We start from the raw sequence: 57,671 nt of genomic DNA on the forward strand, positions 1-57,671 counted from the left end.
GTAGTATAGTAATAATTAACTACTAAGGAGGGTCTATTATCCTATGCCTTCATATTATTTCAAAGAATTTTGGACACCTCTAAGCTGGGTTGGGGTTAAATTTTTTCGAGACGACGAAGGATTTCTATGGATTAAGTGGTGGTCCAAACCGCGTAAAAGATTACGCTGAACTTAACTTATCCTCCAGTTCCAGCTTAAGCATATGACTTTGAAGAATTAACCCTTCCTTCACACCCGATCCGATAGTTCTTTTGACCTATGAATAGAGGATCTATTGTTGCTTGGGTCATCATCAGCAGGCTGCCTCAAAAGTAATCCGGTTCTTTCCGCTGCGTTTGGAGATATATAAGGCCTCATCGGCCAGACGCAGCGTTTCTACGGTGTCCGCACCATCCGGGGACCATACTGCAGCCCCCACGCTACACCCTACATGGATATTTTCCCCTTGAATGATGATAGGCAGATTTATCTTGCTGATAATCCGTGAAGCCACAATCTCAGCCTCTTGCATGGGTTTTGTTGCAGAAGTATGAAGGATCACTACAAATTCATCACCGCCCAACCGGGCTACAATTTCATTATCCCTCGTACAATCGAGCAGCCGGAATGCCACCTCCTGCAGCAACGCATCACCTGTAGCATGTCCCAAGGTATCATTCACTTTTTTAAAGCCATCCAGATCCAGATATAAAAAGCTTAGTGTACTCCGGTTTTGTTTGGCCTTACTGACGGCATGGGCCAGAAACTCATCCAGCGCGGTACGATTCGGCAGACCAGTAAGATTGTCATGAAGCGCCATATCTGACATATAGCTCAGCTTGTTCTCCGTCTTGGTCAAATGGTTCACTAAATTTCGCAACGATTCCGACAGGACAGCCACATCTTTGAACCGGGTTGAGGCAGGGATCTCCACCTTGGCTCCAGTACTGAGCAAATCGGCTGTCTTTGTGATATTATTCAGCGGCCGTACGATCCACCCTGCCACGAACCAGCCCATAACAGCAAATAGAACTGCCGCAACCAATCCACTGTACGCGATATTGCGTTTTAGTTGATGTACTGAGGCGAACGCCACATCTGCAGGCTGCCGGATAATTACAGACCAGCCCAATCCGGGATAGTTCTGATACCCGTCACCATAAGCATAACCGGTTAAATACGATTCATTATCCCTGCCGTAAGATTCTACAGTCCAGGAGTTTGCCCCAGTTCGTGCTTTTTGCAGTGTTTCATCCGTCATTTTCTTACCAACCAGCTCCTTGGGCCCCAGAAGGATGGTGTCATTTTTTTGACTAACTACAAAAACCTCTACATCCTTTAAACGCTCCTTGAGGGGAGTGACTATGGATTTCTCTACTTCTCTGGACCATTCCCAGCTTAAATGTGCTGCCAGCACACCTGTCATCAGTCCTTCCCCGGTATGAACAGGCACACTTATGTCTACAAACTGCAAGGCTTCACCACTTGGGTTCGGCAATAGCTTCGACAATAAAACGGCATCGTGCACATCCCCGATGTATGTTCCCTTTGAACCCTCCTGAAACACGGGACGCTGGCTAATATTCTGACTGAGCAGGATATTGTCCGTAGATGAGAGCACATTCCCTTTCGAATCCAGGAATCCAACCCAGGTGAACACGGGCAGACTACTTTTTAATTGGTTCAATAAGCCGTCAGCTTCCTTTTTGTCCACGGGCACCTGAAAAGCATTAAGTTTGCTGAGCACCTCTACCTCTCCAGTCCGCGACCACATGAAATGATCCAGTTTCTCGGACATCTGATAGGCCTCCGCAGCGAGGGAGCTTCCGATACTAAGCTCGACAGACCGGGTAGACTGATTCCCTATGACGTAGCTTAACAACATGGTTAATAGAATAATCATTACGGCAAAAGCGCTGGAAAGTAGTGTACGCAGGTTTAAAAACATTTTTATTCTCTCCTTGAGGTGCCTGGATTGCAGCTACTGTAAAAAAAGGCAACAATTCATTTTGTCGAAAACAGTCGATAATTATGTATCGGTCATATTCATTCTGAAAATGATACAAGATTATTAAATACTTATTTTGTATATGACTCTCATTCTTCATTTATCTGATTGCTTATAGCAAAATAATACTATGTTACCTGAACGGTAATGCTTACACGACGCGGCTGTAGTATAATCTGCTCATCAACCATCCCAAGGAGTGAACACTGATGTCAGAACAATTTGAAATGTATGATGATCCGTTCAAGATGCTTATCCTTCTGGCTACTTTAATTTCCGAGAAGCTGGGTACCGAGCTCAAGTATGAGCATGTCCCTTCATATGACAATGCTGTTTTTTCTATGGAGCATGAAAGATTCTTCTATAAAAAGGATAGCACTGAAATTACCTGGTTTGAATTCCTGGGCAGAGACATCGCTTCATCACGGGACCTGTCACGGTCTGAATACAACAAGATGTTCGTTGACTGCATGTCTTCCCTCTACAATCTGTAATCGACTAAACAGCCCTAACATAGCACCCCTTTTATTTCCAAATACCCTCCCTCTTTTAACTGAGGCTGAGGGTATTTCTGTTGGTATTCAGAAAATTTAAATCTTTTCTTTTAAAAATAGCACTTTAGTAGATTGCCCTGATCATTGCAGTTCGATATAATAGCAAAAAAAACAGCGGAGGTAGAAATGGACGACTCCAGCAGAAAAGAACCGTTCCGATACGTGATGAACCAGCCCATAGAATGCTGGCTGGAACTTCCCGCGAGCAATTCAGGTCCAGGTGCCGGAAAATTAACAGAAGGAGTGCTGCTTGACCTTAGCCGTTCAGGCTGCAAGGTGCGCACCCCGCTCAATCTCCGCTTTACTTCTGGTGATACCAAGCTGATCATTCACTTTCAGCTCGCGGAAGACAAGCTGCAATTCGAAGGAAGCGTGCGTTGGGGATGGATGTTTGGACTGGGCCAGTTCCAGTACGGAATCCGTCTCGATTTACAGGAAGACGAAGAAGAGCAGTTGCTGCGTGAATTGGAGATCTGGACCAATACCCGCAGAGCACAAGGATTATAGCAGGCTCATCATCTTAGATGCCCTCCTTAAGGAGGACGTCTTTTTAAGAAATGCGCGGTGTCGGTTCTCTGGAACTGAGGTAGCTGAAGTATACATACGCAAAAGCGAAAGCACAGCCCATGGCCATACTTTCGCTCCTTTGCATTCCATTTGAACATTCCCGGAACTATGAAATTTAATCTTCAATCCTTTTCTGGATCAATAGCTTCATTACATAAATAAGTATGGCTCCAACAGCAGCCTCAAAGATCAGAGCCCAGAAGTTAGTTCCGATATCGGATAGTTTCAGTCCGGTACGTATTGCAGAGGCCTCATAAACCTTAAACTGGAATGCGTTATTCAGTGCACTAATGTAGCTTCCCCAAAACTGATTCTCAATAAAGCTTATTCCGTTCTCGATCACTGCAAAAACAGCGATAGCAATCCAGATGGTCCCCTTTACCCGAAGGCTTTTAGCTATGGTGACGGCAAACATTAAGAGGATCAGTTCAAATCCGGCGGTCCATAGGAGATTGAATATGCACCATGATGCCACCCGCCAGAAATTCACCGGTAGAAAATCAGAGGAGTAAACCAGAATATATAGACCTAGATGGATCGCGGCAAGACCCGTCACCAGCAGCAGAAGAATCCAATTGAGCAAAAGCGGTGAGAGAACATTCTGTAAAGTACCTACCGGCACAAGCCTTCTGGCATATGACTTTAAGTAACGGATATAGTTGAAAAAGGCAAAGAGCAGCAGGGTACAACCAAAAACGCCATATGCCATCATATTATAGGAGAGCAGATCAACCCCCATAGAGCTGTTCGAAATCCATATTCCAGCCTGGACAAGCAGCATAATGACGAAGAAAGCGAGGATCCGCTCCTGTCTGCGTTTCAAGTCATATTTCATCAGCTTCAACATTCTGCATACACCTCTCTGAACAGCTCATCGATACTTTTCCCCCGCTGGAGCCTGAGATCCTCTACTTCGCTATGCAGGACAAGCTCACCCTCTTTGATAAAAATTACTTCATCAAATATTCGCTCAATGTCGGTCACAAGATGCGTGGATAGCAGGATCGTACTGTCTTCCTCGTAGAACTCCATTAGCGCATTAAGTATTTTTGTCCGCGCCACAGGGTCAACTCCGCCGATAGGCTCATCCAGAATATATAAGCTGGCTCTGCGCGAGAGCACCATGGTCAGCTGCAGGCGTTCACTCATTCCCTTGGACAAGATACTGACCTTGTCACTTTCCCTTAATTTCATGAATTCCAGCATGTTCTTTGCTTTGCCTAGATCAAAGTCTGGATAGAAGTCCTGCTGAAACTTAAGTGCATCTCCCACCTTCATCCATGATTCTGTTAAGGGACAGTCTGGCATGAAAGACACCAGCGATTTACTCGCTTCCCCCACCGGAACACCCAACACAGAAATCTTCCCCGAAGTCGGCTGGGCAAGCCCGGCAATCAGCTTCATCAGTGTAGTTTTTCCACTACCATTGCTGCCGAGCAGGCCGACGATTTTACCGGCGCCGAGTTCCAAGGAGACTCCGTTCAGGGCATGCTTGGAACCGTATTTTTTGGTCACATTTTCAACTTGAAGTATCCTGTCCACTGAAACAATCCCCCTATGATTTAGTCCTAGAAGCAATATTTTCTGCTACAGCCGTCAGGATCTCCTCACTCTGAAAACCCAGCTCCTGCATGCCGCGGAAAAATCGTTCCAGCACATCCTGTGCCATCTCTTTTTTTATAGTAAGAATAGTCTGTTCATTGCCGGTCACATATCTGCCCATCCCACGCCGGGTTTCCACGATTTCTTCACGCTCCAGTTCCTGAAAGGTTCTTTGCACCGTATTCGGATTAATCTGTAGTTCAGCGGCCAATTCACGTACGGAGGGGATTTTGTCGCCCGGTCTCAGCTTTCCAGTAACGATCTCCCCTTTCATATAATTCATGATCTGGAGATAAATCGGCTGATTGTTGTCAAATTCTATGGTCATCAAGCAACGTCCCTTCGTCTGAACACCATAAATCCCGCCAGAAGAAACAGCACGAAGTATACGGACAGCACCAGAATGGAGAAATGCAGCGTCATTCCTGGAATCGGTGCTCCTCCTCCTTCATAAGCAGCCAGATTCATGTTGGGAAATAATACGTATTTGTAGAAATCGCGGAAAATGACCATATTACTAATTGTAATAGCAAACATCGTGCTTCCTATGGTTACGCCAGTAGAGGTAGTCAATATTCCAATCATAAAAGCCAGCGCAGTGTACATCACTAGATACACGCTGTTGTAGAGCACGGAAGTGAGAACGTCACCAATGCCCAGGCGATCTCCATCCATTCCAAACCACACACTGCCAGAAGCATACACTGCTACAGTAGTGACTACAGTCAGGCTGAGTGCGTACAGCAGGACGGTCATATATTTGGAGGCCAGGATGGCGGTACGGCTACGCGCACGGATCAGCAGGAATTTGATCGTTCCCTGGCTGTATTCCTTGGTGACAATACCCGCTGTCCCGATAATGACCAGAATACTCACCACTTGGCCAATAGCCGTCGGCATCATCATTTCCGCCGCAAACGCAGGCCCGGAAGCAAAAAGCTCTGCCGCAACGGAATGCACAATGTACCCTACCAAAAACGGCAATACGATTAAAAGAGCATAGGCTACAAAGAAAGTCCGTTTCTTCGATAATTTGAGCCATTCGTTCAGCACCAGATTATTAAATTTACGCAATGCGGTTCCCTCCCGTCCATTTGAGGAATTCTTCTTCAAGACTCTGTTTGTTATCTGTAATACGGTAGACCCCTACTCTCGCCTCGCTGAAAGCTGCTACTAGCCCCGGTACTTCATTGTCCTTCATACTGACCAGGACTTCAGAATTCGCCTCATCCGTCCGAATGAACTGAACTCCTGACTGTGCTCTGATAACCGTAAGCGCAGCTTCCAGTTTATCTACCCGGATAGCAAGGGGAATCTCGCCCCCAACCTTTACTTCTTCTCCCAGCGGAGTTACTGCGATCAGTTGGCCATTCTGAATGACAACCGCACGGTGGCAGATCTGTTCGATCTCCGCAAGCATATGACTCGAAATCAGGATCGATATGCCTTCCACCTCAGCGATAGTGCGCATATATTCACGCATTTCACGAATTCCCGCAGGGTCCAGCCCGTTTGTAGGCTCATCAAGGATGAGCAGCTTTGGTGCTTGCAGCAGCGCTTGGGCGATCCCCAGCCGTTGGCGCATCCCCAGGGAATAGGCTTTTACCTTCTTACCCATTGCCTCCTGCAGGCCGACCAGCTGTACCACTTCATCAATCCGTGCATCCGTGATGCCGTCGCTCATCCGCTGATATTGCTTCAGGTTGTCATAACCCGTCAGATGGGGATAAAACTCAGGGTTCTCGATGATCGCGCCAATGTGGGCGATGGCCTTGTTGAAGTCATTGCGGATACTGTGTCCGTCAACCAGCACATCTCCTTCCGACATACGGATTAGGCCGGTCATCATACGGATGGTGGTTGTTTTCCCGGCTCCGTTAGGTCCGAGCAGCCCGACAATTTCTCCCTTACGGATATCAAAGGACAGCTTATTCACAATGGCTTGCCCTTTGATAATCTTACTAACCCCATTCATCTGCAATACGATCGGCGCGTTCCCAAAACCTGATGATTCAACATGATATGCAATCTGACTCATGGCACCCTCCTGGATTTAAAATCAAATGTTTCCGGTTGAATATTCTATTGTACCGGTGTGTTAGTTAAATAGTACACCGACTCCCTGGTTTTGTAAAGCCTAATTATTCCAGTCTTAATATCAGGAGTCTGGCTGTACTTCTGATGGAGGAAATTGATATCTTTCAGTAGGTTGCGTGTAATAACGTATTTGGCTTGCAGAAGCTGTACAGCCCCGCTATGATCAAAAGATCAGTCAAGTTCAGAAAGGAACCCGTACTTATGATACTCTTCATTCACCGCAAAGATCTGCGGACGATCGATCTACCAGCCTTTGATGCCATCCATTCTGCTGGTGTAGCCAGCTTGCATGTACTGATCCTTGACCCTTACCTGCTGCGTAAGGAGCGGTATCTGGAACACAGCGGCTTTAACTTTCTCACGCAAGTTGCACGGTTGCACCAGGACTACATTCTGGCAGGTAAACAGCTGCATATTCTGTACGGAGAGCCTGACACAGTCGTTAAGAAGCTGGTACAGACCCATCCCATTGAGCAAATATTAGTTCATACAGATTACACACCGTATGCCGTAAAGAGGGACAAGCAGTTGAATGCTACAGCATCCTCACTTGGCATCCGTTTTCAAACGTATTCCGGCAGCATGCTCTGTGACCTGGATGAATTCATGGAGTGGAGCGGCCGGGCGGAGCCATACAAGGTCTTTACACCCTTTTACCGCCGCTGGCGCACCTTCCTTACAGAACGTTTCCGTCCTCCTTATTCCACGGGCATAAAGGATCTGCAAACGGCCAGCCTGGAGCAAAGTGTAGCACCCACCTTCAGGGTTCCGGATGAGGTTGAACGCCTGCTCAGGCAGCTATCCTCACGGATAAATGACTTGGACGTGTATCGTACACTCGATCATTTCTTTAGTGAGAATCTACAGGATTACACGGTGAGACGCGATAAATATGCGGAGGATGGCACGAGCCGAATCAGCCGGCATTTGAATACAGGGGCGATTTCAGTACGGATGATCTATACAAGGCTGTCGGGGGAAGAACGCGGAGCGGAAGAATGGCTGCGGCAGCTGGCCTGGCGGGATTTTTACCTACTTCAGGCCCGCCTGGATGCTGATTTTTTCAACTATGAGAATGTCTTTGATCTGACTAGTCTGGGTACCAGACATTTTGAAGCCTGGTCCCAGGGAAACACAGGTATTCCAGTCATTGATGCGGCTATGCACCAGTTGAACGAAACGGGCTGGATGCCGAACCGCCTGCGGATGATTACCGCGATGTTCCTCACCAAGAATCTGGGCTGTCCGTTTATTTACGGAGAACGGTACTTCCGGCTGAAGCTTAGCGATTACGATAATGTGCTGAACCGGGGCGGCTGGCTGTGGAGCTCATCTCTTGGATTTGACGCCTCCCCGTACTTCAGAATTATGAATCCGGTAACCCAATCACAGACTCATGATCCAAGCGGAAGCTATATCCGCACCTGGCTGCCGGAGCTGACAGATTTGTCGGACCAAGAAATCCATCTCCCCCGCCCTGGAGCGATTGTTGATCTAAAAAGTTCACGGGCACTGGCAATTGAAACCTATAAGCAGATTCTTCAAAGTAAAAAAAAGCAGCTTCAAGCTCCCTCTTGTTCTTCCTTTAGAATCTCTAGAATAAGTGAAGTCCCCGCCGATAACTGAAAGATGTCTTCTGACAAAAGTTTCACCTGCTCCTGCAGCACATGCGCCTCATCGGTCCCTTCCAGATATCGGGTGACAAAATGAAGGAAAACATCTACTTTTCTAAGCAGCATCAGCACTGGAATAGCCTTAATTTCTGCTTCAGAGAGACGGATATGGCGGCTGAAGCCCCGGCAAAAATCCCGGACTGCTGCCTTCACCTCCGCATGCCCAAGCAGCCCGGACAGAATAACCGCCGGCTCCATCGCCCGGACATCGAAGGTGCAGAATTCAAAATCGAGCAGCGCAGCTACTTGCCGGTGATCTGTTGTTTCTACCAGCAGATTGGAAGCATTCAGGTCCCCATGCACCAGTTGATGCGGCAGTTCTTGCAGCTCGGTCAGCGAAACCGCGATGTTGTCATAAGCTTCGTACAGCATGCTAAGCTCTGGAGCAAGATCTGCAAACGGTACTGGCGGCTTCAGACAGAGCTCAAGGATTACTTCTGAGGTGCATAGTGGATAAGCCGGCCTCAGCTCATAATAAGGCTTGTACACTGGAGCCAGCTCAGGATTGATGTCAGACAGCACAGTGGATAACCAACCCGCAGCCCGCCCGAAGGATTCGAAATATCCATTCTCCTCTTCCGCGAGTGAATCTCCGTCGATATATTTGAACAAGCAGGCAAATTTGCCGTCCGCATCCTTCAGCTGAACTACTGTATCTCCAGCTGGGGTGCAGATCGGTACCGGTACTTTGAAAGGTAAATCAAGCCCTCCCAGTTTTTGCAGCACGGCATGCTCAAATTTTATTTTGTCTCGATCCCTGTGCGTATCATAAATGCGGAGTACGGCGCGGTGAGCACTATTTTCCACAAAATAGGTTGTATTATTCCAGCCGCCGCTCCGCTTCCTCAGCGTTCCATTCCAAGCCGGCCAGGCCTGGCTTATCATTTTCTCCATAGGCTTATGCCCCTCTCTTAATTGTTGTGTAACGAATCTCCTATAAGCAGATCTTATATGTAAGGTGGTGAACATGTGGCTGATGTAGAACAAATCTATGGGCCGTATTTTCAGTTGAAAAATATTGATCAGTTCAAGGGCAATTGTAAAATCAGTGTCTGATTATGTCAAATCGCCAAAAATACTTACTTCACTGATCATGGGACTACTGCTGGCAACCGCTGCCGTCGAAGCTCAGTTTGTGGACCGGAAATAGAATATTTGGAGCTTATCTTGAGGCTCCTCTGATTTTTCCGCTATAATAAATTCCATATTGATATACACAAAGGATGGGATACCTATGGACGCAACTGTTTCCAAACGATGGCTGCTGGCAAGGCTATATGAGCCAGAGCAGACGATTGTAGATTGCCGGTTTACGCTCGGTAAACCAGATGCTGGTCGGGAGTGTTATGAGCAAGAACATATTCCGGGTGCCATTTATCTCGATATGGAACTGGATCTGTCCAGTCCGATAGGGGAGCACGGCGGGCGCCACCCTCTACCCGACCCGGAGGTGCTTGCCGCACGACTAGCCAAACTCGGGATAGGCAACGATTCACGTGTTGTTGCCTACGATGATGAGAACGGAATGAACGCTGCGCGGCTCTGGTGGCTGCTTCGTTATCTAGGGCATGAACAAGTATATATACTAGAAGGCGGATTCAGTGCCTGGAAAGCCGAGAAGTTCCCGGTCACGGATCATCAGCCGGTGCGCGTTCCAAGTACTTTTGTGCCAAAGGTCCAGGTCCAGATGCTGGCTGGCGTTGATGAGGTGCGCCGGATATCTGAACAGACCATTGATGCTGCATTGCACGCTTCGTCTACTGCTGCGGATTCTGCCCTTGCCCTCCCGATTCTAATCGACTCCCGTGCGAATGACCGCTATCAAGGCATGAATGAGACTCTGGACAAGACAGCCGGGCATATTCCGGGAGCGGTTAATTTCTTCTGGAAAGAGACGCAGAATGCAGATGGCAGCGTTAAGAATTCCGAACAGCTGACGGAGCATTTTGCCGGACTGGACAAACACCGCGAGATCATCGTCTATTGCGGCTCCGGTGTAACCGCCTGCCCGAATGTACTGGCGCTGGAGAAGGCAGGTTACAAGAACGTGAAACTTTATGCCGGCAGCTGGAGCGACTGGATCAGCTATGAGCAGAATCCCGTGGCTACGGGAGAGGAATGAACAATGGCATAAGCATGCAAAAGCCCGCGCCGGGTTCTCGCCCGACGCGGGCTTTTTGTGCTGATTACCGCTACACTGGCGGTGCAACTTGTTTTCAAAAAACACGAATTCCCTGTGCTTTTCCAGCTATTTGTGCATGTTACAATGGCCGAACAGACTCAAGGCGCGTATTTGCTGACATCTACGGCCACATGCTCGAGCTTGGTTTTGCTTAACGAATGATAAGGAGCAAAGATGGTAACGTACCTGTCCTTCAAAGGGAACGTCAGCATGTCGGTACCGTTTACTTTGTACCATTTACCCTTCACATTATTGGATTCAGGCAATGTGACTACGGTGCCTTTATAGCTGTGGGAATAATCGCGCGGGGACACGGAAACTCTCATGTATTTAAAGAAAAAGGTAACGCTGTCACCGGCAACGCCTACTTTTGAGAAGGAATCGCCTGTGATCATCCGGGTAGGCACGTAGGCGGTTTCGAATCCGTCGAAAGAAGCAAAGGCTTGAATGATCTTTTTGTACTCAGCGGACGAATAAGGCACATCGCTCACCGTGAAGTTCAGCTTTTGGGAGGCTGCGGCGGAATTCGAAGCGACAGACGCTGCCTGTCTTTCCGTATTACCGGCTGCCGAGGACGGCTGAGCAGATATTCCAGTGAAAAGTATGCTTGTGGCGATTGAAGCTGCGATCCATTGGGGGTGACGCATGTTTGATTCCTCTCCTTCGTGTCTTGTTTTCTTTGTTCGAGCTTATCTTAACAGCCGATTGTATCCATCTTGAAGCCGAATTGTATCCAAGTTGTAAATAAACGCAAGCACAATTTTCACTGAGTGCCAAGACCGCTTCCCCCAGGATCCGTCCCCCATTTGTCAGTCCCAGCTAAAGGCCGGGTCGGTTACCTTCCGCTACAGCTTGGTCAGCACATGCGCGCTCACAAAGTAATCCCTGTCTTCATATTCGTCATGGACGAACTCCCACAGCAGCGAAAAACTTAATTCAACTTTATACAACCGCATAATTTGCGGATGAACGTGGACAAACGCCCCCGGCAGGCACAAGCCTTGTTTTGCCATCTCCGGCAGATGCCCGTATATCAGGTCCAAGTTTTCCCGGTGATTCCCTCCCGTCAGCTCCAAAGTCTTAAAAGCAGCCGGGCTGGTATAGCCGGTTGTTTTGATGTGCTGAAGCAGCAAAGTATCGGTTAAATGGACAATCCCCCCTTCCGGTGCCAGGAGGCCCCGCAAAGATTGAAAGATATTGATATGGATCCGTTCTAGCAGCCGATCCAGCTGAGCGCTGAATTCTGGCGTATGGGCAACCTTGTTTTTCTTCCGGTAAAAAAAGGCGGAGATGAGCTGCGTCGTGAAGCATAAATTCATGACCACGTCAAAAGGAGGGTGCAACGGCGAGAAATCCACATTTGGCTGCAATTCGTCAACCTTTGCTTTCAAGTCATCCGGCGATGACACTTCCTTTCCTACTCCAGTCAAATCAATAATTGCCCGTTCGTATTTTTCCGGGTGCGCCGACTTGGCCAGAAAGCGGTCCAGTGCTTTTTCATCAATATCGACGATTGTGATCCGCTCAAATATAGACTCGATGTACGAAATGGGCACATCGTTTCCGTTCCCGGCCCCAAGCAGTAAAATATGCCCGCGCCCGCAGCGGTTATGTTCCAGCGTTTGCTCCAGAACTTGCTGAATCTGATCCCGGTAGCCCGCCCAGTGCTCCCAGTCATGCTGGGTCGAGTCATTTCGGAGGGTGTTGGCTTTGCGGAATCTGATGTAAGGCACTTTGACTTTTCTAGTAAATGGATTCATATCGTGATTCACCTTTTCTATCCAGAATGGAGCTTTACGGAGATTATATCGTTTATTGGGCTTATTATCACCCATCAGGACATGGATCATATAGGCAGCCTGTTGATTTGTCCTAGCAGATCCCCCCGAATAGAATCCAGGACATGGCACTTATGAAGACAGGGTTCAACAACGTACGGTTATATGCGGGGAGCTGGAGCGACTGGTTTAGCTACGGGTACAACCCCATAGCAACCGGAGACGAAGAAAAGCCGATAAACGTATAACAGTAAGCTAAGTCCAAATACAAAGCATGGTGAGATGACCTCCATTGCTCTGTATTTTTATGACTTCTAATCAACACGAAGTCAACACGCGGTTGCTGAAAGTACATACTGGCGGCATACCATACCGAACGCATACTCGTATCTCAAGTAATGTCTAATAGAAGGCCAGAATTTCTCGTTGGAGAGTTCTGGTCTATTTAAATATTAATTGATGGTATACCATTGGATGGTTCAAACTGACAACAAGTTTTCATTAGAAGTCAACGCATTAAACTTATGTGAAAGGATTCAACACGAAGTCAGCCATCATAGCAATCGTTTAGAATTAATCGAGGTGAACCGTACCACGAGTGCGAATGGGTTCAACAATCCGGCGTATTAGTGGCGTGGGCTTCCCCGTCACGAGATAGCGCTTGTTAATCGCTCTTGACCATGCCAACGACATGCAACCCGCGACGGATTACTTCTTGAATGAGCGGCGCATGCGTAAACCAACTATCCTTGAGTACGTAGGGTGCCGAAATGCCCGCTTGTATGGCTCGATCCAGCATGGCTGCGATCACCCGCGGAGCCGAACATAGCGCTTCCTGAGGACGTTTGTAGCCATGACTGTGCTTGTCGATGCCCTCCATCATGCCGTTTATGCTGGACTTTGCGGATCTGAGCAGGGCAAAGTCCATAGGAACAAAGGATTGTCCGTCCGACCTCCCCGTGGCCAAAATGCGGAAGCCTTTGTAGAAGGAACCCGTTGATGATCTTTAAAGTGTGCCAGCATCTCGACGGCTTTACTCCGGTTGCGTTCAAACATGGAATCGTCAAAAATGAACGCGGTATTCCGGTTCGCCGAGGTGAGGGGTTCCATGCGATAGATCGTCTCGCCGCTCAGCGATAACAGAAATCGACGCCAGGCATAGCCGCTGTGATTCAAGAAACGGTACACGGCATCCTTACCGGGAAACGCCTCACCTTTCTTGCTCTCCAACAGACGAAGCGGTGTTTTTCTATTTTCGCCAAGACTACGATTCCATTTACTTTTAGTCTAAACAGCACCTGCTCTTAAGCAGATTTTGTCTCTGGTCGAGTAGACGTGAAACTCGCGAATCACGCCCCTCTCAGATCTGTACGTGCCCAATTAAGGCATACGGCTCCTCAAATCATCCTTCGCAATACTGCATGGATTATCCGTATATATTCACGTAGATTTTCGGTTCCGGTAAAGGATTACGCTGCAGGAAAAGGTTATATTTATCTGCCGTGAAGCTCCTTCTCTGGCTTCTGCGATTCAACCATTTCAGTAACGTTTTAGATATCTGGAATTTGTACACGGCCATTGCTCTGCTGTTGTCCGTTATTCCAGAGTAGCGATAATGCCCAATTAGTTTGGCTCGTATCGTCTTCATTAGTTCTTTCACGTCTTGATGGCGATCCGTTCTCAGCCAATTCTTGAATGCTTTCACTTTCGATTTGAACTTCTTCCCACTCGTTTTTCTCTTCACTCTGAACTTGCCCTTGCTGCTTCTGCTGCAATAATGAGTAAAGCCTAGGAAATCAAACGTTTGGGGCTTTCCCTGTCCTTTTCGTTTCCGGTTCTCTTCGGCAAATCGTCCAAACTCCAGAATTTTCGTCTTCTCTTCTGCAATTTCCAGATCGAATTTGGCCAACCGTTTGATTAGTGCCTCATAGAATCGTTCTGCATCATCCTTGCACTGAAAGCAACACACGTAATCATCGGCGTATCTGATCATACTGGCCTCGCCACGACATGCTTTCTTCACTGCGACCTCAAACCATAAGTCTAAGGCGTTATGCAGATAGAGATTTGCCAATATCGGCGACACAATTGAACCTTGAGGGGTTCCGGCTTCCGTCGGCTCCCATCTCCCTTGTTCCATGATCCCGGCTTTCAAGAAACGTCTGATTAGCCTTTGGATATTTGGATCTGTAATTCTTACTCCAAGGAATTTCATGAGCCATTCGTGATTGACCTTCATAAAGAAACTACGAATGTCGGCATCCACGATGTAGCTGGTTCTTCAGTATTCGATATTTCGATTTAATGCTTTCAGTGCGTCATGACAGTTTCTCCCTGGGCGAAAATCATAGGATAGGTTCAGATAGTCTTGCTCGTAAATGGCTTGAAGGATCTTGTTCAGCCCCAATTGCACAATCTTGTCCTCGTAGGAAGGGATTCTGAGCGGTCTTGTGTTCTTCTCGTCCTTGGGTATATAGGCCCTTCTTACAGGTTGTGGTCGGTAGCTCTTCCTCTTTAGCCGTTCTACCAAGTCTTTGATGTTTGATTCCAGATTTTCCTCATATACTGCCTTCGTAACTTGGTCGACACCCGTAGCTTTGCTACCGCCTAGTTCAAGGTGGCATTGTGTCAGCAGTTCCTCATTCACGAGGTGATTCAGCGATGTGAATTGCTCTTTCGGATTTTGCTTTGCAATCTTTGCTATTCTTGCCAGTTTTGTTTGCACTTTCAACCTACCCCTGTGTGTAGAAAATGTGTCTGTAACAAAATCGATGATATGTCACTGCCTTTCCTTCGCGGACATTACTAGGTTTCATTTGTAGTACGCAGTGATCCGACCCCTGTTCGCCATTTGACATTCTTCTTTGTGATCGGTCGTTTGCCAAGTTGCTGTGAATTCATTGTAAAGCATGCCTGGCTCTACGACCCCTGGAGAGCTTATCCATGCTTGCCGTTAACGCATGGATAAATATTGTCTTCCGTACTTTCGAAAACGTCGACCTCTCCGGCTTACTCTTTTCGAGGCTCAATCACTTTCAGGCCTACTTTCTGGCTGTCTACGCGTAATGTCTGAAATTGCTTCCAACCGTCCAAGACTCGCTATTGGTGGCTTGTCTTTAGCCTTTCCAAACAGGATTTCCACCTGCTATACTCCACAACCTAGCTTGGTCGCACCGAAAGTTGAGCTATAAAATCTAGTGGTTCCTTCTTTAATTTATGTACTGTAAAGCGCTTTCATTTGCATTATTATTGAGTTGTTATTTCTCGAAAGGAGGACATATTTCAGTAAAAATGTAAACGCTTTTACTAGGTTGCCAAATTTATCGACAGGGTGGTGGTACAAGAAAACCCTTGTGCCGCAAGCCTCGGCGAATGCCGGGAGGCTATATAATATTTATTTTGGGAGGGGAAGTAACACGATGAACAAACGGATTAAGCAGATTTTGATGTTAGTGCTTGCGGTTGCATTGTTTTTGCCGCAGTTTGGGATCGCGCAAAAGGCAAGTGCCGCAAGTACGAACGGAAATTATGTCTTAAAAGTTCAAACCACAGGCGGGAAACAGTGGGATGGCGTGCAAATACCTACAGGAGCAAGCGGCTTAAATCTCATTGCCGGTACAACCTATACCTTCTCATATGATTTATACACCCCTGACCAAGATGTGGCAGGCATTATTCTACAAACTAGCGGTTACAACTGGATTAAAGACTCAGGAGCTTTAAGCGCGGCAAGCCCAGCTTGGAATTCCTACTCAGCGACGTATACTTATACAGACACAAGTGGCTCCAATATCCAGTATGTTAAAAAAGGTGATAGCGGAAATACGGATGCCAAGAATATAACTTACTACATCGACAACTTTGTTATTAAAGACGAGAGTGGCACTGTTGTTTACACAGCCAACTTTGACGACCAAACGGTTGGTCTCTTTACATCAAGTGGAGCGGCTACATTAACTACTGTAAATAATATTAGTGCTGCACCAACACCAACGATTAACCCGGATGTACTCACCTTACCAAGCATTAAGGATACGTACCCGGATTATTTGATGGGCAATATCATCGGCCCATATTACATGCAAGACTCAATCATGCCAGTCCTGAAAGCCCAGTTCGGCGTTGTGACGCCTGAGAACGCGATGAAGCCAGCTTCGCTGATCGGCACCAGTGCCTCTACGCATAACATCGCGGATCTGAGCTTTACCGAAGCGGACACAGAGCTTCAGAGCGCGATCGACAATGGCCTAAAAATACATGGGCATACGCTCGTCTGGGAAGGGCAATCGATTCCATGGCTGAACAACGATAAGATCTCCAGCTCCGACTCGACTCCATCCAACCCAGGTCTGACCGCGGATGGGGCGTATGTGAACATGAACGCGTACATTAACTCTGTACTAACGCATTTTGACGACAAGTTCAACGCGAGCACGCAGAACATCATCTCGTGGGACGTCGTTAACGAAGCGATGGGGGGCACCGTCCGTGACAGCTCTCTTAGTCCGACAGACTGGCACAGCTACCTGAAATCCACCCCGTGGCTGAAGGCGACGGACGCGAACTACGTCGAACAGGCGTTCAAGTACGCCCGTGCGGCGGAGCCGAATTACAACGTTCTGTTGTACTACAACGACTATAGCATGGATGACCAGAATAAGGCCGCAGCAGTTCGCGACATGGTGAAAGACATTAATGACCGTTGGGCCTTGGATCACCCTGGCAAGCAGCTCATACAGGGCGTCGGCTTGCAAGAGCATAACGGCCTCGGCACCAACCCTAACAATCAGAGAAAGACGATACAGATGTTCAAGAATATCGGCGTCAAAGTTTCAATCAGCGAGCTGGACATCTCCGCAGGAACGAACAAACAGCAGACAACCGAGCAGGTAAAAGCCCAAGCCGCACAGTACGCGCGGTTGATGCAGGTTTATACCGATCCCAACTTCAAGGACACGGTGCAGCGCATCTCCATCTGGGGGCTGACAGACACCAACAGCTGGTTGTCTGAAGGCAGCCCGTTGCTGTTCGACGGCAACCTGTACCCGAAAGACGCGTTTTACGCTGTGGTTGACCCGGCTAATTACCTTGCGAATTACCACGCTCCGACAAAGCCTGCTGGGGGCAAAACCTCAACAGCCGCGAAGGGAACGCCCAACATCGACGGCAAAATAGACGACATTTGGAATTCGACAACGCCTATCAATATCAATGTAACGCAAGCAGGTAACACGAAGGCGGATGCTCACATGCCGGCCGCTACCGCTCGCATGTTGTGGGACAACGCGAACCTGTACGTACTCGCGCAGGTGACCAAAGATCCGTCCGAACCGTTGGACAAGGGGAACGCAAACCCTTGGGAACAGGATTCAGTCGAAGTGGTTGTTGACCTGACGAACGGCTCCAGCGCCATGTACTCGAACGCTTCCGGACATTACCGCGTTCGGTATGACGGCTTTGCGTCGGTAGACGCAGGCATGACGGATAATCAGGGTATTGCAACGAAGATGACCTCTGCGACGGTCAACGAGGATACGTACTCCTACAACGTCGAGATGAAGATTCCGTTTATCCAAATTTCGCCCGCGATTGGCACTCAGATCGGCTTTGACACTCAGGTGAACGAAGCGATGAACGGTGCGCGCATTGGCGCGTACGCTTGGAACGACGCTAGCGGGACTTCTTATCAGGATCTATTCCAGATTGGCACATTGGAACTTGCGGCCGCACCGACTCCCACTACGACATCGGTAACCGGGGTTACGCTTGACCAATCGACCTTATCGCTGACAGCAGGGGGCACCGCTGCAACATTGACGGCAACAGTTCTACCGAACAACGCTTCGAACAAAGCTGTGACGTGGAGCTCCAGCGACTCGAGCGTTGCGACTGTGGACAACCATGGGGTTGTTACTCCTGTCAAAGCAGGAACTGCAACGATTACCGCAACGACTGTTGATAGCAGGTTTACAGCAACAAGCGTTGTAACAGTCAAAGCTGCGACGCCTACGCCTACACCTATGCCTACGACCACGACCACGACTACGACGCAGGGATCTAACATCACAGTTGATAAAAATCATATCACTGCAAAGGCTCATCCGGACAGCAACGGTACAGCTTCCGTAACCATCAGTTCGAGTGATTTCCATCAAGGAGTCAGTCAATCAACAGACAAATCCGTGACGATTCAAGTACAACCCGCTGCCGGCGTTAAAGAAGTTCAAGTCAACTTGCCGGCAGATCAAGTTCAAGCACTTTCGGATCAGATCCAATCGATCGTCATCGACACTGGTTTGGCAACTGTTACAATCGATCCGAAATTGCTGAAGCACAACGACGCGAGCGGTACCGGCAACGTTCAATTGTCCGTGGCCGTCGTAGACCCGGCGTCGCTGTCCGACGCAGCAAGGAGCCAAGTAGGCGGAAATACCGTCTACAATTTCAACTTAAGCATCAACGGCACGAAAATTTCGAAATTCACCGGAAATGACGTTAAAGTCAGCATGGGTTACACCCTGAAGCCGGGTGAAAATCCAAACAATGTCGTCGTCTATAACATCGATGATAACGGCAAGCTGGAAATCGTCAAAAATGGGAAGTACAAAACAGCGACGGGCAAAGTCGAATTTACTCCGAAGCACTTCAGCAAATACGTCACCAAGGCCAATGCTTCCGCATTCAAAGACGTGAACAATGTACCTTGGGCGGTGGAAAGCATCCAAGCTCTCGAAGCGCGAGGTATTGTTGCAGGAGTTGAAACTGGAGCTTTCGCGCCGAACAATCAGGTTACCAGAGCCGAGTTCATCCAAATGCTGATGAATGTGCTTGATCTGAACAGCGATAAGACAAACAGCACCTTTACAGATGTGAAGGAAGGCACCTGGAATTATCAAGCAATTGCTTCGGCTCAACAGCTCGGTATCGTCAACGGAAAAGCGGACGGATCTTACGGCATCAACGATGCAATCAGCAGGCAGGAAATGGCCGCTATGCTGTATCGTGCCGTAGCGAAGGCAAATATCAAGCTGCAAAATACCGTTAATGAAATCAAGTTTGCCGATGATTCAAGCATTTCGGTCTATGCAGCACAAGCAATTAAAGCATTGCAACAAGCCGGAATTGTGAGCGGCATGGTGGACGGGACATTTGCCCCTGCCAGCAACGCAACGCGCGCTCAAGCAGCAGTTATCATTTACGGATTGTTTAAATTAATGTAAGTTCAGACATCGCAACAAAGAAGCCTTCCTCCCCATTGCCGCGGGGGGAAGGCTTCATTTATTAAAGTCCCTCATCATCTCTACACATCTCTCCTACTATAAAGTGATGTTTTCGCCTGTTTACCCGCTTTTCCTTAGTTTTTCAACCTTGACAGTTTGCGAGGTAATAGTAGAGAACGTAGTCTGCACCACGATTTTCTGTAAGAGCGTAGGCGGGAATAGAGCTTAGCATCGTTTCATTCCAAAACTGTAGATAGTTGATTATGATCGCATAGTGAATCTCCACATTCGCCCTTGGGGTTTACCCTCCCATGTCACACTGGGTCTATGCCCTTACATTCATTCGTTCTATCTCTCAAGGGTGGATGACGGAGCCTTTGCCCCATCGGGACGTTTATTAAGTATGTAAGTGATAACTTTAACTCTTTACTGATTTTCATCCTCTCTTATTTAAAAGATACAGATTCCAAAATCTAATCCGTTTCAGCCTTTGACTCATCATTTGTGTATGTAACAATGAAATTGAATGCATACTCATCAATCATTGTGCTGTAAACCTCTTGTGTTGTTACAACAGCATTTCCATAATCAACAGACCCTTTCAACAGGTACATCTTTTTTCCACCGACTCCCCAAGTAGTGAGCTTTTTATTAGCTCCCGATCCGGTGCTGACCCAAAGGTCCAGCAACCAGTTCTCTAGTGGGTTTGCCAGAAATCCTTTCCCGGATAAGGCAATTAAGTCAATGCGTGAATTTTTGGAGAATGTAGAGGGTAAAGACGCCGGATTCTTTTTCCTGAATTTGGGGGGATCTGTAAACCGTAAATTACCTAAATCAACAGCCTTCTTCTGGCGTAAAGCGAAATTTTATTTAGAGTGGAATAGCTCATGGATCAAGAAATCCAAAGCCGCTAAAAATATCGCCGTAGTCCGCAATACATGCCGGAAGTTACAACCCTTCATTGTGGGATCCTATATAAACGTTCCTGACCAAGGGATTAAAAATGCCGGACCGGTTTACTATGGAACGAATTCCCTAGATTACGAAGAGTAAAAGCTAAATATGACCCTAGAAATGTGTTCTACAATCCCCAAAGTATTCCTCCATTTCGCAGAGCATAGGTGCATTTCAAAGCCAGCGTTTGAAGTAAATTTATTTAGGTTGTGACATTTCGTGAGTTAGCGATCTATGGTAGGCAAGTGTGGAAATGAAGAAATTAACTCAAGCGGAGACTATTCTGAAAATATGACGGATGAAAGCTTGCACCGCGATGACTGGGTATTATTGTATTTGAATTTGAATCTATATGCGGGGAGCTGGAGCGACTGGATTAGTTATGAGGAGAATCCGGTGGCTACGGGGAATAGTTAACATGAAGTGCCCGCGTCCTGCGTGGGCTTTTTGTGCTGGAGAGCACCCTGCGAAATATCAAGTCAACGCGGATTCAACCACAAGCGGAGAACGATGATCCCGCATCAAATCCTCTCTTCCGACCACACCTCCAAGTCCAGCTATATGCTGCCCCTTCAACCGTATAATAACAGACCAGCACCTTCTCTGGATCGATGTCTGGCATGTGGATTTGATGCAAAATCTCCAGTGATTCAGTGAGTTCCTCACCCAACTGCTCCCCAAACCGTCCCATATCGAGTTCAAAAAAACCGCCTGCAGCATCATAGGCCATAATACTATTATCCTATTCAACAATTCACTCTCTGCTATTTGATTCTATGAAGCTCCCAAAATACAAAATAGTATTTACATTGTGCAATACATAAGCTACAATCCAACCAACCAATAACTGGTAATGGCCATTACGATCGCCCTTACTTTCAACCACATGGTTTTCGACACATTGGCGTTTGCTGGCAGGCAACAGATCAGCTTTAATGTTGTTCAAAACTAAGCGTATGTCTAACGAGGGGGGATCACATTAATATGAATATAGCCGTCAAGTTCATGCAAAAATTCAAAAACCTCGATAACCAGAATAAGCTGAAGGTCTATCGGGACAAAACGGAGCTCATTAGGAAACGGAATATGGAAGCCTGGGATGACGGGCGACTCCAAGAGGAATCCCTCCGGCTGCAAAAAGAAGCGCGGTCAGGTACACCTTTGGACGAGCTGCTTGTCGATGCTTATGCGTTAGTCTGCGAGGCAGCGAAGAGAAAGCTCGGATTACAGCCTTACGAAGTCCAGATTATGGCTGCCATTGCTCTACATGAGAGATTTCTGATCGAGCAGCATACCGGTGAAGGAAAAACACTCTCTGCTGTTATGCCTGCATATCTAAATGCACTGACCGGCAAAGGCGTTCATGTGCTGACTTTTAACGATTATTTGGCTAAGCGGGATGCGGAGTGGATGGGCCCGGTCTATCGTTTCCTCGGGTTAACGGTAAACTCGGTTCAAGCGGGCATGAGCCTGTACGAGAAACGGGAAGCATACACCAAGGATATAACCTATGTTACGGCTAAAGAAGCGGGATTCGATTACTTACGTGACACAATTGCACTAAGCGAAGCCGATACCGTGCATCGTCCTTTCCATTACGTCATCGTCGACGAAGCGGATTCGCTGCTTCTCGACGAAGCGCGGGTGCCGCTAGTCATCAGCGGCGATTCGGCCTCTTCCAGGAGCGACGGCTTTCGTTTTGCAGAAGTAGCTCGGCAGCTCAAGCAAGCAGAGTTTTACGACTTCGACGAGTTCCAGCGGAACGTTTACTTAAATGAAGCAGGTGCCGAGAAAGCGGAATCGTTGCTGGGATGCGGCAATTTGTACGATAGCCATAACAGTCACTTGCTGACGTCATTAAATTGCGCACTGCATGCGGAAACGTTATTAATGAAAGACGTCGATTACATCGTCCGGGACGGAAAAATCGAGCTGATCGAAGAATATACCGGCCGCGTGGCGGAGAACCGGTATTTGCCGGACGGGCTGCAAGCCGCACTTACGGCCAAAGAGGGGCTGTCCTCCACAGCCAGTGGAAAAATTCTCGGGACGATCACCATTCAACACTTCATCAGCCTGTATCCGCAGATTTGCGGAATGACGGCTACTGCGCATGCTTCCAGAATGGAGTTCAAAGATATTTATACGCTGGAGGTCGTGCAAATCCCGCCGAACCGGCCAAATATCCGGATCGACCATCCGCACCGGATTTATACCCATAAAGAAGCCAAGATTAAGTCGCTTGTACACGAAATCTCGTCCGTCCATAAGTCGGGACGTCCCATTCTCATTGGTACGTCAAGCGTTGAGGAGTCTGACATGCTGGCGAAGGCGCTAGCGGTTGCCGGTGTACCTTGCCATGTTTTGAATGCAAAAAACGACGCAGAAGAAGCCGGGATCATCGCCAAAGCGGGAGAAACTGGCGCCGTGACAGTGTCAACGAATATGGCGGGACGCGGCGTCGACATCCGGCTCGGCAGCGGTGACCCCGCGCAAGCAGAGGTAGTCGCTAAACTGGGTGGGTTATATGTGATTGGCACACATGTAAACGAAAGCATGCGAATCGACGACCAACTTCGCGGGCGTTCTGGCCGCCAAGGCGACCCGGGAGATTCCGTTTTTTATGTAAGCTTGGAGGACGAGTTGCTGCATCGCTTCGGCATCCATAAAGCGGCTCGAGCTCCAAAGCAGGATGAGGCTCTTGAAGAGACATTACTAAGCAGCAAGATCACAAGTATTCAGCGTATTGTTATGGGCCAAAACTTCGATATCCACAAGGAACTGAACTGTTATTCAGATATGGTAGAGGATCAGAGGCGAATTCTACACGCAGAGCGGCTCCGCATTTTGAAAGGCGAACAGTCGATGAGCCCTGCGGAGAAGCGGGTACGGCTTTTTTATATCGACGAGTTCTGGGCTGAACATCTTGCGTACATTTCTTACCTTCGCGAAAGCATCCACTTGGAGAGCCTTGCCAGCCGTAATCCTATCGACGAATTTCATGCGCAAATCACCGAAGCCTACGAGCAAATTCCTTCCAAAGTAAATAGTGCATCGGAAAATATGCTTGAAAGGCTCGGAGGTTCGAATGACCCGGCGGAGTGGGAAAAGTTCGATCTGAAGAGCCCTACTTCCACTCGGACGTATATTATCAACGATCAATACAGCCAGAATATGCGCAGCTCATGGACCGGAACGACTGTATTTGCTTTTTGGATTCGCATGATTATGAAGCCGGTATTCAAGCTGTCAAAATATTGATGCAGCGTAGCTTTTTGAAGAAAAATTGCGTTGCCGCCTACACTGAAAATGTTTTCCGAAGCGAAACGTTGACTCCGTGTTGACTTCGGGGCACAAAAATACATCGCTGATGCTTATTAGCCGCTTGGCGATGTATTCAATCATTACGAACATTCCCTTCATAGCTAACCCAGTCACTCCAGCTTCATATCCCCCCACAGGATACTTTATCCCAGTGACCCGCGGCCTCAGATGCAAGTATTTGCGTGTTGCTGCATACCGGAAGGTGGTACGATGAATGATTAGTAAGGATGGCATCCCCCCTACGGGAACATTCGGACAGATTGATCAAATGTGGTTCAGGCTTCGAAGCATCACACAGAACAACAATCCCAAGGGAGAGTGGTCACTTCGGCTACAATTTCTTGAATCGCATATGCTCCTGATTCCAATATTTGGCCGGGGTTGGATAACGGTAGATGGAAAATATGCTGAACTCAGAGCGGGATTTGCTTTTATTTGCCTACCAGGGCAGTTGATCGAAGCCCGTCTAGAGGGTTCAGGAGACCAGAGGATATACATTCTTCGGTTTGATGTATTTGGTCAGCGTGATCTGCCTGAAGATCAGGAACAGACAAGCTCATCGGAGCTTCATATCCCCTTCCCCATGGAAGGAGAAGCAGCGATTGCATCAACTATTACTTACAGCAAACACTGTGAGGCCATCGCCGCTTCCATGGGAAACATAAATCCCTTGCAGCGGCTGCATGCCCAGAGCAGATTCTATGAGCTGCTGAGCGATGTCGGCCAGTTGCAATTGAGCGATACAGATGCTGTGATAGAGCGGGTCAAATCATATATAGAGCAACACTACCGCGAAGAGCTCTCCATCCGCCTGCTGGCAGGCGAGGCAGGCACTAGCGAAAGGCATTTCATCAGACTGTTCAAGCAGAAATATGGTATCAGCGCGATTGAATACCTGACCGAGTACCGGATTAGACAAGCAAGGAGCCTTATGTTGCCGCAAACGAATTATGAATTGAAGGATATTGCCGCTTACGTTGGTTATAAGGACATCCCTTATTTCCGGCGCAAATTCAAGCAAATTACCGGCGTAGCTCCGGCAACATTCATGCGAAATGCCAAGCTGAAAATGGTTGCTTACCACGGCAGCCTGATTGGGGCACTGCTTACTCTGAACATTATTCCCTGCGCAGCTCCGGCTGACCATCCTTGGACTGAATATTACCTCCCTAACAGCCTCATCCTCTATGGGGATCAGATCGATCGGGGAAAGGGCACACCCGATGGCTCATGCCTTGTGTCTAAGCAACATGTCTGTACAGCTCATCCGCACTGAGGGGTTCCCCGTATTCTCCTTTCATGTCCATGAAAATCGGGACGGCCTCTGCCACAAAAGTGTTTCCGGGAAAGGAATACTAGATGAGCTTGGTTTGTTTTATAAGAATGATGTCAGTCCGATTATTCTTGCTCTTGCCAAAGCCGCACAGACTAAAGCAGTGATGCTATGGAAGCATATTTATAATCAGCTATATACCTATATGGAAGAGGAATCCCGGGATGCGGCAGATGACAGCACCCGCAACCTTATCATCGAGCAATTCAAATCCATCACCTGGGAAATCGAACCGGAGGTATTCGGACTTCACAGCAATCCGTTCCGCATCATACCCAAATTCAGAACAGACCCCAACCCTCCACACAACACTATATCTATTAAGGCCACCTGCTGTCTGGCCTATCAGCTTAGACCGGATCATGGATACTGCAGCAGCTGTCCTATACTGCCACCGGAGTAAACGGAGCTACTGGTAAATAGTCTGCAGGATGAGGCCGCGGTCCACGCGGTTTTTTTGTGCGAATGGCATTTAATTGTTTCTTTTTGGCATAATCTATGGTATCTATTGTAAGTCGAAGAACAAAATGCAAAACAAAGGGAGAGGTTTTGATGTGGGATCGTAAGGAAATAAAGCGAAGGGCTAAGGATGTGCTCCGAATCTCGTATTGGAAGGCTTTTGTGGTGAGTTTAATACTGGTTTTACTTGGAGAAGGCATGGGTATCCCAAGCTTAACTCAAAGAATGGGTTCCTCGCCATTTCGTTCAGAATGGTCCAACTCTGTTCATGACATGGATTGGGGGATTTTAGGCCCCTTCCTTATTATCGTAGTATTCATAGTTGGCTTATTCGCAGTAATTGGAATTGCATTTCATATCCTGATTGGTTCTCCTCTCACAGTAGGTTCATTGCGTTACTTCAAGCAGGCTGCCGAGGGTGAAGTCCGTATGGGCAATATCGGCTATGCGTTTCATAAAGAACGGTATTGGGCTATAGTTCTAACTATGCTTTGGAGAGGTTTTTTGAATTTCTTATGGTTCCTGTTACTGATCATTCCAGGAATAGTAAAAGCCTATGCATATAGTCAGGTACCTTACATCCTTGCAGACAATCCGAATATCGGATATAACCGTGCAGTAGAATTAAGCAAGCAAATGACACAGGGACATAAGTTCCGCATGTTTGTGCTTGATCTTAGCTTTCTTGGATGGATTCTGCTTGGCCTGCTGGCACTCGGCATCGGCGTCTTATTCGTTCAGCCCTACATTAATGCCACAAAGGCAGAGCTTTACTTGGATTTACGCCATACTGCACTTACATATAAATTGACAACAGAATATGAACTCCGGCTAGCACCGACACCCTATTTTTAGAATCGTACCGCTAGATTGCTGCTGATGAATAGTCAACATGATGAGCCTGCGCTTGGTGCGGGCTTTTTGTGCTGGGATTGTACAGATGAATAGGCAGGCATGAACTTCTCAATTTTATCAAAGGCCCCTCTCCGGCGGAAAGCGCACCACTCGACCGATTCCTCCGTTAAGCAGCAAAATTAAAAGCCTCAGTCCCATTGAATTCAGGACTAAGGCCGCTTAAGGATCATATCCGCGCTGTCTACTTGATGGGATCAGTTCAGAACTGCCAGCTTAACTGTAGAATTGCCAGAATACAAGCAGTCCTACCAGAACTACCATCATCGCCCCAGGCAGAATGGCCGACCACTTGTCACGGGCAGTTGAAGCAGACCGCTTCTTCTTCCAGGATACCAGCAATGCTGCCAAGAACAATACAGCCAGTCCAGTCAGACCATAGTTAACCATAATCTGCGGGTACACTTCGGCATAGGCACGCTCATTGTTGCTGAGCATCCGCAAAGCCAGAACCAGATTGTTCACCACAATGCCAGTGCCTGATAAGGTTAGGCCAACCACCAACTTGCGGCTGGCGGCACTAGAAGCAGGGCGTGTTCTGGCTCTCCGCCTGTTCAAGATCTTCTGAACCAGCAATACAAACGGGGCGATAATGAAATAGACGACGGCCAGCACCGCAAGCGCGGCACTCAAGAGCAGCACCGGCATCGATTTATCAGCAGGCAATGGCAAATAATCAGAGGTATACACCGAGATCGCCTTTACCTTACCATCACTGACTGTTGCATGCAGCATGGGCCAGGCATCCAGCGCCGAGTCTCCGCTTACTTTCTCATAGAGATAAGGCTGAACCTGCTTATAGCTCCCGGTCATACCTGCAAGTGACACACGGAGCTGATCCGCTCCCTGCGGCTCAAGCTTCATCAGCGTGAGATAGGGAAATAGATTCATGAAGCCATGTCCAGGGCGGCGCGCAGCCACGAACTCACCTTGAACCTCTGACGCGTCCGGCAGATCGACTGCATCCGCCTGCTCACGCGTACCCACGATTGCTTTGGTCAGACCATGAACAATATTGGATTCGCTGGCCTGATTGGTCATAATTACGATCGCGAACCGGTCTTCAGGCACGATCTGCAGATTGGTGGCAAAGGCAATCGTATTCCCGCCGTGGCCGAGCGTCCGGTGCCGTCCAGGATATTCCCAGAACCCATGCGCATTGCCCGGCATTCCTTCAGCTGAGGCATAACTTTGGGTCAGCATCTTGCCCAGGGTCTCGGGCTTCTCGAACAGAGGGGATTGTTCTCCGGCTGCAGGCAGGAACGCCATCGCAAACTTAGCCAGATCTTCCGCAGTGCCGTTATTGCCGCCATTGGGGTACATGGACATATAGTTCCATGATCCCTGCCTAAAGGACCCTTTTCCCTCAAAGAAATAACCCTTAGCTTTATGCTTCAGCAGCTCCGGGCGCTCTTCTACTACGGAATAGGCAATGGAATCCTTCATGCCAAGGGGATCAAAAATATGCTGCTGAACGTATTCACGGTAAGGCTGACCGCTGATTCTCTCCACAATATACGCAGCCAGTGAGTTACCATAATTCGAATAGGCTACAGCCTCACCAGGTCTGTATATCTGTGCAGGCTGGGCAAGCTTCAGTCCCTCTTCCAGCGACCGCACTTCCTCAGGAGATTGGTAGGCCATATCGAACATATACTCTTCGAATCCGGCATTGTGGTTCATGAGATTAAGCATTGTTATGGGATCATCATATTTCAGCTTTGTTAGGAAATTCTCCGGTAAATAGTTGCGAATATCTTCATTCAAATCAATTTCACCTTGTTCTTCCAACTGCATCACGGACGTCCATACGGTAAGCTTGCTGATCGAGCCCCACTCCATTACCGTATCCGGCGAGACAGGGATCTGCTGCTCCACGTCGGCGTAGCCGTAACCCTTGGACAGAACCACCTGGCCGTCCTTCACCATAACAACAGACGCGCCTACGGATTGTTGTCCTATGTACTCTTTAACATAATTGTCGACAAAAGCTTCCAAACCGGCCAGCGGAATCCCGGAGGGGGTAGCTGCCTCTGCACCTGCGCTAACTTTTTCCACCGCAAATGCTGTGATACTACTGGACATAAATAATAGTATTGAGAACACTAGTATAAATCCTCTTCTTAACAATAAGACCTCTCCTTTAGTTGAGTAAATTCCTGCAGCTCTCCTATTCTATCAAGAATCCTCACACATAACCGTATAATTTTGTCAAAAGTAAATTAAGGGTGATTTCAGCTCCACATATTTCCTCCACATAACAAACAGCGGCCCCCGTTACCGGAGAACCGCCGCCCGTTTTGCTCTAATTACTATTTCTACAGATATACACTTCTGGCTATAAAAAAATTCCCTTTAAGTTTACTCGATTCTTAATGATAACAATGGACTTTTATTTACATGTGCTATTCGACCTGGAACTGATTCAATTCATCCTGTAGCTTTTTCGACAAAAGGCTGAGTTGCTGGGATAGTGCTGCAACATGCTGAATGCTGTCCAGTTGCTCCTGAGTACTTGCACTAACCTCTTCCGTCGAAGCAGAATTCTCTTCTGTCGTCGAAGAAATCACTTCCAGTGCCTGTAAAATTTCTTCCTTGTGGGTATGAACATTGGAAGTGTTATCGCTGATTTGAATCATGCGTAATTTCAAGCCTTCTAAATCCTTGTTAATACTGAGGAACACCTGCTTCGTAGCTTCAACGGATTTCGCGGTTTCTCCAGCTATTTCAAGGCCCTGCGTTGTGTGTTCAACGGATGCCGTGGTTTTCTCCGCGATATCATGAACCTTTCTGGCGATCTCCTGTGTAGCCCGTGCAGTCTGTTCCGCCAATTTCCGGACCTCTCCTGCCACAACAGCAAACCCGCGGCCCTGTTCTCCTGCACGTGCTGCTTCGATAGACGCGTTAAGTGCTAACAGATTGGTTTGTGTGGCAATTTGATGTACCGTATCTACGATGCCCGATATCTCATTACGGCTAAGATCAATATCTTGAATCGCAGACGAAATCGCCTGTGTGGAGTTGTGATTTTCTTGAGCCCATCTGGATAACTGATCCAAAACGTCTAACCCTAGTCCGCTTTGGTCTGCAGAAGCTTGCACCATCCCTTCTATGGCTTTGGTATCATTCGTGATTTCGTCGATTTGACCGGATAATGACCCTGTTTTGTGAAGAATCGTATCCGTTTCGATTGACTGATAATTAGTTGCGTTAGCAATCTCAGTAATGGCCATAGCCATATCGTTCATTGTCACAGCCGTTCGGGAAGATATAGATTGCAGATCCTTGGAAGACTGATTTAATACCTCTGCGGAGGCGCCAACCATCTGAATCATATTTTGAATTTTCCGGACCATATTGAAGATTCCGATTGAAATTTGTCCAATTTCATTTTTAGAATTAGCATCGAACTCAACAGTCAAATCCCCGTTTTCCACCCGCTTGATCTTGGTAAGAAGTATAGGTATGGATCTGAGCAGATAACGGAGTGTGATATATGAAAATAAAATGAGCAGGAACGCAGCTGCAGTGAACCCGATAATGGTAAGCCATGTGAAGTTCACTAATTCTGAGAGTACTTCACGCTTTGAAATGGTCAATCCTACTGACCACCCAGTATCTTTACTTGTGGCGTACCCGATGTAACGGCTCTCTCCATTGTCGTTAATCAGTTCTACTCCGGATTCGCCAGCTAACATTTTCTTTCCGATCTTCCCTAGATCACCCGGGCTCTCGTTAATCTTTTCCTTTAATATTTTAGTCTTATCAGGGTGATACATAATCTCTCCAGTTTTTGTGGCGAGAATGGAATAACCTGTGCTGCCAAGCTTATAGCTTTGCATGATAGAAGGAATATCCTTAAACGCTATATCAACTACCACAAAACCAATTATCGCATTGTTGTCATTCTTAATCGGATAAAAAATACCCATCAACAAATCACCCGTAATAATATCATTGTAAGGATCGGAGTAGTACAAGCCGTCTGCTGCGACTGCCGGTTTGTAATACGGGCGTTGTTCAATAGTAAAGGTAGGCTCCGATACACTGCCATCGTTCAGGATGTAAAAGCCTTTGCCTGTAGTACTTGCTACCCAAGCATCTGCAAAAGCGGGCTCTCCCTTAACAATGGCTGCCAAGGTTTTTGTTACTTCAGCCGCATGCGGAGAAGTTTTGGCCAATCCAGGAGATTCCGTAGATTCGAGATATTGTTTAAATAGATTATTCGTTGACATCTGCTTGACAAGTGAACCCTTTTCCTTAAATAAAGCATCGAACTGACTAACGAGTGCCTGTGTTTTAGTCTGAAGCATGGACTCTTGGTTCTTCACAAGTATGTTTCGAGTGCTAGAAAATACAAATGTACCCAAGATCGAAAAGACGACAACGATAATAACTAAGAGAACAATTGATAATGTATTTGCAATACTCGATAAATTGAATCGTCTTTTCTTTAATTGCTGTGACATTAGAACCCCCCCCATTTCGCTTTTGTGTAATTAGCTCATAATAATATTTCGGATATTTGTCGATCATTCGATAGAGTAGTTTTCGATAATAAATATTTTGATGTCAAATTTTAAGGTTTACAGCATAAAAATTATAAAATACAGTTCATTTTATATTTTTTCGGGTGCATTACTATTGCTTAGATGTTGAAATGCTAGATGCCATTTTCAACAGTGAACGGTTATAAGCAAAACAAAACGACCTTAGTCCCATAGAATTCAGGACCAAGGCCGCTTACCGATAACTTTATTTTTGATATGAATAGTTCAGTCCAATCCAAGCCTTAGCTTTTTTTCTCTGGTTTCTCTACCTCTACTCCATTAAGAATTAGATGCAAGCGGATGTCTGCCTTAAGCGAATCCGAGACGGCACAGTACTTCTCCTCAGCCATCAGGATGGCTTTCCAGAGCCGGTAATCGGGGACATTCCCATCAATATGAAAAAACAGATCAATTGCTGTAAATCCGGAAGGATTCGCTTCCTTGCGGGTTCCATCTGCTTCAATCTCAAGTCGTGTGATTTCTGGCAGGAACCGATCCAGAATCATCGTGATATCGATGCCCATACAGCCTCCCAACCCGGCCAGCAGCAATTCCATCGGAGTCATGCCTTCGCCGTTACCACCGTATTTAGGAGTTGCATCCATCCCCACGGAATAGCCGGAAGGCCCTGTTGAATCAAACATCCGTTTACCTTTCCAAATGGTCGATACTTTCATTATCTTTACCTTCTTCCTTAAACTTCGTTGATTTGACGCAAGAATCTGCGTGTCCGTTCCTCTCGGGGATCTTCAAAAAACCGCTGCGGAGCCGCTTCTTCGATAATATTACCATCTGCCATAAAAATGATTTTGGTCGCCACTTCACGGGCAAACTTCATCTCATGTGACACGACCAGCATCGTCATGCCCTCCTGAGCCAGCTCACGCATCACACTGAGCACCTCACCGACAAGCTCGGGATCAAGCGCAGAAGTGGGTTCATCGAATAACATTACTGCGGGTTCCATAGCCAGAGAACGGGCAATCGCCACTCTTTGTTGCTGCCCGCCGGAGAGCCGGGAAGGATAATATTCTTCACGATCTGCCAGTCCAACGCGGTCCAGAAGCTTCCGGCCTATAGCTACAGCCTGTTCCTTCGGCAGCTTCTTCACGGTGATCAGACCTTCAATCACATTGCCGAGCGCTGTTTTGTGTGGATATAGATTGAATTGCTGGAACACCATCCCGCTCTGCTTACGGATATTCCGGGTAGCCTGCTGACGCAAACGCCTGGAGGCAGTAGCATCTACTACAATCCCATTCACCTCAAAACTGCCGCCTGAGATGTCCTCCAGACCATTTAAGCAGCGAAGCAATGTGCTTTTGCCTGAACCGCTCGGTCCCAGGACAACGACAATATCCTGTGCTGCCACCTGTATATTAATGCCCTTCAGCACTTCATGATCCTGAAAATGCTTCGATAAGCCTGTAGTCGTTATCATGTTAACGTCATCTCCATGTTCAATAAGCTTTGGCCAATCTGCGTTCGAACCGCTCCAGGATGAAGGCCAGCCCAGTACTCATAATCCAATACATCACACCGATCCCCAGATAAAAAGGCATATATTGATAATACTGGGCAATGAGGAGCTGTGCTTGACGCAGAAGTTCGCTGACCGTGATTACTGAAACGAGTGAGGTCTCCTTCAGCATACCAATGAACGTATTTCCCATAGGTGGAATAGCAATACGCATGGCCTGCGGCAGCACAATTCTGCGCATCGCCTGCCATGGCGTCATTCCGGTTGAATAAGCAGCCTCCAATTGTCCCTTCGGAACCGACAGAATGGCTCCACGGAACGTCTCAGACAAGTAAGCCCCAGCATTTACACTGAGCGCAATATAGGCTGCTGTCAGGGAACCAAGCGTAATCCCATAATCTACAAGCCCATAATATATGATAACAATCTGTACTAGGAGTGGTGTCCCGCGGATGACCGATACATAGAAACGGGCAATCCACCGAATCGGCGGATTCCCTTTGAGACGGGCGATTGCCACCACGAGGCCGATGATCAGACCGAAGAACATAGAGACAATCGTCAACAGTAAAGTGTAACCGGCGCCCTTCAGCAAGAAGGGCAGATTGTCGAATACGAGTTGCATAGATACTACCCCCTTCCCGCCATAGGGCGCACGCTCCAACATTTATTTTGCAGGTGTCTCATTGAACCATTTCTGAAAAAGAGTGTCGTAAGTGCCATCTGCCTTCATATCGGCCAAGGCTTTATTCATGGCATCACGAAGCTCTGCATTATCCTTGCGGAGAGCTACACCCGCCATATCGGATTTGATCGGTTCGCCCACCGCTTTAATCTGAAAGCCATTCTCATCTACAACCGGCTTCAAGGCATACAGATTATTAATGGTCGCATCAATCCGTCCTGCATCCAGATCCTTCAGTGAGGTAATGACATCATCATACGTCTTGATCTTGAAATCACCTACTTTTGGCAGCACTTCGGTACGAAGATAGGTTTCATCGTTCGTTCCGAGCCCCACCCCAATCGTCTTCCCTTTGAAGTCTTCCAGCTTCGTGATATCTGTATTTTTGGTATTGACGATGATTTTGACATTGTTGGTGATGTAAGAATCCGTGAAATCAATTTGCTTCTTACGTTCATCAGTTATCGTAACCTGGCTAATCACGATATCGAATTTCTTCGCTTGCAGACTTGGGATCAGCCCGGAGAAATCCTGAGTTGTGAATTCTGCTGTTACTCCAAGACGTTTGGCAATTTCCTTGGCGATATCAGGGTCAAAGCCGTCTACTTCTTTCTTATCATTCAAAAAGGTATACGGCGGATAGGTTCCCATTGTACCGACCTTGATCACGCCCGCTTTTTTAATTTGTTCCAGTTCATTCGCCGCTGTAGTTCCCGAATCTGATTTCCCGCCGCAAGCGCTTAGAACCAGACCGAACACAGCCAGCGCTGTTATTGTAACCATAGCAAATTTACGTTTTATCATTATTGTTTCTCTCCCTTTATCTATAGTTTTCCCAACAATCCGTAAAATTCGAAATTGGCCAATTCACTCGCTAATTGCTGTGCAGAGGCCTCTGCAACCTTAGAATGAATGTCTTCGGAGCCAAATAACCAACGTGAGAGCAACCCGTCACACATACTCATTAACAGAGCAGCGCGAAGCTCAACCTCTATACCCTCAGGCAGCATTTGCAGCTCTATCGCTCTTTCTATATTGCGGCGAAAAGCTTGCTCCATTGCATTCCGGGTAGCCGAAATACGCTTCCTTATCGTTTGGTCGGCTCCATTTCCCATCAGGAGGATCTCCATAAGATGGCGGTTCTCTGCGGCGAAATTGAACAACCGGTGGAACAGTGCTTCTGAAGCTTCTACCATGTCCGTTATATCTCCCGGATCTTGACGATAACCTTGGGCAATCACTTGCAGTAGCTGTTCCTTGCCCGTTTCGATAATCTCCAGCGCAATGGCTTCCTTGCTCTTAAAGTGCCAGTAAAAGGTTCCTTGCGCTACACCCGCTTCCTGAACGATGTCCGATATTTTCGTCTGATGATATCCCAGCCTGGCAAACTTCTCCAGAGCGATCTGCATCAGCTGAGTTCTGCGATCTATGTTTCCGTTGTTGTCATCTATGGGCAATCCATCTTCCTCCCCCCGATTGATTCGTCAGTCAGTTGTCTTTTTTTAAATCCTATAGGATAACTGTGTTATTGTCAATAGATTCTTGATATTTCTTCCTATTGTCAGCTACACGACATTTTTTACTAATGGATTGTGCTAATATACATATATCGCATAAGATTACTGTGTTTTATTATCCTACAAAACTCAGCTGATAAGAGGTGACCTATCCATGGATTCAATCGGCAATCCCGGGGATTTATTAGAGAAGCAGCAGATTAAGGAGGTCCTTCTTCGTGTCTTTCAAGAATACGGAACCCCAAAATCCTATAAGAAAAACGAATTCATTTTTTTAGAGAATGATCCCGCCAATGCGGTCTTTTATGTAGACACAGGCTTAGTGAAAATTTCACAGTCCTCCCAGGAAGGTCAAGGCATTACCCTCTTTCTTCGTTATGCCGGTGAGATCTTCGGGAATGCGGAGCTGCTGGCGAACCTTCAACGCAAACGATATGCCAAGTGCCTGGTAGACTGTCAGATGATCACGTTAGACGGGCAGATTTTTCTGGATTTAGCCAAAAGCAACGCTGAGTTTGCATACTCCTTAGCGGTTATCGGCGCCCATCGGCTATTGCAGACCCAAAACATGGTTGAGACGCTAATCAGCCGGCCTGTGGCATGGAGATTGGCTTGGTTAATATTCCAGATGGGCACTCAGAAAGATGAGCAGATCCATCTGCAACTGCAGCTAAGTCATGAAGAGATTTCTTATGTAATTGGCTGCAGCAGACAGACGGTTACCGAGACCTTGAATAAGTGGCGTGAGAAAGCACTTATAGACTACAACCATAAGAAAATTATCATTTATCATCCAAACCGCTTTTTCACAGATATTTAAAGAAGCGCTTGGGTCAGGAAGGTGTGCACATGATCGATATCAACAATGTCAGCAAAACGTTCATGCAGCGAAAAGGAGAACCCTACACGGTACTAGATCAGGTATCCTTCCACGTTGAACGCGGGCAATTTGTGTCCTTGCTGGGTCCCTCCGGCTGCGGAAAATCCACCTTATTAAATCTGATCGCCGGGTTTGAAACTTCGTATGAAGGTTCAATTACCGTCAACGGGCAGAGCATTACGTCTCCTGGCCCCGACCGCGTTGTCGTCTTTCAAGAGCATGGACTATTTCCCTGGTTAACCGTACTCGACAATGTTGCCTTTGGATTAAAGCAGCGGGGCTTATCCAAAAAAGCCCGTTATGAGCTGGCCTATGAGCAGATTAAAGCCGTGCATTTAAGTAAGTTCGTGGAACGTTATCCTCATGAGCTCTCCGGCGGGATGAAGCAACGGGTTGCCATCGCCAGAGCGCTGGTCATGGACCCGGAGATTTTATTAATGGATGAGCCCTTTGCCGCCTTAGATGAGCAGACCCGCTATATTTTGCAAAAGGATTTGGAGGAGATCTGGCAGAAAACGCGGAAAACCATCTTGTTCATCACTCACAATATTCGTGAGGCTATCCTTCTGTCTGAACGTGTGCTAGTCATGTCTACACAGCCGGGCCGGATTAGGCAGGAGTTCTCCGTTCAGGCCGCCCGCCCTCATGCGCTGGAGGATCCCTTGATTCATTCTCTCGAAACTAAAATTCTGGCAGTTCTGACAGATGAACTGGATAAGATCGTCCAAGGGGAGATCGATCATGAATACAGCATTTAGAAGAATAATATTTCTGATTATCCTAGTGATTGCGTGGGAGCTGGGTTATCGGATTTTTCAATGGGGCTGGAAATTCCCCTCTCCCTTACAGACCTATCAAGCCTTTTACGATGGATTTACGAAGGGGAATTTGCTGGAGGCCACCCTTTCCAGTCTTCGCCGCTTATTGATTTCGTTTGTGCTTGCGATTGGAATCGGTACACTGCTGGGATTCTTGTTCGCCCGTTTTCGTTATTTCGATGAAACCTTTGGGTTCCTGGTTGTTGCGCTGCAGACCGTTCCCAGTATCGCCTGGCTGCCGTTTGCCATCATCTGGTTCGGACTTAACGATACCTCCGTCATTTTCATCACCACCATTGGTGCCACCTGGACCATGTCTATTGCCAGTCGAACCGGCATTATGAATATTTCCACCATCCACTTACGGGCGGCACGGATGATGGGTACGGGCAGCGGGTTTCGGATGTTTTTTCAAGTGATGCTTCCCGCAGCATTTCCTCATCTCATCACCGGAGTTCGTGTAGCTTGGGCATTTGCCTGGCGCGCACTTACCGCTGGTGAGCTTATTGCGAGAGGACTGGGGCTAGGCCAGACGCTACAGGACAGCCGCAGTATAGGCGATACCGCAACGATCCTGTGTGTTGTCATTATCATCGCCGTGATCGGCACCCTGTCGGATCATTTGTGCTTCAAAAGACTGGAGGATCGCATTATGCTCCGCTACGGCTTAGATTCAGCCAAAAGATAAGTTGAAATCATCCACTCCAAGGTAAAGGGGAATCCTCATGAGAAAATTAACGATCGTCCTGATAGTAGTATTCACTCTGGTTCTTTCAGCTTGCGGAAATAATGGCGGGAACGCTTCAACAACAGATAATCTGACGGTTCATATTGGGCTTTTGAAAAATGTGACCCATGCCCCGGGATTTATCGCCTTGAAGAACGGCTATTTTCAGGATGCCTTCGGGGCCAATGTTAAGATTGAAGTCACGGCCTTTGACAACGGCTCCGACTTCTCCACCGCCATCGCAACCCACCAGATTGATCTGGGCTTTGTGGGTCCAGGTCCTGCAATCAACCAATTTCTGAAGAGTGAGAACTTTCGGATCATTTCCGGTTCGAATAATGGGGGTGCGGTCTTTATTGCCCGCAAAGATGCCGGCATCCATTCCGTGAAGGACTTAGTGGGCAAAACAGTAGCTATTCCCACCAAAGGCAGCACTAATGAAATCTCGTTGCGTTTACTGTTAGGGCAGGAAGGCTTGAAGGTATCGACGGATACCTCCGGCGTACAGATTATCACCCGTGCTCCGGCAGACACATTGGTCGCCATGCGGCAAAAAGAAGTCGATGCTACCTTAATTCCAGAACCTTGGGGAATACAACTGGTAGAAGAAGGCACTGGCGAGGTCTTGGTCGATTGGGACAAAATCCCGCCCAATAACGGCAACTATCCATTAACCCTGCTAGTGGCCAGCGACAAATTTCTTCAAAAGCATCGTGATCTGGCCAAACAAGCGATAAAGGCCAATCTGGACGGAATTGACTTTATCAAATCACATCCTGAAGAGGCCTATAAATTAATCAGCGCAGAACTCAAGGAGCTCAGCGGTAAAGGCATGGATGTTAAATTAATTAAAGGGGCCATAGAGCATTTGAATCTAACGGATGAGGTCAATCTGGAGGTCATCGAGAGCATGGCTAAGGTGTCTTTTGACGCCGGGTATATCAAGAATATTACAGAGGATAAGCTCGACTTAAGCAAGTTTATCGATTTATCGTTATTAGATGAAGTGAAAAAGGACAGATAAGGAGGTATAACCTACATGCAAATACAAGATCAGACCAGACAATTACCAGGCTTTCATGAAAACTTAAAAGTTATTTTACTCGGCACAGGCACGCCACGGGCTTTTCAGGGCCGGGCCAAAGCAGGTGTTGTCGTTCTTGCCGGAAATCATACCTTCTTGGTGGATTGCGGTGGTGCCACTATAGATCAGCTACTAAAAGCGGGTGTCATGCCTCAGCGGATATCAGACATTTTCTTCACCCACCATCACAGTGATCATAACTCGGGATTCTTCGATGTATTCATCTCCAGCTGGCGTACCCATGTCAATGCCCATCAGGTATTTCCTGGACGCTCCACGCCAATGAATGTTTATGGACCTGCCACCACTCAAGAGATTATCGGCAAAATGCGTTCGGCCTTTGATTTTGATGTCAATTTGCGAATTCACTATAACCTCTCCGCTGACGAAGGAGCTAATATTCATTATTTTGAAAGTAACGAGGGCGTTATTTATGAGCAGAATGGCATTAAGATTACTGCCTTTGAAGTCGATCATAGACCCGTCTATCCGGCGATCGCCTATAAGTTTGAATATAACGGGAAGGCGGTGGTCATTTCCGGTGACACCATTCCCGTTGAGAACATGGTTAAATATAGCCGGGGAGTGGATCTACTAATCCATGAATCCTATAACAAGAAATGGCTGGATGCCTTGATTGAGAAATTCCCGGATCAAGCAGCCTCCCTGTCCAACCCTGCCAAATATCACTCCACTACACACGAAGTAGCTGAAATGGCCCGACAGGCTGGGGTTAAACACCTCGTGCTTACCCATCACATCCCCGCGCCGGCAGAAACGGCAGAAGCTGAAGCTGAATATAGTATAGGCATGCAGGAGATCTATAAAGGTCCCATCACCATGGGCCGTGATTTAATGGAGTTCGAATTGTGATTTAACATTTAATCTGTGGTCATGTTACAGCCTGCTGTAAGGAGAAGGGATATATATAACAAAGAGCCCGCTGACTATGCGGGCTCTTTCGGCTTTTAGTATTAGAATAGGCGGGAATGAATTACTTCGTCCCTGAAAAAATCATTTTCCCGATTTGGCCAAAAATTCATCGATCTGACGCTGTACTTCCGCAATTATTTTGTCAATTCCGGCAGCCTTTACCTGCTTTTGAAGAGTGGCCAGCCCCTTGTCTACATCCTTCACTGTTCCATACTCCAGCGGAATACCGTATTGGAGCATCACATTGCCGACATTAGCGACTTCTGTTTTTACATTGCTGTTATTAAACGCAAAGGTTTCCAGAGGATAGTGATAAACCTCCCCTTCCCACTTGTCGGTTAACGCGTTAGCTTCTTCCGGGAAGGAAGCGTTGTCCCGGTTGAGCGGCGAGTTAAAGCCCCAGTTGGAAAAACCGGTATAGTTAGCGTTCTTTTCAGCGTTCGTGTACTTGTCATCTCCGACCGGATTATAATGAACGGATGGGATACCGTTCATGATCAGATCATGCAGTTCCTTGTCGTTCTGCAGCAAATCGACCATCATCAGTGCCCGTTCGGGATTCTTGGAAGTCGCGTGAATGGCGATCCCGTTCTGTGTAGAGACAGCTACCGATTTTTTCTTGTCCGGCGTAATGTCTGCCAGCGCCAATTCATAAGGCGACTTCTTTTCCCGCATATCGGTCATCAAGGCGCCAAGCGTACCCAGATTGTGTGTAATTGACGCCGCCTTGCCAGCCCGGAACTCCTGTTGGTGATCCAGCTTGCTGTTCAATGCACTCTTCGACCAGGCGTTATTATCGGCCAGATCTTTATAATAGTAGATCAGGTCCTTAAATTCTGGCGTTTCGTATACATTGAACACTTTACCAGTAGGATCGTCGAGCTTGAAGCCAATCGGCAGATCAAAGTCAAGCATGTTCCATTCGTTCTGCTGCTTCAGGAGCACCCGGTCCAGATTATGAAGCTTCCAGTCTCCGGTCTCCGGTACAAACGGAGTGACTCCCTTCTCTTTCTCAGCGATGGTCTTGAGGTAGTTAGCATAGGCTTCCGGGCTGTTAATCTCCGGCAGGTTGTATTTCTTGCGAAGGTCCTCCCGGTATAGAATCAGCTTCTCGACTGTTTCCCCGCGGTTCTGGGGCACCATGTAGAGCTTACCGTTCACCTTCGCCTGACCCCAGCTTACCTCCGGCATCGCTTTCCAAGTCATGGGAGTGTACTTCTGCAGCATCTCGTCGGTCAGTTCCAGGAAACCGCCTTTGAGCGCCTGATCGTTGTAGCCTGCCCAGTTCGCAGCGTAAATGAGGTCAAAATCCTCGTTGGCCGCAAGCTTAAGCGGATATTTCTGCGCCCAGTCTGACCAGTCCAAGAACTCGCCTTCTACGGTAGCGTTGATTTTCTCCTTCAGCTTCTTGTTAATCTCCCCGAATACCGTATCGTAGTCGACCGGCTTAGGCCCCACAAAGATCATTTTCAGTGCGACAGGCTGGGAGGTATCCACTGTGCTGGAATCTCCGGCAGCTTTCGTATTGTCTCCCGCCGCCTGAGTTGCGGCTGCTGAAGCCTGCGGATCCGCCACGTTCCCTCCGCCGTTACCATTATTATTCCCACACGCACTTAGCAGCGACAACATTATCACTCCGGACAGCAGTGTCATTCCTCTTTTTTTATTCAATAGATGATGCCCCCCATCAGTATTTGTAATCGTTTACATACACAGTATAAAGAAAAGTTTCTCTCCATAGAATGCAGGCCGTCAACGATTATACATACTTTTGCAACGACTTCTCGTCTAAAGGCTGAAAACCAACACCACTATTACGAATTCTACTGGGGTGAACAAGCTCCCAGCTCTTCACTAATCCTGCTACTATGTCGATAAATTTAGAATACACATGGAAAAGTATGGAGGAGTATATGAACAGTAACCGCAGAACTGAACCCTTTCGCTACACTCTAAAAGAACCTGCTACATTAGATCTGCATATTCTTACCATTAACGGAATCCCAGTTCCCCCCAAACCCGTAAGTGCCGTACTGTATGACATTAGCCGTTCGGGATGCCGGTTGTCGATTCCTTTGAATGTCAATCCGGACGCCAATCTGGTACGGGTAGGCATGGAGATGGCCCTCTCCTCTGAATCTATGTACATAGAAGGAACATTGAAATGGTATAAGGAGGAATCCGACACCTTTCACTACGGTATTCAATTGGACATCCCTGAAGCTGACAAGGATCGCCTTCCAAAAATGCTGCGCACACTGGCCGGTGAAGGTAAAATATTGGTCCGTTGAGAGATACAAAAAAGGGGCTGACCCAAAAGCCATTTCATGGCTTGGGTCAGCCCTCTGTTTTTTTAGTAGGATTAACGTGAGCACTTGGGTGCACGCTCCGCGAACGAAACGTTGTTCCAATCGCTGTGCTCTCCAGATTTTTTTCATTCTCCTTAGCGGTGAAAATCCGGAGACCAAGGCGACCGCTACCGCTTTTCCACAATCATTTCGTTCTCTCCGCTGTTTAAGCGGATAAAGTTTCTAAAATCTTTTTAGAACTACTAGAGGAAACCGCTCTTCGTAGCTTGGGCAGGGCTTAGCCCAGGCAATAACGAAAGCGATTGGAACAACGGTCCGTTCGCGGAGCGTCCACCCAAGTAGCTTACGTATCTCCTACGTATAAAAAGGGCTGACCCAAGCAGCCATTTCATGGCTTTTGGGTCAGCTTCTTTTTGATCCTTATTTAAACGATACAGATTCCAAAATCTTATCCGTTTCAGCTTTTGACTTCTCGTCTACGTAGGAAAGAATGAGGTTAAATGCATACCCGTCAATAATGGTGCTGTAATATTCTTGCGTGACTACTGCAGCTCCATTATTAATGGAAGCCTTCATCAGGTCCATATCTTTTCCCCCGACTTTAACGGTCTTGATGTCTTCAAACTCATACGGAAGTTTGCTGTCCGTCATCAATTTTTTTGAAGATTCCAGATAGTCCTTCCCAGTCTTAATACCTTGGAGCATGCTTACCTTCTCGGCAACTGCGATAGCGGAAGGCCCGCTTTTACCTGAATCTAATGGAAATTCCGAAGCCATCAGCAGGTTCAGCGTTTTGGTCTTTGCCAGATCCAGCATTTTATTCTTGGCTTCATTACCACCGGCAACAACTTGCTGACCGGCTTCCATAAGCTTCATCATCTGGTCTGCGTTCTGGAAGACCCACTCTTTGGGAAAGTTAAGGGACAATCCGAAATAGTCATTTGTGTATGTACCACTTTCAGTCACACCTAAGCTAACTTCCTTGTCTTTTCCTCCGCATGCTGTAACCATCATCAGCATTAACACCATCACCATTGATAATAATCCAACTTTTTTCTTCATAATACCCTCCTGATGTTTCTCTCTTTTTTTGTACACCAGAAAAGTTTAACATGTAATGTTATCTTTACCACCTATATAAAACTATAGGCCATGGCTAAAACAATAACATCCTTGTCGCGACAGAAACAGCCTCCGAGCTGGATTGAACCCCCAACTTATCAAAAATAATTTTCTTATGATGATTCACTGTACATTCTTTTATCTTTAATTTTGAGGCAATTGCTTTACCGGTTAGTCCTTGAGAAATGAGCTTGAGTACTTTTAGTTGACGTTCACTCAGTTGTGCCGGAAGCTGCCCAGCGGCCTGGCTTGCAAGCTGGACCTGGTAACTGATCAGCATATCTGCCGGAATCAGCTTGGCAATCGCAATCAGTTCGCTTTTCATAGCCGCATTAATCGTTGAGACATCCAGATAACCAATAATTTCATGACCGACCACTAGAGGGACCGAAAAGCAATGCCAATTATTAAAAAAAGGACTTTCATGATCCTCAGGCGGTAAATACACGGGACAGCCCTGCGCAATGGCCTCTGAAATCGCATTGACCCCGCAGCATTTTTCAGTAAAAAACATTCCTATATGGATAGGAGATTTACTTACTGCACTCTCCAGATTACGACTGTAATCCATCGCGAGCAGAACTCCCTCCTTATCCGTAAGCAGAAATAAATAGGGTCCGTTAAGATGATCCTTAATATTGAATATGCAGTGCTGAAAAACTTCAATTAATAGTTGATCGGAGGTATCTTTTCGGGTAAGTTGCTGCGTATTCGATAACAAGTAGTCTTCTTTTTCAAGCTGGCCAGATGTATCGATGGTTGTAATCATTCCAACATTTCTCCTTCCACATAAGACCATCCAGATTCTGGAGGATCCTTTATCCTTATCGGAATAAATGAAGGGAATATTGAATTTCACAAAATAAAGCTCTTTACTTCTGAATCTTTGAATATACGACTTTTGGCACATTAAGCTTAAATAAAAGAGCTATCTCATCTATAAATGGGATTCCCACCCTATATGCTGGGTCAATAAATACATACAAATAGTGCTTGAAATCTCCAATAATTCGATAGCTGTTACTTTTATACTATTTTTATGGTACTCCGTTCAAGAACGCATGATTCCATAGCTTAATTAGATCGTTCAGTTTCATCATAGCTCTCCGTTATTTATTATTACTCAAAGTATCATATCCCGCTTAGGTTCATAGCAGCACTACGGAATTCACGGCTCCCCGCGCACATTGTACCAGGGTTTCGTATAACCGGGCCGATATCGTATTGAACTCCTGCTCCCGGTCATGCTGATAGGCAGAATATGGAGGACTGTCATTCCAGGAACCCATGCCACCGAATACCCAGGCTTTGTAGACTGCATTCAGCAGCGTTCGTGCCTGGTCCTTATAAATATCCGGTAAGTGAAAAGACAGCTGCGCAGCTATACCTGTTCCGTTCAGAACACTCTTAGCAGGCTCAAAGAAATGGTCACTCCAGAAACTCTCTTCTATTGTATAGGCCAGATCTCCAATCTGCCTTAGCGCCACGTCCAGCTTCTCTGACAAAACAGATAATGGAAGGAATTCGCGATCACCTTTCTGTCCATCGTAAAGCTTTTGTTCAGTATAGGTAACTTTCCACTTTGTCCGCGAGCCATACTGATCCATGTGCCAATCAGCCTTCCACAAGGATTCACCTGTTGTTCCTAGGGAGGTCACTCCATTGGGCATCCCATTACTCTGAAGAATACCAGTGCTCCAGGAAGTTGCCGAAGGCATACCGTTTAACATAAGCCGCCGGCAGCCATTATTCTTCAGCTCTGCAAGCCACTCGGGCCAGCTCCAAACCTTCCCTCCTCCCTCCTCTATGAATCGCACTTCTATGTATTCCGTATGCTCTAATTCAGTATTAGAGGCATCCGCACCACTAATCAAATTCCCATTTCCCAGCGCTGTGATTAATAACATCTGATGTAACTCACCATTCATATATACTTCCCCCTTCCTCACGTTATCTCCATCCTCTCATTTCCATGCTCCATTCATCAACCATTAGTTTCAGCCGGAGATATCGGGAATTCAAACAGTACTCCTGAAGATATGTTCTTCGTGGATACGGTTATAGAAGGGCAAAAAAACAACGCGTACCGTCTGATGCCGGTACGCGCTGTATATGCTGGTTATTTTACTAATCCCTTATAAATAATCATCGCTAGATGACAGGCAGCTAGACCTGTGAAGCTGCCGTGTCGGATATCCCCCACCGCAGCTTGTACAGCTCAGGGAGCACAACCCCCAGGAGCACCAGGACAACCCCGGTCCACTGCAGTCCGCTTACCTGCTCATGCAGCACGAATGAGGAGAGCAATACAGCAACCGGAAGCTCGGCAGCACCGAGAATGCCAGCCATGCCGCCCCCGATATGCGGAACACCAATGGCAAATAATACCGGCGGAATAAAGGCTCCGAACAAACCCAATAAAAATCCAAACAGCAGCAGCTGTCCCCACAAAAGTCCGTTGAAAAGGAAATACGGCGGGAAAATAACGAACAATAGCAACAAGCCTCCGGTAACCATCCATGCGCTCCGGTACGCCGGATGTGCAGAGGGAACCGCTTTGCCGCTGAAAATAATGAACATGGAATAACTTACAGCTGACAACAGGCCCAGAGTAAGTCCAAGAGCATTGAAATGCGCTGCACCCTGATCTATAATTCCTGCTGCAAGCAGCGTTCCGCCGAAGAGAAGCAACAGCGTCAGCAGGGTTACCTTGTCGGGCCGCTGCCGCTTGCTGACAGCCTGGATCAGTACACTGATCCAGGTGAACTGGAACAGCAGGATGATAGCCAGCGAAGCTGGAATATAGCGCAGGGACTGGTAATAGACTAATCCTGTCACCACAGTAGGCGCTCCAGCCATCATCAGCAGCAGCCGCTGCTTCCAGGTAAGTGCAGGCGATGCCTGCTGTGCTGCAGCTGGACGAATGCCTTGGCTGCGTTGTTTACGCGCCTGCCTAACCTTTGTATATAATGCCAGCAGCCAGGCAAGAATGCAGCCGGTCAGCAGCTGCGTACCGACCACTTCCCCAAGCTGGTACCCCTCTCCGTAAGCCAATACGACGATCGTAGATAGAATTCCATAGCTCATGGCCCCAATTAATACCGATAACAAATATTTCAAATCTTTCATTTCATTTATGCCTCCTGAATCTATTAAATCGGCCGCAATACGCAAATAAACCTAACTCCGGGGACGAGGAACATAAGAGCATGATCCTTGCCATCGTAGTTAGGAAGAGTAGGCTTCCTGTAGAAACCCTCGCCCTGTTGATGCCCATAAGGCTGCGAGGTTATACGAGAACAGTATGTAATTATATGCATAACGACTGTTCATATGTTACATGGCAAGTAAGTTGCTGTCAACCCTTAATTCTTAAAATTTAAGGATTCAAATGACTGGGGCTCGATTTGGTAATATTTCGGAGCTAAACCTTCTTTTCTCTGATAAAATGGATCCAAAGGCGTCTTGTAAAAAAATACCTGCAGAGGAGGTGTACATTCTGAACCGTTCTGGACCCGTAAAACTGATAGGACTTATTGCCGGAATTGCGCTGTCGAACATAGCTGTACTTTCTCCTGGACTGCTTGGCCTTCAAATTGTTGGCGGAAGTACGCTTGAGACTGCTTCTGGCGTTACTCTGCTATTCATTAGTTTGCTTGTCGTGCTGTACGGGAGCTATACCCTCCTCTTCAAAACACCAGCCACTCCCTCTGTCCGTAATTTGGAAACCCGTGATGATTACATCGCAGGGTTGAGCCGCTACCGGAATGTGAAGGCGCTCCAAAAAGATGTTCTGCTTGCCCTTGAGCAGTTGGAGCGGATCGACAAAAAGAAATCCACCTTGATGAATATATTAGGGGAGCGGTTTGAGCCCACGGAATTAAGCTTCCGAAAGTTCCAGTCCGTCATTGTTGAGGTTGAAAAGCTCTTGTATCTGAATGTGCGGGGGATTCTGAACAAGCTCAGTGTATTCGATGCCTCTGAATTCAACCTGTTCACCAGCCGGCAAAGGCCGAAGCCCTTCTCCGATACGCTGGTGCAGAGAAAAAACGAGCTGTATAACGAATATTTTGCCCATGTGACTGGCTATCTGGGGGCGAATGAGGAGATTCTGCTTAAGCTGGATCAGCTGCTGCTGGAAATTTCCCTGCTGGATAATACGGACTACAGGGCAGTTGATGAAATGCCTTGCATGAAAGAGCTTAACGCCCTGATCGGGCAGACCAAGCTCTATCAGAATTAGAAAGGAAGATGCACATGGCCGGGAGTGGCAAAAAAGGGATCATACTCGCAGTGATTGCAGCATGCGTATTTGCTCTGGTCTACTTCGGAATCACGCTGACTGCAAATTTAGGCAAATCCGATAAGGAGATCTCTGCGGAAGACGCCGGTAAAAAGCTGAACAAACTCTACAGCAATGTTAATGTAACAGTCGCAGATACTGTAAAGGGGCAAATCGACCTGGACCCCGCAGATATCGGCGAATCCCTGCCCGACATCTCCAAATTTCCTATTTCTGTAGAGAATACAACGGACAGCTTCGTGGAAATCTTCTCTTCCACCGAGAAATCCGGGACAGGAAATGACGGCTGGCTGAATGAAGTAGCCACTGCCTTCAATGATGCGAAAATCATGATCGGCGGTAAACAGGCTTCCGTAAAGATCCGTAATATCGCCTCAGGCACGGCCACAGACTATATCCGGTCCGGTAAGTATATACCAGATGCTTTTACCCCTTCCAACGAGCTATGGGGCGAGATGGTCAAGGCAAACGGAACCCCTACCGTGCTTATCTCGAAACGTATAACCGGCAATGTGGCGGGCGTGGTAACCAACAAGAAAAAATATGACGAACTGGTAGGCAAGTACGGCTCGCTGAATGTCAAAACTATAACGGATGCTATCGCAGCGAATGAGCTGTCCATGGGCTACACCGACCCGTTCGCCAGCTCCACCGGACTGAACTTCCTCGTGACCGCACTCAGCACTTTTGACAGCTCCGATCTGTTAAGTGATAAGGCTGTGCAGGGCTTTGAGCGGTTCCAGGCCAATGTGCCGTTCATCGCCTCGACCACGCTGCAAATGCGGGATGCGGCTAAAACAGGGGCACTGGATGCTTTTGTTCTGGAGTATCAAACCTATGTGAATGCGCCTGATCTGAAAAGCGGCTATGTCTTCACACCGTTTGGCGTACGACATGATAGTCCGCTCTACGCGCTTGGAAATTTACCCAAGGAGAAGCTGGACATTATCAAGAAATTTGCCGAATTCACTGAGCAGGACCGATATCAACAGCTGGCATCGGACAAAGGATTCAACGGCATGAATGAATACGTCTCTGAACTTGCCCCTATTGAAGGCAACCTCCTCTCTTCAGCCCAGAAGCTCTGGAAAGAGAAAAAGGATGGCAGCAAACCAATTGCAGCTGTATTCGTAGCGGATGTGTCAGGAAGCATGGCCGGGGAACCTCTCAATCATCTGAAGGAATCGCTGCTCAAAGGACAGAAATTCCTGGGTAAAGACAACAGCATTGGCTTTGTCTCCTACTCCAGTGATGTGACTATTAATCTGCCCATCGCCAAATATGACACCAATCAGCAGTCCATGTTCGTAGGGGCCATTAACAGCCTGCAGGCTACCGGGGGCACCGCTACGTTCGACGGAATCATTGTAGCCATGAAAATGCTTCAGGACCAAATTGCCTTGAATCCTGATATTAAGCCGGTGATTTTCGTCCTCAGTGACGGTGAAACGAACGAAGGGCATTCATTAGATGAGATTAGAGGCTTAATCGAGACTTATAAAATCCCGGTCTACACCATAGGCTACAATGCGAACATCAAGGCACTGGAGAGCATTTCCAGTATTAATGAGGCTGCAAATATCAATGCAGATACGGATGACGTCGTGTACAAAATCGGCAATCTGCTCAACGTGCAAATGTAGCTCAGCCTACCATTCGGGCATATGCTATCGAAGCTAGTTATATTACGGGCACAGTCGAAGAAGTGCAGCTTCGATAAAACTTTAGGAGGTTTGTGATGTCATTTACCATGGAAATCCCTAGTACGGAAACGCTCAAAGCGGTTATCGAAGAACAGGTACAGCCTGAGCCTGCAGAGGTTTCGCAGCTGAAAGAGCTGGCCGCGAGCAATGTAGCAAGTATTCTGGACCTGGATATAGACTCACTGGAAAAACGGAGATCTGTGCTGCAATCGATCGACATGTTCGGAATGAATACCATGCGCTCCTCTTCCGATAAAAACTCCCTGCTTCAGGTGTCCGTAGGCAATCTGTCCAAAACAGGCGATGAAGGCGGCCAGGTCGCCAAGGGATTGACGGAGCTCCATTTGCAGTTGAAGGATCTGGATCCGAGTGCTGTCGATTTTGCTAAAAACGGGATTCTGGGCAAATTCTTCAATCCCCTGCGTACGTATTTCGCCAAGTACCAGAAAGCAGACGCTGTCATTTCCGATATCATCCAATCCCTGGATAAAGGCAAATCCATTTTGAAGAACGACAACACCACCCTTGAGATCGAACAGCAGACCCTGCGGGAGCTCACCAAAAAGCTGCAGAAGGAAATTCAGCTCGGCATGCTGATGGACCGGGAAATCGAGCATCAGATTGAAGCTGCTAAGGTGCGCAGTGAGTCCGAGGACAAAATCAGGTTCATCACCGAAGAAGTCCTCTTCCCTCTCCGTCAGCGGGTCATGGATCTGCAGCAGATGCAAGTAGTCAATCAACAAGGCATCATGGCTATCGAAGTAGTGATCAGAAATAATAAAGAACTGATCCGGGGCGTTGACAGAGCCCGAAACGTAACCGTATCTGCACTGAAAATCTCCGTCACCGTCGCAAGCGCACTATATCATCAAAAAATCGTACTCAAAAAAATCGAGCTGCTAAATCAAACGACAGATCATCTGATCAGCGGCACCTCAAAAATGCTTAAAGAGCAAGGGGCAGCGATTCAAAAACAATCGATGGAAACCTCCATCTCTCCGGACACGCTGAAACAGGCCTTTACCGACGTGTTGTCCGCCCTGGATTCCATCAGCACCTACAAGCAGGAGGCACTGCCGAGAATGCGCGAGACCATCAATCAGTTCCGCGAACTGGCCGACAATGGCGAGCAGCAGATCCAGCGTCTGGAGAGGGGCAACTCGCTAGGGCTATAAGCTGATTTAAGACTGTCAATCTATCATGATAAAACTAGTTCCCGACCACATTCTGGGAGGGAAAACATTTGAGCGAAGAAGAATTGAACGCAGATGGCTGGGAAGCCATAGATGAAGCTCTGGAGCAGCTCTATGGAGAACAGGAACAGAAGCATTACGGAACCGCCATACCCTACATGCTTGGTGGACCAGATCCGCTGAATGGAATCAGTGTATACGAAGTGCGTGAACCAATGCCACATTGGCATTTTGTAACCTACGGATTTTCGGAGCTATATGAAAAAGAAACGGAAGATCCCGGGTACAGCGGATATGGCTTCGAATTGACCTTCCGGCTATCCAAATCCGCTGCAGAAGATGAGCCTCCAGCTTGGGCATTGAATCTGCTGCAGAATCTGGGCCGTTATGTGTTTAACAGCGGAAATGTGTTCCGTTCCGGGGATTATATGGATGCGAATGGGCCGATTGCCCTTGAGTCGGAGACGGTGCTGACAGCATTGGCTTTTATTACAGACCCTCTGCTTCCGGCGATAGACACCCCTAATGGCCGAGTAGAATTCCTCCAGCTTCGAGACAGGTGTCCCTCGCAGCATCGATATTCATAAAGAAAACGTTCTCCTTAAGCTGGATGAGGCTGCCTCGGAAGCTATATCAGAAATTCTCCGTCCGGTAGCAGGGCTGTATCATCTCACTGACTGGCCGGAGTTTGCAGTGAGGATCGTACCCACTCATATCACCGACAATGAAGGAACTGTTGTGAAAACCATAGGATAATCATTCACAACCCCATAGGCCATTACTCTCGCTTATGGGGATTTTCCTTGTTTGCATATTTATGCATGCCATTTAGCCCTTACCAAATTCATTCAATTCATGATTCAGGAGGATAATAATGGTTCTTTCGCTTCATATATTTTCCTTGGTTTAATCCGATATCTTAGTAAGGTATAGTTTTATACTCATACCATTTCATCTAAAGAGGAGTCGTCAAATGAAGAAGATTCAGAGGTTAACTAAAAGATTAGGGTGCATCCTGCTTGCAGGTGTTTTGATCAGCTCTGCTCTAGGGGCAGGAAAGCTGACTCCACACGCATCCGCAGCGGCTGCGGAGAATGGGTATGTGTACTATAGCTCGGAAGATGGATCATTATATCGTGCACCCACTGCTGGGGGTACTGCTCAAATGATCTCTGAGAATTTCGAGGGATCCTATCTGAACGCAACCAGCAAGTATTTGTATTTCTTTGATAATGAGGACACTAGCAAGCTGCAGCGTTTGTCTCTGACCGAACCAGGTGCGCTGATCAGCAACTTTGCCGGCAACAAGGATATTTTATTTTACCAAATCGAAGGGGAGTTCATCTATTTCATGGATGACAATGGCGTGATCTACCGCTCGTTGGCTGATGCGGCTGATGACACCCAGATCAAGCAAATTGCGAATAACGCAGATACAGAATTTCCAGGCTTCTCCGTGGAGAATGGCCGCATTTACTACAATGTTTTGAAGAACGGAACAAACACCTGGGCAGCCTCGAAGTCCCGCGATGGCAGTGGAAATGTGCAATATATAGCGCAAGGCGCCATTCCATCCTATTCCTATATTCATCCGGGTTCTTCTACGGTTTCTGTAATGGTAGATATCAAACCTGCAGAAACGTATTATTCTCTGAACTCCATGGTTCTGTACACCCTTCCGGTGAATGGCGGAAACCCCAAAGCAGCCAATGCCAAAAGCCCGCTGGATGCGAATGCAACCTATTCAGGCTTCTGGTCCAATGATTATTACATCTATAACAAAGGGGTCACAGTAGACGATAATGATGATTACGTGTATTCCAAGAGCAAAAGCTATGCGATAGATAAAAGCGGTAAATCGTTTCAGCTCAATCAAAGCGCGGTTGTCAGCCTTGCCGATATGGGCGGAAACAAGCTGGCATACGTCGGCAGCAACGGAAAAGGCTACATCAGTACCATTGCCAACGGTAAAGTAACCAGTACAAAAACACTTGCACTAAGCCAGGTGACAAATGTCTATAACCTGAAGAATGGTACAGCCGACGGACAAATCATATTTTATGCAAGCGGCGGGGCTTATGCTGTAAATGCGAATCTGTCCTTAACTAAATTGAATGGCGTGACTTGGGATAATAGCTCCATCTTTAACGATGTATCAGGAATCTACTATTATAACGCAGAGGATAATCAGAGCCTCTATAAAATGAGCGCTGACGGTAAAACGAAGCTGAAGCTCACCGATGGACCTGTGTCAGAAATCTATACAGTTACCACTAAATAATATTACTCGAAAATCACAGAAGCCCACAGCACTGCATCATGCGGTGCTGTGGGCTTTTTCAGCAAAACGTACCGATAATCATTCTGAACGCAAAATATCAATATGAGCAAGCTGCGAAAGGTCCTCAACAAAACCCGGGTAGGATACGTCGATACAGCCGCAGTTGCGGATAATCGAAGGCTCATCCATACTGCTGGCGAGCACAGCGGCGGTCATGGCGATCCGGTGATCCCCAGAGCTGTCTACAATAGCAGGTGATAGACGCTTGCCGCCGTGAATGACCATATCGTCTTCACTACATGAGGTTTCTATGCCAAAAGCTCTTAGTACCCCCGCAGTAGTCTGAATCCGGTTCGTATCCTTGTCTCGTAATTCCCGGCAGTTCCTAATCACTGAATCCCCTTCGGCAAACGCCGATACCGCGGCTAGCAAAGGAACCTCGTCAATCAAGCTCTGTATCCGCTCGTTACCTTCAGCAAGGACAGGGGACAACCGGGCTGCTTGCGGGCAATAGATATCTGCAATCGGCTCCCCGGATAGTAGATCCTCTTCCTTTTGCAGCATCAAGTGAAGTCCCATCTCTCTAAGCAGGTGAAAGAACCCCATCCGGGTCGGATTGACACCCACTCGTTTAATCGACAGGCTGCCTTTGTGCCCCATTCCCCGAATAGCGTATGCTGCCAGCAGAAAAGCCGCTGAGGACAGGTCACCTGGAACAATCACATCCTTGGCGGAAAAGAAACTACCTCCCCTCAGGGAAGTAACATCGCCATCGGCCTGAATATCTATGCCGAAATATCGCATCAGGCGTTCGGTATGATCCCGGCTTTGGCAGCTTTGCCGATAACGTGTGATCCCCTCCGCGTACAATCCCGCGAATAGCAGAGCTGACTTTTCCTGTGCGCTGAATACGGTGGCTTCCATGTCTATGGGAGACAATGGCGATGCTCCCTGAACCCGCAAAGGCAGACAGCCCTTCACACCAAGATATTCAATAGAGGCCCCCATGTCCATCAGCGGCTGAACCACCCAATCCATCGGCCTTGCCGAGAGCAGTGCGTTCCCGCCGAGTTCCGCTGCAAAGGGCTGTCCTGCCAGCACAGACAAGATCAGCCGGGCCGATGTGGCCGTATTCCCAATCTCAAGCCTGCCCTCTGGTACCCGCAAGCCCCGCAGCCCTCTCCCATAGACAGACAGGTCATCACCATTCCATGCAAACGTTACACCTAATTGGCGCAAAATAGCGATGCAGCTCTGAGTGTCACGGGAACGCAGCACACCCTGTACGTTGCCTCTGCCTTCGGCGATAGCGTTCAGGACAATGGCCCGCTGAGAGATGGATTTGTCTCCGGGAATCGAATGGAACACCAAAGAGCCTACATCCCGCTTCGCTCTGATTCGCAAGTCACACTTGGCCGGTAGCTCGACCCTGTTCTGTACCAATTCCAATTCTGATCACCTCGTCATCCGAGAGTATTTGCGAATAGTCCATATCTCTTCCGGGAGCCAGCGGAATCCGCCGGTCGCCCTTTGCCGCGTAGCTGCGGTAACGCTGCCTTTTGCGCTCCAGTCCAAGGTTGTTCTCGAAGGTATAATCGACTAGCTCCACCGCGTTCCGGCGCAGCGCAAGCGCAAGTAGATCAGCTCCCATCCTCGTACGCACCATTACCGTGGATGAAGCTTTGGCGGATACTCCGGCTTTACTGGAATCAAAAATGTTGGGGTCCCCATCCGAAATCGAGATATCGGCAACACCTGACCACCAATCCGGGCAAGCGAGGCAGCGAAACGTCTTGAACTTCTTGAACTCCTCCACCAGCCTATAAAAGGGGAGAAAATGTTCCTGACCCTGCCGTGTCCTGACCACGAATTGTCCAGGATATTGCCCTTCCCGGTAGCGCATAAAGACAACATCGGCCAAATCGATGCCGAGGATCTCTGTAATCAGATGTTCAGTACCGCCAAGGGAGGTATTAGAAGCACATCCCAGCTCAATTGTAAACGCTACCTTGTCTGCCAACATAGAGGAAGGCAGATGCTCCGGGAGATTCAGCAGCTTGTTGATTCCTTGAATCTGGCACGGCACACCTATAATGCCTACCTTGTCATATCTGCCGTCCTTTAACAGATCCAGATTCGGCGTAATGCAGTAGCTGGTCTGTGCGCACTCGATAATCCGGTCCACCGAATCGGCAAGGTACGCCTTCGGCACCCAGGGGCGTTCTTGATCTCTCCCTACCACAATCACCGCGTCGGCCAAGTTCTCCTCCAGCGCCGTGATCGCCAGGATCGTCGCCGCCCCACCGGCTGCCGCCCGGCCCAGGATCTCCGGGTCCGCTGCCGATAATTGATAGGTGGACAGGTAAATACCGGTCCAGCGTTCAAGCTCGGATCGGTTGCGGCCGAAAATGCGGCGCTCGGACTCCATCACACCTGTGTCATACCCCGGGCACACTTCCGAGCAGAGATTGCAGCTTCCGCAGGTGTCCGCTGCCTGGCTCTCCATGCCTTGGAATACGGGAAGCGGAACGGAGTCGCCGTTCATTGCCAGCAGGCCTTGAGGGCACACTGCGGCGCATAATCCGCAGGAAGCACAGAGCGATAGATCAAGAATCTCTTCTTTGAGGGTGATAAAAGATGTCATCTCAGCACCTTGCCTTCCTCATAATCTCACGCCGCTTAGCGCGGAATAGACTTCTCTGGTTCTCTCAGCAATAGGGTGCCAGTCATACCGCAGCCGGGCTTCCCGCCGGGCTGCCTCCGCAAGCCGGTCCCCCTCCTCAGGATCACGGAGAAGATACAGAATCCGGCCCGCAAGCATATGGGGATCTTCAGGAATGCTGATGAGCCCGGTCCGCCCGTGCTCCACAATCTCAGCAAGTCCACCGATATCGGACACAATTACCGGGGTACCGCTTCCCATCGCTTCAAGCGCTACAATACCGAAGGGCTCATACAAACTGGGAAATACACAGACATCAGCAATCTCCAGCAGATAGCTTTTCTCCAGACTGTCCACAAAGCCAGTGAACCGGATGCTTGTACCAAGCTCGGCCGCACTTGCTTCAAGTTCGGCCAGCATAGGGCCCCGGCCTGCGATAATGCAAGTACAGTGCGGGAATTCCCGAAGCACCTCATGCATACTTTGCAGCAGCACCTGCACCCCTTTTTCCTTGACCAGCCTTCCAATGAACAAGACAATCTTTCCGCCATTCTGCGCATAATGTTCTCTTCTGAAAGAATGGGCAGGCATGAGCTCCAGTGAACGGAGATCAATGCCGTTGGGAATCACCTCTGTCCTTTGCTTGTCCAGGGTATGCACGGCGCAGACTTCGCTTTGCATGTGCAGACTGCATACAATAACCTTGTCCGACGAGGAGACCAGTTCGTGTTCGATGGAATGGATCGTTTGCTGCTGCGGCGTGAATAATCCCTGATTTCTTCCATGCTCTGTAGCATGGATCGTCGTAACGAGCGGCAAGTGAAGGCGCTGGCGCAGAAGAAGGGCCGCATAACCGACCAGCCAATCATGCGCGTGAATTAGGTCGAACCTGATGTTCCCGCTTAGCTGAGCGGTAACGTAATCCACAATCGCCAGATTGAATTGAAGCACCCAATCCTCGAAGTCAGTCAAATTCTCATAAGAATTCACACGGTGCACGTGTACGCCGTTCTCCACCTCCAGCACGGGCCGCCCGGGCGCGGTATTGGTGACTACATGGACTGCCGTCCGCCCAGCCTGCAAATGCCTGGATAATTCATAGACATGAGGGGCAATCCCTCCAATCACCAAAGGCGGATACTCCCAGGACAGGATTAAGACAGATACGCTTGATTGCATAGGTTGTCCCCTCCGAATCTCTCAGTGTGCAATAAGTGAATAACCCGTGAAGAATTCCCACCATGTATTTTGCTCCAGCAGCGGTGGCGAGGAATGATCTCTTTGAAAAGAGAGCCAATCCACAGACTCGGTCATGAGGTCTTCAGAAATATATAAAATATTCGACCTCGAAATCGGTACAAACGTTTGCACTTTTTTGATAATCCCCAAATCCGCGTAATAGTAGCGGTTTCCCGGCTTGGGAATTTGCATGTCCAGAGCTTGTCCAAGCGGCCTATCCACCGGGAACAGAAACTGTGCAAATTTATTGTCGGCAGAGAGGGCGGTAAGGCGGACAGCCTGCTGCAGCTCATGCCATCCACTTTTAAAATGCCAGGCAATCATGCTCCTTGTATCTTCGCCCAGCGTAGTCTGGAAGACCAGACGCGCTCCATCAAACTGCAATCTCTCATCCATACACAGCATCTCCTTTTGGACAACTGGATGAATTCTTGGCGGCCATCACTCCTGCCACTCCACAATCATTTCGGATACACCCTCCGGAGGCGTATGCCAGCTATGAGCCACTCCCTGCTCCCACCGCACGATACCGGAATCACTTCTTAGCAGAAATTTGCATTCGATCCAGCAATCCGCTGGCAGACTAATGTCACAGTACCAGGTGGGGTACCGATAGACGATATGGTTATAGAATGGTCCTGCGGCCCTGTCCACTTCCCATGCTCCGAGCTCGTACACATTCCCTGTCACAAAGACATGTGAATCATATTCGGTGAGTATATTCTTGACCACCAGCCTTACCGTAACCAGCTTTCCTGTCCATACGGTCAGCTCTTCCGTCAGCAGAAACTCCGTCTCCCCGTTCCTCAGCCCTTGTATGTGATGTATGCCCGCTGGTATCACCGGAACCTTGGCAACGATCCTATCGGATTTCCAGGAGATAACAGTTGCTGCATACCCGCCAACCGTCAGACTGCCTGTGTCGCCCAAATATCTTCCCTGAATAATAAGCTCGCTTCCCGGCGCCGCCGCTTTAGGGTAGAAGTGCAAGGATGCTGGCTCCTCCGAATCAGACTCACACGTATAGACGTAAGCAGACCGCGGAGCCATCACCATATTCCGTATATCCCCTTCAGCCTCTGGAGACACTTCACAATCTGCGAACACGTCCCTCAGGATGCTGGAATACGTGCCTTGCGGAAGCGACGTCACCAGTGGCGGCAGAACATGTTCTCTCTCTTCCAGATTGAGCAGGACCAGAGCAACATTTCCCCTGTACCTACGCTCGAATGCCAGTACCTTGGAGTTCACATGTAGCAGCTCCGTACTACCATAACCAATCGCAAGGTTACGTGCCCTTAGACGATTAAGCTCCGCCAGAATCCGGTAGGCGGGTGTCTCCCTGCTGAAGGAGCTCATCATGGCACGGTTATGCGGGTCATCCCCGCCACTCATGTACTGCTCGGTTCCATAGTACACCACCGGCAGGCCTGCGGAAGTCAACAGCAGCACAAGCGCCAGATCCGTAAGCGAAGGGTCCGAGTCCTGTGTAAACCGGCTCATATCATGATTATCCAGAAAAATAAGCTGGTCGAACAAATGC

Annotated in this window: 49 protein-coding genes and 4 pseudogenes (1 of these 53 running past the window's edge); 23 read left to right on the top strand and 30 right to left on the bottom strand. The window is 47.9% G+C overall.

Annotation, left to right across the window (positions count from 1 at the left end):
• Nucleotides 1-292: 292 nt before the first annotated feature.
• The gene (locus A3842_RS07015; RefSeq protein ID WP_074100886.1) at nt 293-1,927 is read right to left on the bottom strand and encodes a diguanylate cyclase domain-containing protein; all 1,635 of its coding nucleotides are present in this window, start codon (nt 1,925-1,927) and stop codon (nt 293-295) included.
• A gap of 269 nt (nt 1,928-2,196) precedes the next feature.
• Between A3842_RS07015 and A3842_RS07020 the strand changes: the two genes are divergently transcribed.
• Complete coding sequence (locus A3842_RS07020; protein WP_074083578.1) at nt 2,197-2,481, top strand: hypothetical protein; 285 nt, start codon at nt 2,197-2,199, stop codon at nt 2,479-2,481.
• 186 nt (nt 2,482-2,667) lie between these two features.
• On the top strand, nt 2,668-3,048 hold the full coding sequence (locus tag A3842_RS07025) for a PilZ domain-containing protein (protein ID WP_074083579.1): 381 nt from the start codon (nt 2,668-2,670) through the stop codon (nt 3,046-3,048).
• A gap of 175 nt (nt 3,049-3,223) precedes the next feature.
• Here the strand turns inward: A3842_RS07025 and A3842_RS07030 are convergent, their stop codons facing one another.
• From A3842_RS07030 to A3842_RS07050, 5 genes are read right to left on the bottom strand one after another with little or no spacing between them, the layout of a single operon-like run.
• Nucleotides 3,224-3,955 carry a hypothetical protein gene (locus tag A3842_RS07030; RefSeq protein ID WP_074100887.1) on the bottom strand — a complete coding sequence of 244 codons (732 nt, stop codon included), beginning with the start codon at nt 3,953-3,955 and terminating at the stop codon, nt 3,224-3,226.
• Nucleotides 3,949-4,650: an ABC transporter ATP-binding protein gene (locus A3842_RS07035; RefSeq protein WP_074100888.1), complete on the bottom strand. Its 702-nt coding sequence runs from the start codon at nt 4,648-4,650 to the stop codon at nt 3,949-3,951. Before A3842_RS07035 ends, A3842_RS07030 begins: the two co-directional genes overlap by 7 nt.
• A 13-nt stretch (nt 4,651-4,663) precedes the next feature.
• A complete protein-coding gene (locus A3842_RS07040) occupies nt 4,664-5,038 on the bottom strand; it encodes a GntR family transcriptional regulator (RefSeq protein WP_074083582.1) in 375 nt (124 codons plus the stop codon).
• Nucleotides 5,038-5,784, bottom strand: a complete 747-nt coding sequence (locus A3842_RS07045) for an ABC transporter permease (RefSeq protein ID WP_074100889.1) — start codon at nt 5,782-5,784, stop codon at nt 5,038-5,040. The genes A3842_RS07040 and A3842_RS07045 overlap by 1 nt, the downstream gene beginning before the upstream one ends.
• Entirely contained in the window at nt 5,777-6,748 is a 972-nt protein-coding gene (locus A3842_RS07050) for an ABC transporter ATP-binding protein (protein WP_074100890.1), read from the bottom strand. Before A3842_RS07050 ends, A3842_RS07045 begins: the two co-directional genes overlap by 8 nt.
• A gap of 218 nt (nt 6,749-6,966) precedes the next feature.
• On the opposite strand from A3842_RS07050, the gene A3842_RS07055 reads away from it, so the two are divergent.
• Nucleotides 6,967-8,433 carry a cryptochrome/photolyase family protein gene (locus A3842_RS07055; RefSeq protein ID WP_256701559.1) on the top strand — a complete coding sequence of 489 codons (1,467 nt, stop codon included), beginning with the start codon at nt 6,967-6,969 and terminating at the stop codon, nt 8,431-8,433.
• Here A3842_RS07055 and A3842_RS07060 read toward each other — a convergent pair.
• On the bottom strand, nt 8,370-9,374 hold the full coding sequence (locus A3842_RS07060; RefSeq protein ID WP_074100892.1) for a phosphotransferase: 1,005 nt from the start codon (nt 9,372-9,374) through the stop codon (nt 8,370-8,372). The two genes, A3842_RS07055 and A3842_RS07060, sit on opposite strands and share 64 nt — an antisense overlap.
• Before the next feature lie 340 nt (nt 9,375-9,714).
• On the opposite strand from A3842_RS07060, the gene A3842_RS07065 reads away from it, so the two are divergent.
• Nucleotides 9,715-10,602, top strand: a complete 888-nt coding sequence (locus A3842_RS07065; RefSeq protein ID WP_074100893.1) for a sulfurtransferase — start codon at nt 9,715-9,717, stop codon at nt 10,600-10,602.
• Between the two features lie 158 nt (nt 10,603-10,760).
• Here A3842_RS07065 and A3842_RS07070 read toward each other — a convergent pair whose 3' ends face one another.
• Nucleotides 10,761-11,309, bottom strand: a complete 549-nt coding sequence (locus A3842_RS07070) for a hypothetical protein (protein WP_074100894.1) — start codon at nt 11,307-11,309, stop codon at nt 10,761-10,763.
• Nucleotides 11,310-11,507: 198 nt separating this feature from the next.
• Complete coding sequence (locus A3842_RS07075) at nt 11,508-12,422, bottom strand: hypothetical protein (RefSeq protein WP_143186186.1); 915 nt, start codon at nt 12,420-12,422, stop codon at nt 11,508-11,510.
• A 143-nt stretch (nt 12,423-12,565) separates the two neighbouring features.
• Here A3842_RS07075 and A3842_RS33230 point away from each other — a divergent pair.
• A pseudogene (locus tag A3842_RS33230) lies at nt 12,566-12,688 on the top strand (sulfurtransferase); the annotation flags it as partial.
• A 391-nt stretch (nt 12,689-13,079) separates the two neighbouring features.
• Here A3842_RS33230 and A3842_RS33870 read toward each other — a convergent pair.
• The 3 genes and pseudogenes from A3842_RS33870 to A3842_RS33575 form a co-directional block, all read right to left on the bottom strand.
• Nucleotides 13,080-13,682, bottom strand: a pseudogene (locus tag A3842_RS33870) (transposase); the annotation flags it as partial.
• Nucleotides 13,683-13,866: 184 nt separating this feature from the next.
• Nucleotides 13,867-14,706, bottom strand: a complete 840-nt coding sequence (locus A3842_RS33570; RefSeq protein WP_305953376.1) for a reverse transcriptase domain-containing protein — start codon at nt 14,704-14,706, stop codon at nt 13,867-13,869.
• 15 nt (nt 14,707-14,721) lie between these two features.
• A complete protein-coding gene (locus A3842_RS33575; RefSeq protein WP_305953377.1) occupies nt 14,722-15,165 on the bottom strand; it encodes a reverse transcriptase family protein in 444 nt (147 codons plus the stop codon).
• A 694-nt stretch (nt 15,166-15,859) separates the two neighbouring features.
• Between A3842_RS33575 and A3842_RS07090 the strand changes: the two genes are divergently transcribed.
• From A3842_RS07090 to A3842_RS33580, 3 genes and pseudogenes are all read left to right on the top strand, one after another.
• Nucleotides 15,860-19,660: an endo-1,4-beta-xylanase gene (locus A3842_RS07090; protein WP_074100896.1), complete on the top strand. Its 3,801-nt coding sequence runs from the start codon at nt 15,860-15,862 to the stop codon at nt 19,658-19,660.
• A 639-nt stretch (nt 19,661-20,299) separates the two neighbouring features.
• A complete protein-coding gene (locus tag A3842_RS07095; protein ID WP_305953378.1) occupies nt 20,300-20,713 on the top strand; it encodes a hypothetical protein in 414 nt (137 codons plus the stop codon).
• Nucleotides 20,714-20,721: 8 nt separating this feature from the next.
• Nucleotides 20,722-20,781, top strand: a pseudogene (locus A3842_RS33580) (BBE domain-containing protein); the annotation flags it as partial.
• 323 nt (nt 20,782-21,104) lie between these two features.
• Here the strand turns inward: A3842_RS33580 and A3842_RS07105 are convergent.
• On the bottom strand, nt 21,105-21,344 hold the full coding sequence (locus A3842_RS07105) for a hypothetical protein (protein WP_074100898.1): 240 nt from the start codon (nt 21,342-21,344) through the stop codon (nt 21,105-21,107).
• Nucleotides 21,345-21,598: 254 nt separating this feature from the next.
• Here A3842_RS07105 and A3842_RS07110 point away from each other — a divergent pair, with 254 nt between their 5' ends.
• The 4 genes from A3842_RS07110 (at nt 21,599) to A3842_RS07125 (ending at nt 26,585) form a co-directional block, all read left to right on the top strand.
• Nucleotides 21,599-23,875 (top strand): preprotein translocase subunit SecA, encoded by a 2,277-nt coding sequence (locus A3842_RS07110; RefSeq protein WP_074100899.1) that lies wholly within the window; start codon nt 21,599-21,601, stop codon nt 23,873-23,875.
• A 277-nt stretch (nt 23,876-24,152) separates the two neighbouring features.
• The gene (locus A3842_RS07115) at nt 24,153-25,214 is read left to right on the top strand and encodes a helix-turn-helix domain-containing protein (RefSeq protein WP_074100900.1); all 1,062 of its coding nucleotides are present in this window, start codon (nt 24,153-24,155) and stop codon (nt 25,212-25,214) included.
• The gene (locus tag A3842_RS07120; RefSeq protein ID WP_074100901.1) at nt 25,189-25,674 is read left to right on the top strand and encodes a (2Fe-2S)-binding protein; all 486 of its coding nucleotides are present in this window, start codon (nt 25,189-25,191) and stop codon (nt 25,672-25,674) included. The genes A3842_RS07115 and A3842_RS07120 overlap by 26 nt, the downstream gene beginning before the upstream one ends.
• A 149-nt stretch (nt 25,675-25,823) precedes the next feature.
• The gene (locus tag A3842_RS07125) at nt 25,824-26,585 is read left to right on the top strand and encodes a DUF975 family protein (protein WP_074100902.1); all 762 of its coding nucleotides are present in this window, start codon (nt 25,824-25,826) and stop codon (nt 26,583-26,585) included.
• Nucleotides 26,586-26,858: 273 nt separating this feature from the next.
• Here the strand turns inward: A3842_RS07125 and A3842_RS07130 are convergent, their stop codons facing one another.
• The 7 genes from A3842_RS07130 to A3842_RS07160 all read right to left on the bottom strand — a co-directional run bounded on the left by A3842_RS07130 (nt 26,859) and on the right by A3842_RS07160 (nt 34,766).
• Nucleotides 26,859-28,727 carry a serine hydrolase domain-containing protein gene (locus A3842_RS07130; RefSeq protein ID WP_074100903.1) on the bottom strand — a complete coding sequence of 623 codons (1,869 nt, stop codon included), beginning with the start codon at nt 28,725-28,727 and terminating at the stop codon, nt 26,859-26,861.
• 320 nt (nt 28,728-29,047) lie between these two features.
• Nucleotides 29,048-31,111 carry a methyl-accepting chemotaxis protein gene (locus A3842_RS07135; protein WP_074100904.1) on the bottom strand — a complete coding sequence of 688 codons (2,064 nt, stop codon included), beginning with the start codon at nt 31,109-31,111 and terminating at the stop codon, nt 29,048-29,050.
• Between the two features lie 323 nt (nt 31,112-31,434).
• Nucleotides 31,435-31,869 (bottom strand): OsmC family protein, encoded by a 435-nt coding sequence (locus A3842_RS07140; RefSeq protein WP_074083595.1) that lies wholly within the window; start codon nt 31,867-31,869, stop codon nt 31,435-31,437.
• A gap of 17 nt (nt 31,870-31,886) precedes the next feature.
• Nucleotides 31,887-32,633 carry an amino acid ABC transporter ATP-binding protein gene (locus A3842_RS07145; protein WP_074083596.1) on the bottom strand — a complete coding sequence of 249 codons (747 nt, stop codon included), beginning with the start codon at nt 32,631-32,633 and terminating at the stop codon, nt 31,887-31,889.
• Nucleotides 32,634-32,652: 19 nt separating this feature from the next.
• Complete coding sequence (locus tag A3842_RS07150; RefSeq protein WP_074083597.1) at nt 32,653-33,297, bottom strand: amino acid ABC transporter permease; 645 nt, start codon at nt 33,295-33,297, stop codon at nt 32,653-32,655.
• A 42-nt stretch (nt 33,298-33,339) separates the two neighbouring features.
• Entirely contained in the window at nt 33,340-34,161 is an 822-nt protein-coding gene (locus A3842_RS07155; protein WP_074083598.1) for a substrate-binding periplasmic protein, read from the bottom strand.
• Between the two features lie 20 nt (nt 34,162-34,181).
• Nucleotides 34,182-34,766: a TetR/AcrR family transcriptional regulator gene (locus A3842_RS07160; RefSeq protein WP_074083676.1), complete on the bottom strand. Its 585-nt coding sequence runs from the start codon at nt 34,764-34,766 to the stop codon at nt 34,182-34,184.
• A gap of 262 nt (nt 34,767-35,028) precedes the next feature.
• On the opposite strand from A3842_RS07160, the gene A3842_RS07165 reads away from it, so the two are divergent.
• Genes A3842_RS07165 through A3842_RS07185 form a run of 5 tightly spaced genes read left to right on the top strand, consistent with a single transcriptional unit; the run spans nt 35,029 to nt 39,256 of the window.
• Entirely contained in the window at nt 35,029-35,694 is a 666-nt protein-coding gene (locus A3842_RS07165; protein ID WP_074083599.1) for a Crp/Fnr family transcriptional regulator, read from the top strand.
• 29 nt (nt 35,695-35,723) lie between these two features.
• Nucleotides 35,724-36,512: an ABC transporter ATP-binding protein gene (locus tag A3842_RS07170; protein WP_074083600.1), complete on the top strand. Its 789-nt coding sequence runs from the start codon at nt 35,724-35,726 to the stop codon at nt 36,510-36,512.
• The gene (locus A3842_RS07175) at nt 36,496-37,260 is read left to right on the top strand and encodes an ABC transporter permease (protein WP_256701561.1); all 765 of its coding nucleotides are present in this window, start codon (nt 36,496-36,498) and stop codon (nt 37,258-37,260) included. Before A3842_RS07170 ends, A3842_RS07175 begins: the two co-directional genes overlap by 17 nt.
• A gap of 37 nt (nt 37,261-37,297) precedes the next feature.
• The gene (locus A3842_RS07180; protein ID WP_074083601.1) at nt 37,298-38,323 is read left to right on the top strand and encodes an ABC transporter substrate-binding protein; all 1,026 of its coding nucleotides are present in this window, start codon (nt 37,298-37,300) and stop codon (nt 38,321-38,323) included.
• A gap of 15 nt (nt 38,324-38,338) precedes the next feature.
• Complete coding sequence (locus A3842_RS07185; protein WP_143186188.1) at nt 38,339-39,256, top strand: MBL fold metallo-hydrolase; 918 nt, start codon at nt 38,339-38,341, stop codon at nt 39,254-39,256.
• Nucleotides 39,257-39,397: 141 nt separating this feature from the next.
• Here the strand turns inward: A3842_RS07185 and A3842_RS07190 are convergent, their stop codons facing one another.
• Nucleotides 39,398-40,987 (bottom strand): ABC transporter substrate-binding protein, encoded by a 1,590-nt coding sequence (locus A3842_RS07190; RefSeq protein WP_305953379.1) that lies wholly within the window; start codon nt 40,985-40,987, stop codon nt 39,398-39,400.
• Nucleotides 40,988-41,184: 197 nt separating this feature from the next.
• On the opposite strand from A3842_RS07190, the gene A3842_RS07195 reads away from it, so the two are divergent.
• A complete protein-coding gene (locus tag A3842_RS07195; protein ID WP_256701562.1) occupies nt 41,185-41,607 on the top strand; it encodes a PilZ domain-containing protein in 423 nt (140 codons plus the stop codon).
• 438 nt (nt 41,608-42,045) lie between these two features.
• On the opposite strand, the gene A3842_RS07200 is transcribed toward A3842_RS07195, so the two are convergent.
• The 4 genes from A3842_RS07200 to A3842_RS07215 all read right to left on the bottom strand — a co-directional run bounded on the left by A3842_RS07200 (nt 42,046) and on the right by A3842_RS07215 (nt 45,876).
• A complete protein-coding gene (locus A3842_RS07200; protein WP_256701564.1) occupies nt 42,046-42,687 on the bottom strand; it encodes a hypothetical protein in 642 nt (213 codons plus the stop codon).
• A gap of 94 nt (nt 42,688-42,781) precedes the next feature.
• Complete coding sequence (locus A3842_RS07205; RefSeq protein ID WP_074100907.1) at nt 42,782-43,516, bottom strand: helix-turn-helix transcriptional regulator; 735 nt, start codon at nt 43,514-43,516, stop codon at nt 42,782-42,784.
• A 379-nt stretch (nt 43,517-43,895) separates the two neighbouring features.
• Nucleotides 43,896-44,675, bottom strand: a complete 780-nt coding sequence (locus tag A3842_RS32885; RefSeq protein ID WP_083609508.1) for a hypothetical protein — start codon at nt 44,673-44,675, stop codon at nt 43,896-43,898.
• 238 nt (nt 44,676-44,913) lie between these two features.
• Complete coding sequence (locus A3842_RS07215) at nt 44,914-45,876, bottom strand: EamA family transporter (protein ID WP_178382307.1); 963 nt, start codon at nt 45,874-45,876, stop codon at nt 44,914-44,916.
• A gap of 319 nt (nt 45,877-46,195) precedes the next feature.
• Here A3842_RS07215 and A3842_RS07220 point away from each other — a divergent pair, with 319 nt between their 5' ends.
• From A3842_RS07220 to A3842_RS07240, 5 genes and pseudogenes are all read left to right on the top strand, one after another.
• A complete protein-coding gene (locus A3842_RS07220; protein ID WP_256701566.1) occupies nt 46,196-46,990 on the top strand; it encodes a hypothetical protein in 795 nt (264 codons plus the stop codon).
• A 14-nt stretch (nt 46,991-47,004) separates the two neighbouring features.
• Complete coding sequence (locus tag A3842_RS07225; protein WP_074100908.1) at nt 47,005-48,693, top strand: vWA domain-containing protein; 1,689 nt, start codon at nt 47,005-47,007, stop codon at nt 48,691-48,693.
• Nucleotides 48,694-48,788: 95 nt separating this feature from the next.
• The gene (locus A3842_RS07230) at nt 48,789-49,928 is read left to right on the top strand and encodes a toxic anion resistance protein (RefSeq protein WP_074083606.1); all 1,140 of its coding nucleotides are present in this window, start codon (nt 48,789-48,791) and stop codon (nt 49,926-49,928) included.
• Nucleotides 49,929-49,996: 68 nt separating this feature from the next.
• Nucleotides 49,997-50,497: pseudogene (locus A3842_RS07235) on the top strand (suppressor of fused domain protein); the annotation flags it as partial.
• Nucleotides 50,498-50,919: 422 nt separating this feature from the next.
• Nucleotides 50,920-52,227 (top strand): DUF5050 domain-containing protein, encoded by a 1,308-nt coding sequence (locus A3842_RS07240; protein WP_074100909.1) that lies wholly within the window; start codon nt 50,920-50,922, stop codon nt 52,225-52,227.
• A 78-nt stretch (nt 52,228-52,305) separates the two neighbouring features.
• Here the strand turns inward: A3842_RS07240 and aroA are convergent, their stop codons facing one another.
• The 5 genes in view from aroA to A3842_RS07265 are tightly spaced (at most 45 nt apart) and all read right to left on the bottom strand, a layout consistent with a single transcriptional unit that may run on beyond the window.
• Nucleotides 52,306-53,676: a 3-phosphoshikimate 1-carboxyvinyltransferase gene (gene aroA / locus A3842_RS07245; RefSeq protein WP_256701567.1), complete on the bottom strand. Its 1,371-nt coding sequence runs from the start codon at nt 53,674-53,676 to the stop codon at nt 52,306-52,308.
• Nucleotides 53,633-54,871: a Coenzyme F420 hydrogenase/dehydrogenase, beta subunit C-terminal domain gene (locus A3842_RS07250; RefSeq protein WP_074100910.1), complete on the bottom strand. Its 1,239-nt coding sequence runs from the start codon at nt 54,869-54,871 to the stop codon at nt 53,633-53,635. Before A3842_RS07250 ends, aroA begins: the two co-directional genes overlap by 44 nt.
• Before the next feature lie 18 nt (nt 54,872-54,889).
• Complete coding sequence (locus A3842_RS07255; protein WP_074083610.1) at nt 54,890-56,068, bottom strand: glycosyltransferase family 4 protein; 1,179 nt, start codon at nt 56,066-56,068, stop codon at nt 54,890-54,892.
• 21 nt (nt 56,069-56,089) lie between these two features.
• On the bottom strand, nt 56,090-56,524 hold the full coding sequence (locus tag A3842_RS07260; RefSeq protein ID WP_074100911.1) for a hypothetical protein: 435 nt from the start codon (nt 56,522-56,524) through the stop codon (nt 56,090-56,092).
• Between the two features lie 45 nt (nt 56,525-56,569).
• On the bottom strand, nt 56,570-57,671 hold the 3' portion of the coding sequence (locus A3842_RS07265; protein WP_074100912.1) for an alpha-amylase family glycosyl hydrolase. It continues 911 nt past the right edge of the window; the window shows 1,102 of its 2,013 coding nt (coding positions 912-2,013); its start codon lies off the right edge, out of view; its stop codon occupies nt 56,570-56,572.

This window comes from Paenibacillus sp. P3E, assembly GCF_001909045.1.
Classification (GTDB): Bacteria; Bacillota; Bacilli; order Paenibacillales; family Paenibacillaceae; genus Paenibacillus_AQ; species Paenibacillus_AQ helianthi.

Coding starts and splice junctions, on each gene's coding strand:
- A3842_RS07220 (WP_256701566.1), top strand. CDS start 46,196: ATGGATCCAAAGGCGTCTTGTAAAAAAATACCTGCAGAGGAGGTGTAC.
- A3842_RS07145 (WP_074083596.1), bottom strand. CDS start 32,633: ATGATAACGACTACAGGCTTATCGAAGCATTTTCAGGATCATGAAGTG.
- A3842_RS07015 (WP_074100886.1), bottom strand. CDS start 1,927: ATGTTTTTAAACCTGCGTACACTACTTTCCAGCGCTTTTGCCGTAATG.
- A3842_RS07090 (WP_074100896.1), top strand. CDS start 15,860: ATGAACAAACGGATTAAGCAGATTTTGATGTTAGTGCTTGCGGTTGCA.
- A3842_RS07050 (WP_074100890.1), bottom strand. CDS start 6,748: ATGAGTCAGATTGCATATCATGTTGAATCATCAGGTTTTGGGAACGCG.
- A3842_RS07115 (WP_074100900.1), top strand. CDS start 24,153: ATGATTAGTAAGGATGGCATCCCCCCTACGGGAACATTCGGACAGATT.
- A3842_RS07150 (WP_074083597.1), bottom strand. CDS start 33,297: ATGCAACTCGTATTCGACAATCTGCCCTTCTTGCTGAAGGGCGCCGGT.
- A3842_RS07025 (WP_074083579.1), top strand. CDS start 2,668: ATGGACGACTCCAGCAGAAAAGAACCGTTCCGATACGTGATGAACCAG.
- A3842_RS07170 (WP_074083600.1), top strand. CDS start 35,724: ATGATCGATATCAACAATGTCAGCAAAACGTTCATGCAGCGAAAAGGA.
- A3842_RS07130 (WP_074100903.1), bottom strand. CDS start 28,727: ATGTCCAGTAGTATCACAGCATTTGCGGTGGAAAAAGTTAGCGCAGGT.
- A3842_RS07040 (WP_074083582.1), bottom strand. CDS start 5,038: ATGACCATAGAATTTGACAACAATCAGCCGATTTATCTCCAGATCATG.
- A3842_RS07215 (WP_178382307.1), bottom strand. CDS start 45,876: ATGAAAGATTTGAAATATTTGTTATCGGTATTAATTGGGGCCATGAGC.
- A3842_RS07065 (WP_074100893.1), top strand. CDS start 9,715: ATGGACGCAACTGTTTCCAAACGATGGCTGCTGGCAAGGCTATATGAG.
- A3842_RS07175 (WP_256701561.1), top strand. CDS start 36,496: ATGAATACAGCATTTAGAAGAATAATATTTCTGATTATCCTAGTGATT.
- A3842_RS07020 (WP_074083578.1), top strand. CDS start 2,197: ATGTCAGAACAATTTGAAATGTATGATGATCCGTTCAAGATGCTTATC.
- A3842_RS07105 (WP_074100898.1), bottom strand. CDS start 21,344: ATGGCCTATGATGCTGCAGGCGGTTTTTTTGAACTCGATATGGGACGG.
- A3842_RS07230 (WP_074083606.1), top strand. CDS start 48,789: ATGTCATTTACCATGGAAATCCCTAGTACGGAAACGCTCAAAGCGGTT.
- A3842_RS07180 (WP_074083601.1), top strand. CDS start 37,298: ATGAGAAAATTAACGATCGTCCTGATAGTAGTATTCACTCTGGTTCTT.
- A3842_RS07110 (WP_074100899.1), top strand. CDS start 21,599: ATGAATATAGCCGTCAAGTTCATGCAAAAATTCAAAAACCTCGATAAC.
- A3842_RS07240 (WP_074100909.1), top strand. CDS start 50,920: ATGAAGAAGATTCAGAGGTTAACTAAAAGATTAGGGTGCATCCTGCTT.
- A3842_RS07120 (WP_074100901.1), top strand. CDS start 25,189: ATGTCTGTACAGCTCATCCGCACTGAGGGGTTCCCCGTATTCTCCTTT.
- A3842_RS07185 (WP_143186188.1), top strand. CDS start 38,339: ATGCAAATACAAGATCAGACCAGACAATTACCAGGCTTTCATGAAAAC.
- A3842_RS07255 (WP_074083610.1), bottom strand. CDS start 56,068: ATGCAATCAAGCGTATCTGTCTTAATCCTGTCCTGGGAGTATCCGCCT.
- A3842_RS07155 (WP_074083598.1), bottom strand. CDS start 34,161: ATGATAAAACGTAAATTTGCTATGGTTACAATAACAGCGCTGGCTGTG.
- A3842_RS07030 (WP_074100887.1), bottom strand. CDS start 3,955: ATGTTGAAGCTGATGAAATATGACTTGAAACGCAGACAGGAGCGGATC.
- A3842_RS07260 (WP_074100911.1), bottom strand. CDS start 56,524: ATGGATGAGAGATTGCAGTTTGATGGAGCGCGTCTGGTCTTCCAGACT.
- A3842_RS07160 (WP_074083676.1), bottom strand. CDS start 34,766: ATGCAGATCGCTCTGGAGAAGTTTGCCAGGCTGGGATATCATCAGACG.
- A3842_RS07125 (WP_074100902.1), top strand. CDS start 25,824: ATGTGGGATCGTAAGGAAATAAAGCGAAGGGCTAAGGATGTGCTCCGA.
- A3842_RS07200 (WP_256701564.1), bottom strand. CDS start 42,687: ATGAAGAAAAAAGTTGGATTATTATCAATGGTGATGGTGTTAATGCTG.
- A3842_RS07060 (WP_074100892.1), bottom strand. CDS start 9,374: ATGGAGAAAATGATAAGCCAGGCCTGGCCGGCTTGGAATGGAACGCTG.
- A3842_RS07250 (WP_074100910.1), bottom strand. CDS start 54,871: ATGACATCTTTTATCACCCTCAAAGAAGAGATTCTTGATCTATCGCTC.
- A3842_RS07225 (WP_074100908.1), top strand. CDS start 47,005: ATGGCCGGGAGTGGCAAAAAAGGGATCATACTCGCAGTGATTGCAGCA.
- A3842_RS07075 (WP_143186186.1), bottom strand. CDS start 12,422: ATGAATCCATTTACTAGAAAAGTCAAAGTGCCTTACATCAGATTCCGC.
- A3842_RS07135 (WP_074100904.1), bottom strand. CDS start 31,111: ATGTCACAGCAATTAAAGAAAAGACGATTCAATTTATCGAGTATTGCA.
- A3842_RS07055 (WP_256701559.1), top strand. CDS start 6,967: ATGATCAAAAGATCAGTCAAGTTCAGAAAGGAACCCGTACTTATGATA.
- A3842_RS32885 (WP_083609508.1), bottom strand. CDS start 44,675: ATGAATGGTGAGTTACATCAGATGTTATTAATCACAGCGCTGGGAAAT.
- A3842_RS07140 (WP_074083595.1), bottom strand. CDS start 31,869: ATGAAAGTATCGACCATTTGGAAAGGTAAACGGATGTTTGATTCAACA.
- A3842_RS07070 (WP_074100894.1), bottom strand. CDS start 11,309: ATGCGTCACCCCCAATGGATCGCAGCTTCAATCGCCACAAGCATACTT.
- A3842_RS07195 (WP_256701562.1), top strand. CDS start 41,185: ATGTCGATAAATTTAGAATACACATGGAAAAGTATGGAGGAGTATATG.
- A3842_RS07205 (WP_074100907.1), bottom strand. CDS start 43,516: ATGATTACAACCATCGATACATCTGGCCAGCTTGAAAAAGAAGACTAC.
- A3842_RS07165 (WP_074083599.1), top strand. CDS start 35,029: ATGGATTCAATCGGCAATCCCGGGGATTTATTAGAGAAGCAGCAGATT.